This is a genomic window from Streptomyces sp. NPDC059852, from assembly GCF_042731455.1.
Classification (GTDB): domain Bacteria; phylum Actinomycetota; class Actinomycetes; order Streptomycetales; family Streptomycetaceae; genus Streptomyces.
In genome coordinates, this window is the sequence record NZ_JBHWJK010000002.1 from 41,403 (window position 1) to 96,571 (window position 55,169).

At 72.3% G+C, this 55,169-nt stretch carries 56 protein-coding genes and 1 riboswitch (1 of these 57 only partly in view); of the genes, 22 read left to right on the forward strand and 34 right to left on the reverse strand.

Annotated features, from left to right (window positions below):
- Positions 1-85 precede the first annotated feature (85 nt).
- From ACFV46_RS02500 to ACFV46_RS02515, 4 genes are all read right to left on the reverse strand, one after another.
- A complete protein-coding gene (locus ACFV46_RS02500; RefSeq protein WP_361926699.1) occupies positions 86-478 on the reverse strand; it encodes a hypothetical protein in 393 nt (130 codons plus the stop codon).
- Between the two features lie 151 nt (positions 479-629).
- Complete coding sequence (locus ACFV46_RS02505; RefSeq protein ID WP_361926702.1) at positions 630-1,226, reverse strand: hypothetical protein; 597 nt, start codon at positions 1,224-1,226, stop codon at positions 630-632.
- Positions 1,227-1,342: 116 nt separating this feature from the next.
- Positions 1,343-1,846, reverse strand: a complete 504-nt coding sequence (locus ACFV46_RS02510; protein WP_385496783.1) for a hypothetical protein — start codon at positions 1,844-1,846, stop codon at positions 1,343-1,345.
- A gap of 77 nt (positions 1,847-1,923) precedes the next feature.
- The gene (locus ACFV46_RS02515; RefSeq protein ID WP_385496784.1) at positions 1,924-3,588 is read right to left on the reverse strand and encodes a glycoside hydrolase family 20 protein; all 1,665 of its coding nucleotides are present in this window, start codon (positions 3,586-3,588) and stop codon (positions 1,924-1,926) included.
- 155 nt (positions 3,589-3,743) lie between these two features.
- On the opposite strand from ACFV46_RS02515, the gene ACFV46_RS02520 reads away from it, so the two are divergent.
- From ACFV46_RS02520 to ACFV46_RS02540, 5 genes are all read left to right on the forward strand, one after another.
- Entirely contained in the window at positions 3,744-4,268 is a 525-nt protein-coding gene (locus ACFV46_RS02520) for a 2-oxo-4-hydroxy-4-carboxy-5-ureidoimidazoline decarboxylase (RefSeq protein WP_385496785.1), read from the forward strand.
- A 189-nt stretch (positions 4,269-4,457) separates the two neighbouring features.
- A complete protein-coding gene (gene sdhC, locus ACFV46_RS02525) occupies positions 4,458-4,838 on the forward strand; it encodes a succinate dehydrogenase, cytochrome b556 subunit (RefSeq protein ID WP_078504082.1) in 381 nt (126 codons plus the stop codon).
- Positions 4,839-4,843: 5 nt separating this feature from the next.
- Positions 4,844-5,326, forward strand: coding sequence for a succinate dehydrogenase hydrophobic membrane anchor subunit (locus ACFV46_RS02530; RefSeq protein ID WP_361926709.1), 483 nt, complete (start codon positions 4,844-4,846; stop codon positions 5,324-5,326).
- A gap of 23 nt (positions 5,327-5,349) precedes the next feature.
- Positions 5,350-7,104, forward strand: coding sequence for a succinate dehydrogenase flavoprotein subunit (sdhA, locus tag ACFV46_RS02535; protein WP_361926712.1), 1,755 nt, complete (start codon positions 5,350-5,352; stop codon positions 7,102-7,104).
- The gene (locus tag ACFV46_RS02540) at positions 7,104-7,865 is read left to right on the forward strand and encodes a succinate dehydrogenase iron-sulfur subunit (protein WP_283286823.1); all 762 of its coding nucleotides are present in this window, start codon (positions 7,104-7,106) and stop codon (positions 7,863-7,865) included. Before sdhA ends, ACFV46_RS02540 begins: the two co-directional genes overlap by 1 nt.
- Positions 7,866-8,012: 147 nt before the next feature.
- On the opposite strand, the gene ACFV46_RS02545 is transcribed toward ACFV46_RS02540, so the two are convergent.
- From ACFV46_RS02545 to ACFV46_RS02555, 3 genes are all read right to left on the reverse strand, one after another.
- Positions 8,013-8,276: a TM2 domain-containing protein gene (locus ACFV46_RS02545; protein ID WP_385496786.1), complete on the reverse strand. Its 264-nt coding sequence runs from the start codon at positions 8,274-8,276 to the stop codon at positions 8,013-8,015.
- Positions 8,277-8,489: 213 nt separating this feature from the next.
- On the reverse strand, positions 8,490-8,909 hold the full coding sequence (locus ACFV46_RS02550) for a DUF2752 domain-containing protein (RefSeq protein WP_361926716.1): 420 nt from the start codon (positions 8,907-8,909) through the stop codon (positions 8,490-8,492).
- On the reverse strand, positions 8,902-9,360 hold the full coding sequence (locus tag ACFV46_RS02555; RefSeq protein ID WP_385496788.1) for a TM2 domain-containing protein: 459 nt from the start codon (positions 9,358-9,360) through the stop codon (positions 8,902-8,904). Before ACFV46_RS02555 ends, ACFV46_RS02550 begins: the two co-directional genes overlap by 8 nt.
- Before the next feature lie 141 nt (positions 9,361-9,501).
- On the opposite strand from ACFV46_RS02555, the gene ACFV46_RS02560 reads away from it, so the two are divergent.
- The 5 genes from ACFV46_RS02560 (at position 9,502) to ACFV46_RS02580 (ending at position 12,917) form a co-directional block, all read left to right on the forward strand.
- Positions 9,502-9,912 carry a VOC family protein gene (locus ACFV46_RS02560; protein ID WP_361926721.1) on the forward strand — a complete coding sequence of 137 codons (411 nt, stop codon included), beginning with the start codon at positions 9,502-9,504 and terminating at the stop codon, positions 9,910-9,912.
- A 119-nt stretch (positions 9,913-10,031) separates the two neighbouring features.
- Positions 10,032-10,439, forward strand: coding sequence for a hypothetical protein (locus ACFV46_RS02565; protein ID WP_361926724.1), 408 nt, complete (start codon positions 10,032-10,034; stop codon positions 10,437-10,439).
- Positions 10,440-10,451: 12 nt separating this feature from the next.
- A complete protein-coding gene (locus ACFV46_RS02570) occupies positions 10,452-10,940 on the forward strand; it encodes a thiol-disulfide oxidoreductase DCC family protein (protein WP_376729900.1) in 489 nt (162 codons plus the stop codon).
- A 178-nt stretch (positions 10,941-11,118) separates the two neighbouring features.
- A complete protein-coding gene (locus tag ACFV46_RS02575; protein ID WP_376729901.1) occupies positions 11,119-12,129 on the forward strand; it encodes a trypsin-like serine peptidase in 1,011 nt (336 codons plus the stop codon).
- A 23-nt stretch (positions 12,130-12,152) separates the two neighbouring features.
- The gene (locus ACFV46_RS02580) at positions 12,153-12,917 is read left to right on the forward strand and encodes a TetR/AcrR family transcriptional regulator (RefSeq protein ID WP_055621650.1); all 765 of its coding nucleotides are present in this window, start codon (positions 12,153-12,155) and stop codon (positions 12,915-12,917) included.
- 12 nt (positions 12,918-12,929) lie between these two features.
- On the opposite strand, the gene ACFV46_RS02585 is transcribed toward ACFV46_RS02580, so the two are convergent.
- Complete coding sequence (locus ACFV46_RS02585) at positions 12,930-15,341, reverse strand: MMPL family transporter (protein WP_385496972.1); 2,412 nt, start codon at positions 15,339-15,341, stop codon at positions 12,930-12,932.
- A gap of 164 nt (positions 15,342-15,505) precedes the next feature.
- On the opposite strand from ACFV46_RS02585, the gene ACFV46_RS02590 reads away from it, so the two are divergent.
- Positions 15,506-16,195 (forward strand): response regulator transcription factor, encoded by a 690-nt coding sequence (locus ACFV46_RS02590; protein WP_361926732.1) that lies wholly within the window; start codon positions 15,506-15,508, stop codon positions 16,193-16,195.
- Positions 16,192-17,658, forward strand: a complete 1,467-nt coding sequence (locus ACFV46_RS02595; protein WP_376729902.1) for an ATP-binding protein — start codon at positions 16,192-16,194, stop codon at positions 17,656-17,658. Before ACFV46_RS02590 ends, ACFV46_RS02595 begins: the two co-directional genes overlap by 4 nt.
- A gap of 25 nt (positions 17,659-17,683) precedes the next feature.
- Here the strand turns inward: ACFV46_RS02595 and ACFV46_RS02600 are convergent, their stop codons facing one another.
- From ACFV46_RS02600 to ACFV46_RS02610, 3 genes are all read right to left on the reverse strand, one after another.
- Positions 17,684-19,240, reverse strand: coding sequence for an ABC transporter substrate-binding protein (locus ACFV46_RS02600; protein ID WP_385496789.1), 1,557 nt, complete (start codon positions 19,238-19,240; stop codon positions 17,684-17,686).
- 197 nt (positions 19,241-19,437) lie between these two features.
- On the reverse strand, positions 19,438-20,766 hold the full coding sequence (locus tag ACFV46_RS02605) for a metallophosphoesterase (RefSeq protein WP_385496790.1): 1,329 nt from the start codon (positions 20,764-20,766) through the stop codon (positions 19,438-19,440).
- Positions 20,767-20,823: 57 nt separating this feature from the next.
- On the reverse strand, positions 20,824-21,063 hold the full coding sequence (locus ACFV46_RS02610; RefSeq protein WP_062664383.1) for an SCO4848 family membrane protein: 240 nt from the start codon (positions 21,061-21,063) through the stop codon (positions 20,824-20,826).
- A 91-nt stretch (positions 21,064-21,154) separates the two neighbouring features.
- Here ACFV46_RS02610 and ACFV46_RS02615 point away from each other — a divergent pair, with 91 nt between their 5' ends.
- The gene (locus ACFV46_RS02615) at positions 21,155-22,438 is read left to right on the forward strand and encodes a D-alanyl-D-alanine carboxypeptidase family protein (protein ID WP_385496791.1); all 1,284 of its coding nucleotides are present in this window, start codon (positions 21,155-21,157) and stop codon (positions 22,436-22,438) included.
- Here the strand turns inward: ACFV46_RS02615 and ACFV46_RS02620 are convergent.
- From ACFV46_RS02620 to ACFV46_RS02635, 4 genes are read right to left on the reverse strand one after another with little or no spacing between them, the layout of a single operon-like run.
- Positions 22,386-23,357, reverse strand: a complete 972-nt coding sequence (locus ACFV46_RS02620) for a YihY/virulence factor BrkB family protein (RefSeq protein WP_361926746.1) — start codon at positions 23,355-23,357, stop codon at positions 22,386-22,388. The two genes, ACFV46_RS02615 and ACFV46_RS02620, sit on opposite strands and share 53 nt — an antisense overlap.
- Complete coding sequence (locus tag ACFV46_RS02625) at positions 23,345-23,779, reverse strand: GtrA family protein (protein ID WP_385496793.1); 435 nt, start codon at positions 23,777-23,779, stop codon at positions 23,345-23,347. The genes ACFV46_RS02620 and ACFV46_RS02625 overlap by 13 nt, the downstream gene beginning before the upstream one ends.
- Positions 23,773-24,765 carry a decaprenyl-phosphate phosphoribosyltransferase gene (locus ACFV46_RS02630; RefSeq protein WP_361926751.1) on the reverse strand — a complete coding sequence of 331 codons (993 nt, stop codon included), beginning with the start codon at positions 24,763-24,765 and terminating at the stop codon, positions 23,773-23,775. Before ACFV46_RS02630 ends, ACFV46_RS02625 begins: the two co-directional genes overlap by 7 nt.
- Positions 24,758-25,294: a phosphatase PAP2 family protein gene (locus ACFV46_RS02635; RefSeq protein WP_361926754.1), complete on the reverse strand. Its 537-nt coding sequence runs from the start codon at positions 25,292-25,294 to the stop codon at positions 24,758-24,760. Before ACFV46_RS02635 ends, ACFV46_RS02630 begins: the two co-directional genes overlap by 8 nt.
- 133 nt (positions 25,295-25,427) lie before the next feature.
- On the opposite strand from ACFV46_RS02635, the gene ACFV46_RS02640 reads away from it, so the two are divergent.
- On the forward strand, positions 25,428-26,783 hold the full coding sequence (locus ACFV46_RS02640; protein ID WP_361926757.1) for an FAD-binding oxidoreductase: 1,356 nt from the start codon (positions 25,428-25,430) through the stop codon (positions 26,781-26,783).
- A 31-nt stretch (positions 26,784-26,814) separates the two neighbouring features.
- A complete protein-coding gene (locus ACFV46_RS02645; protein WP_361926759.1) occupies positions 26,815-27,570 on the forward strand; it encodes a decaprenylphospho-beta-D-erythro-pentofuranosid-2-ulose 2-reductase in 756 nt (251 codons plus the stop codon).
- Between the two features lie 9 nt (positions 27,571-27,579).
- Here the strand turns inward: ACFV46_RS02645 and ACFV46_RS02650 are convergent, their stop codons facing one another.
- Positions 27,580-28,158: a 2'-5' RNA ligase family protein gene (locus ACFV46_RS02650; RefSeq protein ID WP_361926761.1), complete on the reverse strand. Its 579-nt coding sequence runs from the start codon at positions 28,156-28,158 to the stop codon at positions 27,580-27,582.
- A 205-nt stretch (positions 28,159-28,363) separates the two neighbouring features.
- Complete coding sequence (gene trpS / locus ACFV46_RS02655) at positions 28,364-29,431, reverse strand: tryptophan--tRNA ligase (protein WP_283286877.1); 1,068 nt, start codon at positions 29,429-29,431, stop codon at positions 28,364-28,366.
- A gap of 111 nt (positions 29,432-29,542) precedes the next feature.
- Here trpS and ACFV46_RS02660 point away from each other — a divergent pair, with 111 nt between their 5' ends.
- The 4 genes from ACFV46_RS02660 (at position 29,543) to ACFV46_RS02675 (ending at position 32,712) form a co-directional block, all read left to right on the forward strand.
- Complete coding sequence (locus ACFV46_RS02660; protein ID WP_361926763.1) at positions 29,543-30,145, forward strand: sigma-70 family RNA polymerase sigma factor; 603 nt, start codon at positions 29,543-29,545, stop codon at positions 30,143-30,145.
- Positions 30,138-31,004, forward strand: coding sequence for a hypothetical protein (locus ACFV46_RS02665; RefSeq protein WP_385496794.1), 867 nt, complete (start codon positions 30,138-30,140; stop codon positions 31,002-31,004). The genes ACFV46_RS02660 and ACFV46_RS02665 overlap by 8 nt, the downstream gene beginning before the upstream one ends.
- 220 nt (positions 31,005-31,224) lie before the next feature.
- Positions 31,225-31,896 carry a hypothetical protein gene (locus tag ACFV46_RS02670; protein ID WP_385496795.1) on the forward strand — a complete coding sequence of 224 codons (672 nt, stop codon included), beginning with the start codon at positions 31,225-31,227 and terminating at the stop codon, positions 31,894-31,896.
- Positions 31,897-31,932: 36 nt separating this feature from the next.
- Positions 31,933-32,712, forward strand: a complete 780-nt coding sequence (locus ACFV46_RS02675) for a hypothetical protein (protein WP_385496796.1) — start codon at positions 31,933-31,935, stop codon at positions 32,710-32,712.
- Positions 32,713-32,762: 50 nt separating this feature from the next.
- Here the strand turns inward: ACFV46_RS02675 and ACFV46_RS02680 are convergent, their stop codons facing one another.
- From ACFV46_RS02680 to ACFV46_RS02695, 4 genes are all read right to left on the reverse strand, one after another.
- The gene (locus tag ACFV46_RS02680) at positions 32,763-34,211 is read right to left on the reverse strand and encodes a glycine hydroxymethyltransferase (protein ID WP_361926773.1); all 1,449 of its coding nucleotides are present in this window, start codon (positions 34,209-34,211) and stop codon (positions 32,763-32,765) included.
- Positions 34,212-34,242: 31 nt separating this feature from the next.
- A riboswitch (ZMP/ZTP riboswitch) is annotated at positions 34,243-34,340 on the reverse strand.
- Positions 34,341-34,416: 76 nt separating this feature from the next.
- Positions 34,417-35,601 carry a glutathionylspermidine synthase family protein gene (locus ACFV46_RS02685; protein ID WP_361926775.1) on the reverse strand — a complete coding sequence of 395 codons (1,185 nt, stop codon included), beginning with the start codon at positions 35,599-35,601 and terminating at the stop codon, positions 34,417-34,419.
- A gap of 14 nt (positions 35,602-35,615) precedes the next feature.
- Positions 35,616-35,954 carry a hypothetical protein gene (locus tag ACFV46_RS02690; protein ID WP_361926777.1) on the reverse strand — a complete coding sequence of 113 codons (339 nt, stop codon included), beginning with the start codon at positions 35,952-35,954 and terminating at the stop codon, positions 35,616-35,618.
- 256 nt (positions 35,955-36,210) lie between these two features.
- Entirely contained in the window at positions 36,211-37,602 is a 1,392-nt protein-coding gene (locus tag ACFV46_RS02695) for a PLP-dependent aminotransferase family protein (protein WP_385496797.1), read from the reverse strand.
- A 46-nt stretch (positions 37,603-37,648) separates the two neighbouring features.
- Between ACFV46_RS02695 and ACFV46_RS02700 the strand changes: the two genes are divergently transcribed.
- On the forward strand, positions 37,649-38,173 hold the full coding sequence (locus ACFV46_RS02700) for a carboxymuconolactone decarboxylase family protein (protein WP_385496798.1): 525 nt from the start codon (positions 37,649-37,651) through the stop codon (positions 38,171-38,173).
- Between the two features lie 24 nt (positions 38,174-38,197).
- Here ACFV46_RS02700 and ACFV46_RS02705 read toward each other — a convergent pair whose 3' ends face one another.
- The 11 genes from ACFV46_RS02705 to ACFV46_RS02755 all read right to left on the reverse strand — a co-directional run bounded on the left by ACFV46_RS02705 (position 38,198) and on the right by ACFV46_RS02755 (position 51,384).
- Positions 38,198-38,758 (reverse strand): hypothetical protein, encoded by a 561-nt coding sequence (locus tag ACFV46_RS02705; protein ID WP_385496799.1) that lies wholly within the window; start codon positions 38,756-38,758, stop codon positions 38,198-38,200.
- A gap of 163 nt (positions 38,759-38,921) precedes the next feature.
- A complete protein-coding gene (locus tag ACFV46_RS02710) occupies positions 38,922-39,884 on the reverse strand; it encodes an ABC transporter substrate-binding protein (RefSeq protein WP_385496800.1) in 963 nt (320 codons plus the stop codon).
- Position 39,885: 1 nt separating this feature from the next.
- Complete coding sequence (locus ACFV46_RS02715) at positions 39,886-41,835, reverse strand: ABC transporter permease (RefSeq protein ID WP_385496801.1); 1,950 nt, start codon at positions 41,833-41,835, stop codon at positions 39,886-39,888.
- Complete coding sequence (locus tag ACFV46_RS02720) at positions 41,835-42,938, reverse strand: glycine betaine/L-proline ABC transporter ATP-binding protein (RefSeq protein WP_385496802.1); 1,104 nt, start codon at positions 42,936-42,938, stop codon at positions 41,835-41,837. Before ACFV46_RS02720 ends, ACFV46_RS02715 begins: the two co-directional genes overlap by 1 nt.
- Positions 42,938-44,467 (reverse strand): GMC oxidoreductase, encoded by a 1,530-nt coding sequence (locus tag ACFV46_RS02725; protein WP_361926791.1) that lies wholly within the window; start codon positions 44,465-44,467, stop codon positions 42,938-42,940. The genes ACFV46_RS02720 and ACFV46_RS02725 overlap by 1 nt, the downstream gene beginning before the upstream one ends.
- Positions 44,468-44,522: 55 nt before the next feature.
- On the reverse strand, positions 44,523-46,049 hold the full coding sequence (locus ACFV46_RS02730; protein WP_361926793.1) for an aldehyde dehydrogenase family protein: 1,527 nt from the start codon (positions 46,047-46,049) through the stop codon (positions 44,523-44,525).
- A gap of 274 nt (positions 46,050-46,323) precedes the next feature.
- Positions 46,324-47,313: a malate dehydrogenase gene (locus ACFV46_RS02735; RefSeq protein WP_361926796.1), complete on the reverse strand. Its 990-nt coding sequence runs from the start codon at positions 47,311-47,313 to the stop codon at positions 46,324-46,326.
- A gap of 385 nt (positions 47,314-47,698) precedes the next feature.
- Positions 47,699-48,892 carry a DUF2690 domain-containing protein gene (locus ACFV46_RS02740; RefSeq protein ID WP_385496804.1) on the reverse strand — a complete coding sequence of 398 codons (1,194 nt, stop codon included), beginning with the start codon at positions 48,890-48,892 and terminating at the stop codon, positions 47,699-47,701.
- A 461-nt stretch (positions 48,893-49,353) separates the two neighbouring features.
- Entirely contained in the window at positions 49,354-49,857 is a 504-nt protein-coding gene (locus tag ACFV46_RS02745; RefSeq protein WP_376729489.1) for a helix-turn-helix domain-containing protein, read from the reverse strand.
- Positions 49,858-50,063: 206 nt separating this feature from the next.
- Positions 50,064-50,540 carry a DUF3017 domain-containing protein gene (locus ACFV46_RS02750; RefSeq protein WP_361926802.1) on the reverse strand — a complete coding sequence of 159 codons (477 nt, stop codon included), beginning with the start codon at positions 50,538-50,540 and terminating at the stop codon, positions 50,064-50,066.
- Entirely contained in the window at positions 50,530-51,384 is an 855-nt protein-coding gene (locus tag ACFV46_RS02755) for a bifunctional methylenetetrahydrofolate dehydrogenase/methenyltetrahydrofolate cyclohydrolase (protein ID WP_361926805.1), read from the reverse strand. The genes ACFV46_RS02750 and ACFV46_RS02755 overlap by 11 nt, the downstream gene beginning before the upstream one ends.
- 265 nt (positions 51,385-51,649) lie before the next feature.
- Here ACFV46_RS02755 and ACFV46_RS02760 point away from each other — a divergent pair, with 265 nt between their 5' ends.
- Both ACFV46_RS02760 and ACFV46_RS02765 read left to right on the forward strand, forming a co-directional pair.
- Entirely contained in the window at positions 51,650-52,267 is a 618-nt protein-coding gene (locus tag ACFV46_RS02760; RefSeq protein WP_376729488.1) for a hypothetical protein, read from the forward strand.
- A gap of 310 nt (positions 52,268-52,577) precedes the next feature.
- Positions 52,578-53,183 carry an ALF repeat-containing protein gene (locus ACFV46_RS02765; protein WP_376729487.1) on the forward strand — a complete coding sequence of 202 codons (606 nt, stop codon included), beginning with the start codon at positions 52,578-52,580 and terminating at the stop codon, positions 53,181-53,183.
- Between the two features lie 70 nt (positions 53,184-53,253).
- Here ACFV46_RS02765 and purH read toward each other — a convergent pair whose 3' ends face one another.
- Entirely contained in the window at positions 53,254-54,819 is a 1,566-nt protein-coding gene (purH, locus tag ACFV46_RS02770) for a bifunctional phosphoribosylaminoimidazolecarboxamide formyltransferase/IMP cyclohydrolase (RefSeq protein ID WP_385496805.1), read from the reverse strand.
- Positions 54,816-55,169, reverse strand: partial view of a phosphoribosylglycinamide formyltransferase gene (gene purN / locus ACFV46_RS02775; RefSeq protein ID WP_361926816.1) — the 3' portion only. 276 nt of this gene lie beyond the right edge of the window; 354 of the gene's 630 nt are visible here — the last part of the coding sequence; its start codon lies beyond the right edge, outside the window; the stop codon is at positions 54,816-54,818. The genes purH and purN overlap by 4 nt, the downstream gene beginning before the upstream one ends.

Sequence of the window (55,169 nt, forward strand, 5' to 3'; positions counted from 1 at the left end):
GGGGGGCCGCTGTGGGGGCTCTTTTATAGGTCTCTCCCCCGTGGGGGGGGGCGCGCGGGGGCGCGGCCGCCCCCCCACCGCCGGGTCAGCGGCGGGTCCCGCCCGTCGCGTCCCGGCACAGCAGGCGCAGCGACCCGTCGCCGGTGAAACAGCGGCGGGCCTCGTCGATCGGGTCCCACAGCCGCCCGTCGGGCGTGCGGATCCAGTGGTCGCCGCCGGCCGTCCACCACTCGGCGCCGGTCCGGCGGGCGATCACCTCACCCGCGTAGGCGCCGAGGCCGCGCAGCACATGGGCCGCGGCGGCCGACGGCGTCCCCTCGCGGCGCAGCGCCTCGATCACGCGGTCGACCCGCCACAGACTCTGCTCGGAGTAGTCCAGGCGCAGCCGCGCCCCCTCACGCATCGTCGCCACCGCGTCCGCCGCCCACCGGACCGGTTTGGTCGCCGCCGCGGGCCTGGTCTCCTGCTGAGTCGTCACATCCTGGATAGCGTGGCCGCCCGGCGATACGTCACGCGTTTCCGGCGGCTCCCCCGGACCCGTACAGGACCGTCGCACGGCACCCTCGAACGGGCACAGGACTCCCCCAGGCAAGGGGGTTTGGGCGCGCCGGGCCCCTTTCCGGAGGGGCTCAGCCCCGGCCGCGGGCCCGGCGGGACACCACCGCCCGCAGCACGCGCCGGCCCTCGGTGGACACCTCCAGGGCGCGGCGCACCCCGCCCGCCCCATGGCTGTCGAGGAGTTCGAGGACGCCGATCTGGCGGCGCAGTTCGGCGGCGACGAGCGGGGAGACGCCCTCGGGGCGCGCGTCGCCCGCGGTGTCGGCGGCGCGCACGGACTCCAGCGCCCCGTCCGTCCCGTCGTCCTGGCCGGGGTCGAGGAGCCGGTGGATCTGGAGGGAGGCGACCGAGCAGGCGTCGGCCCAGGTGCGGGCCTCGGCGGCCGAGCGGACGGCGGGGGCGCCGGCCAGCATCCGGCGGGCCAGTAGCGCGGCCTCGTCCTCGATGTCCTCGTCGTCCACGACGTCGGCGACTCCCAGCTTGGCGCGGACCTGTTCGAGGAGTGTGCCCCAGGCGGCCGGGTCGCCCTCGGCCGCGAGGTTCGCCCACAGCGGCCGCAGCACCTCGTCGTCACCGCCGAGCAGCGGCACGCACCGATCCAAACAAGCCAACCCGCTGGCGGCCAGTCCGCGCTCGTCGGCCTGAGCGATCAGTTCCACCAGGCTCATCCACGCCTCCCTAAGCGGGTCATCTCCGAGGATCGGGGCCCCCGCACAGGCCCCAGCCGGGCTCCTTTCTCACGGAGCCCGCACTTCCCCTTACTGCGTGCGACGGCCCGGGAGTGTCACAGCGGGACGACGCCGAGCCGGTCGAGCAGCCGGAAGAAGAGGTTTTCGGCCACGGAGTCCGCTTCGGCGGTGAGTACGTCGAGCAGCGCGCCGGCGTTCACCTCGTGCCCGGCCTCGGCGGCCCAGGCGACGGCCCGCTCGGCGGCGTCGGCCGGTTCGAGGAAGTAGTCCTCCAGGGAGGGACCGTCCGCACCGGCGCCGAGGTGGCGGGCCGTCGCGGCCCGGGCCAGACAGGTGGTCCAGGCACCGCTGTGCGGAGCGGCCGCCTCCACGACGACACAGGCGCTGTCCATCACATAGCCGAACAGCGCGGGCGCCCCCGTCTCGGCGGCCAGGTCGTTCATGCTGGCGATCCCGGCGTCCCCGCTCGGGTACTCCCACACCTGCCAGCCGTCCGGCGCCCGCTCGCGCAGCGTCATCCCCTCGGCGCCGGACAGCGCGTCCAGTTCCGCCAGCGGCCCTTGCCCGCGGCCCACGACGAAGTAACCCCAGTAGCCCATCCGGCATCCCCCCGGCTGATCGGTGTCGGCTCGGGCCGAATACACCACATTCGTACGGGGGTGCGCAGGCGTTCGGGTCAACTCGCGGGGCGGTCCAGCCGGTCGGCGAGCGCCTTGAACTGCGCCCAGGACAGGTCCGGCTCGCCCGGGTCCCACGTCTTCTGCATCATCGCCCGCAGCGGCATCCGGATGCCGTCCGCGACCTGGGCCTGGGTCTGCGCGCTCGCGATGTCGCACCAGACCGCGAAGGAGGCGCCGAGGATCTGGCCGTCGTACTTGGCGGGGACGGCCGTGGTCCCGCGCAGCACGCGCGGCGTCCACTGCTGGTAGATCCGCTCGCCCGTCGGGTAGACGAAGGTCTGCGGCTCCCCGAGCACGTAGTAGAGGAACTCGTCGTTGTAGTTGATGACCTTGCGCCCCTCGGCGAGGTACTGATCCGGGGTGCGGGCCCCGATCTCCTTGCCGGTCCAGTACGCCACCTGGACGTCCTTGTCGACCTTGACCTTGGTGTCCCGGAAGAATCCGTCGTTCCAGGCGCGGGGCGTGCGGTCGTGGGCGCGGACGGTGTCGGCGCGGTCATTGACCCACGCGGTGGCGAGGTCGGCCACGCCGGCGCCGGCCCCGAAGGCGTCGCGGGCGGCACGGGCCAGCTGCGGGTAGGACGCCTCGGGGTTCGAGACGACCAGCGCCTGGTACTCGTCGCCGCCGAGGTGCCACTGGTTCCCGGGGAACAGCCCGGCGTACTCGTTGAGCAGGTCGTCGACGATCTCGGCGGCGGCGGGCTTGGAGATGTCCACGGCGCCGCGGGTCGCCACCCCGTTCACGTTGCGCAGCTGGAGGTCGGGGTGGGCGGCGATGACGGCCCCGAGGTGCCCGGGCGAGTCGATCTCCGGGACCACGGTGATGTGCCGGCTCTCGGCCAGCCTCACGATCTTGCGGACCTGCGCCTTGGTGAGGTGCTCCTTCGACACGATCTCCGGGTGCGAGGTGGACTCGATGCGGAACGCCTGGTCGTCGGAGAAGTGCAGGCCGAGCTGGTTGTACTTCAGGTCGCCCAGCTCCCGCACCCGGTCCTCGATCCAGTCCGCGGTGAAGTGCTTGCGGGCGATGTCGAGCATGAGGCCGCGCACCGGCTTGGCCGGCTCGTCCCGGACGACGCCCTCGGGCGCGGTGCCGCCGCCGTGCACCTCCTGCTTGAGCGTCCGGGTGCCGTAGAAGACACCGGCCTCGCCGGCTCCGCTGATGACGACACGCCCGTCGCGGACGGTCATCGTGTACGACTCCGGGTTCGCGCCCTCGTCGTCGTTCAGCGACAGCCGTACGTCACCGGCGCGGACGTCGTCCTCGCGGCCCGCGTAGTCCATCCCCAGCTCGCCGGCGATCAGCTTCCCCTCGTCGGCGAGCTCGTCGTCGCTGACGACGACGCGGTTCTTGTCGGCGGGCTGCCAGCCGGGGCCGCGCGCGGCGGTGTGGGACCGCACGGCGGGGATCGTCGCGGGCGCCTTGGACAGCGGGTACGTCCGGGTGGGTGACGGGGTGGCGCCGTCGGACCCGGCCGAGACGCCCTCCGAGGCGCCGGAGGCCGACCCCCGCTGCCCCGATCCGGCCCGGTCGTCGCCGCCGCTCACGAGGAGGGCGATGCCCACGCCGGCGCCGACCGTCACGAGGACCATCGCGACGATCAGCACCCAGGTGTTCTTCAGGGCCTTCTTCGCCGGTGCCCGGCGCCTGTGCTGACTCACGGCGCCAACCTAGGGCCTGCGGACACCGTCAGCCGTCCAGCACACGTTCTGAAACTCTCCCGTTCGGCTGAAATTCGGGCATCGGTCGGACACCTCACGTCCACAGTCGGTAGCGTGGCGCCACTCCTCTCCCAGAATCCCCTGCCGAAACCCACGTGACGCCCACACATCTTCCCGGCCGAGTCGCCATACCGGCGCTGCCCGAACAGACCCGTACACCGCCCCCGGGCGGGCTGGAGCCGTTCAACGCCGCTCCCCCGCACGAGGCCCGGGCCACCCTCCTGACCTGCCTGCACAGCACCCGTTGGGCCGATCGGGTGGCGGACCACCGCCCCTATCCCGACATCGACGCCCTGCTGGCCGCCTGCGACGAGGCCGCGTACGACCTGACGCCGGCGGAGCTGTCGCACGCGCTGGCGGCGGAGGCGCTGCCGTTCCTTCCGGAGGACGTCTACTCGGCGGCACACACCGCACTGAGTGCGACATACGCCGCATATGAGGCCAAATTCGGGCATGGGTTCATTATCTGCCTGGACGGCCTGACGCACACCGAGAGCCTGGACCATGTATTGGCAGGCATCCGGTCACGATTGGCAAACGATCCGGAGGAAGAAAGGGTCCTCGCGGCGGAGGAACTACGGCGGCTCGCGAAGGGGCGGCTGGTCAGCCATCTCGCCTGAGACGGGCATCCCGCCGCACAGGCCGCGAATGGACCATCCGCGTGCCAGTTTGATCACACCGCAAGGCCCGGCGTAAGCGCCGCAGGCAACCGTCGCTACGATGCTGGGGGCCGGTGGACCGTACCCGGCCGGGCCCGACCGACAGCACAAGCCGGCAGGCCCCGATACCCCGCTCCCGGAGGGACTTCCGTGCCGGCTGGAACGCTGTACCGCGGCCGGGAAGGAATGTGGTCCTGGGTGGCTCACCGAGTCACCGGCGTCCTCATCTTCTTCTTCCTGTTCGTTCATGTGCTGGACACCGCTCTCGTCCGTGTCTCCCCCGAGGACTACGACAAGGTCGTAGCCACCTACAAGACGCCGATCGTCGCGCTGCTGGAGTACGGCCTCGTCGCCGCCATCCTGTTCCACGCGCTCAACGGCCTGCGCGTCATCGCCGTCGACTTCTGGTCGAAGGGCCCGCGCTACCAGAAGCAGATGCTCTGGTCCGTCGTCGGTCTGTGGCTCGTGCTCATGCTCGGGGCGATCTACCCCGTCCTCGGCCACGCCGCTCGTGAACTGTTCGGGAGCTGACGCACATGTCCACGACTGAAACCACCGCGTCCGGGATCGGCCCGGTCGAGGGCGACTCGCTCTACAACGTCGACAACCCGGCCCCGCTCATCGAGGCGCCGCGCAAGCGGACCAGGAAGACCCCCCGGTCCACCCGGGGCAACTTCGAGCTGGCCGCCTGGCTGTTCATGCGCCTGTCCGGCGTCGTGCTGGTCGTCCTCGTCATCGGCCACCTGCTGATCCAGCTGGTGCTGGACGGCGGCGTCTCGAAGATCGGCTTCGCCTTCGTGGCCGGCCGCTGGGCCTCGCCGTTCTGGCAGGTCTGGGACCTGCTGATGCTCTGGCTCGCGATGCTCCACGGCGCCAACGGTCTGCGCACGGTCATCAACGACTACGCGGAGCGCGCGAACACCCGGCTGTGGCTGAAGGGCCTGCTCTACACCGCCACGGTGTTCACCATCCTGCTGGGCACGCTGGTGATCTTCACCTTCGACCCGAACATCCGCTAGGCACGGGGCTGAGGTAACCGACCATGAAGATCCACAAGTACGACACCGTCATCGTCGGCGCCGGTGGCGCGGGTATGCGCGCGGCCATCGAGTCGACGAAGCGCAGCCGCACCGCCGTGCTGACCAAGCTGTACCCCACCCGCTCCCACACGGGCGCCGCGCAGGGCGGCATGGCCGCCGCGCTGGCCAACGTGGAGGAGGACAACTGGGAGTGGCACACCTTCGACACCGTCAAGGGCGGTGACTACCTGGTCGACCAGGACGCCGCCGAGATCCTGGCGAAGGAGGCCATCGACTCCGTCCTCGACCTGGAGAAGATGGGCCTGCCGTTCAACCGGACCCCGGACGGCACGATCGACCAGCGCCGCTTCGGCGGTCACTCCCGCAACCACGGCGAGGCCCCGGTGCGCCGGTCCTGCTACGCCGCGGACCGCACCGGCCACATGATCCTCCAGACGCTGTACCAGAACTGCGTCAAGGAGGGCGTGGAGTTCTACAACGAGTTCTACGTCCTGGACCAGCTGATCACCGAGGTCGACGGCGTCAAGAAGTCCGCCGGTGTCGTGGCGTACGAGCTGGCGACCGGTGAGATCCACGTCTTCCAGGCCAAGTCGGTCATCTACGCCTCCGGCGGCACCGGCAAGTTCTTCAAGGTGACGTCCAACGCGCACACCCTGACCGGTGACGGCCAGGCCGCCTGCTACCGGCGCGGGATCCCGCTGGAGGACATGGAGTTCTTCCAGTTCCACCCGACCGGCATCTGGCGCATGGGCATCCTGCTGACGGAGGGCGCCCGCGGTGAGGGCGGCATCCTCCGCAACAAGGACGGCGAGCGCTTCATGGAGAAGTACGCGCCGGTCATGAAGGACCTCGCCTCGCGTGACGTCGTCTCGCGCTCCATCTACACGGAGATCCGCGAGGGCCGCGGCTGCGGTCCCGAGGGCGACCACGTCTACCTGGACCTCACGCACCTCCCGCCGGAGCAGCTGGACGCCAAGCTCCCGGACATCACGGAGTTCGCGCGCACCTACCTCGGCATCGAGCCCTACACGGACCCGATCCCGATCCAGCCGACCGCGCACTACGCCATGGGCGGCATCCCGACCAACGTCGAGGGTGAGGTCCTGGCGGACAACACCACCGTCGTCCCCGGCCTGTACGCGGCCGGCGAGGTGGCCTGCGTGTCCGTGCACGGCGCGAACCGCCTCGGCACCAACTCGCTGCTGGACATCAACGTGTTCGGCAAGCGCGCGGGCATCGCCGCCGCCGAGTACTCCCAGAAGGCCGACTTCGTCGAGCTGCCGGAGAACCCCGCCGAGCTGGTCATCGAGCAGGTCGAGCGACTGCGCACGTCCACGGGCACCGAGCGCGTGGCGACCCTGCGCAAGGAGCTCCAGGAGACCATGGACGCCAACGTCATGGTGTTCCGCACGGAGCAGACCATCAAGACGGCGGTCGAGAAGATCGCGGAGCTGCGCGAGCGCTACAAGAACGTCTCGATCCAGGACAAGGGCAAGCGGTTCAACACGGACCTGCTGGAGGCCATCGAGCTGGGCAACCTGCTCGACCTGGCCGAGGTCATGGCGGTCTCCGCGCTGGCCCGCAAGGAGTCCCGCGGCGGTCACTACCGCGAGGACTACCCGAACCGCGACGACGTCAACTTCATGCGCCACACCATGGCGTACCGCGAGGTGGGCGACGACGGCACGGAGTCCATTCGTCTCGACTACAAGCCGGTCGTCCAGACCCGCTACCAGCCGATGGAGCGTAAGTACTGATGGCAACCCCCGTTCTGGACAAGGCCGAGGCGCAGTCCGACGCCTCCCCCTACATCACGGTCACGTTCCGGGTCCGCCGTTTCAACCCGGAGGTCGCGGCCGAGGCGGTGTGGGAAGACTTCCAGCTGGAGATCGACCCCAAGGAGCGCGTCCTCGACGGCCTCCACAAGATCAAGTGGGAGCTGGACGGCACGCTGACGTTCCGCCGCTCGTGCGCCCACGGCATCTGCGGCTCGGACGCGATGCGGATCAACGGCAAGAACCGTCTCGCGTGCAAGACGCTGATCAAGGACATCAACCCCGAGAAGCCGATCACGGTCGAGCCCATCAAGGGCCTCACGGTCCTGAAGGACCTCGTGGTCGACATGGAGCCGTTCTTCCAGGCGTACCGGGACGTCATGCCCTTCCTCATCACGAAGGACACGAACGAGCCCACGCGCGAGCGTCTTCAGTCGGCCGAGGACCGCGAGCGCTTCGACGACACCACGAAGTGCATCCTCTGCGCCGCGTGCACGTCGTCGTGCCCCGTCTTCTGGAACGACGGCCAGTACTTCGGCCCGGCGGCCATCGTCAACGCGCACCGTTTCATCTTCGACTCGCGCGACGAGGCCGGTGAGCAGCGCCTGGAGATCCTGAACGACAAGGACGGCGTCTGGCGCTGCCGCACGACCTTCAACTGCACGGACGCCTGCCCGCGCGGTATCGAGGTCACGAAGGCGATCGCGGAGGTCAAGCGCGCCCTGATCACGCGCCGCTACTGATCACCCGGCACCTGTGCGACCGAGGGCCCCGTTTCCGCTGGAAACGGGGCCCTCGGCGTATGCCCACACCTGGCGCTGGAGGCCGGGAGCTGACGTCGCCCCGCAGGTCGAGTGATCGGCGGGGCGAAGGCGTTGCGGGTGGTGAGGTCAGCCGCGGAGGACGCGGCCTTCCTTGTCGGTGCGGTCGTTGCTGGTGAGGAACAGGATGCCGTCGATCAGGGCCCAGAAGCCGAGGCCTCCGCAGGTGAGGAGCTGCGCGACGCCCACGCCGACGGAGCCGACGTAGAAGCGGCCGATGCCCAGGGTGCCCAGGAAGAGCTGGAGGATACCGGCGACGATCTTGGACTTGTCGGAGTAGGGCCGGCCCAACGGGTCGACGCCGTAGGGGGCCTGCGGGGTGGGGACGGTCATGGCGACTGCTCCTGTGCTGCACATGTGAACGGGGAGTCAGGAGGGACGCCACGCCGTCGCGAGAACGCGCGTTGACGATGTCCGCAGCTGCCGACCGACGCCCTCGCACAGCTCAGCCGTGCCAGGACATCCCCCCTGTGACCGGTGAGCTTAGGTAAAGCGGGGGAAATGAGGGAGAGGTGAAGATCCATTGTTCCTGATCCGTGATCAAAATCAGCCAACGACGTTCCTCAGCACCGTCCATGCCACGGCGATCCCCAGGACGCCGGCCACTCCCCTCGTCCCCAGGCGCGGCCGCCACGCTCGCCCGCGCAGGCCCTCCCACGCCCAGCGGGCCAACAGCGCGAGCGCGGGCGGTGAGGCAAGCAGCAGGACCCGGTTGTCCAGCCACGCCTGGGCCAGGTGACCGTGCATCAGGTCGTACACCATGCGGGTGCCGCCGCAGGCAGGACAGAGCAGACCGGTGACCAGCCGGAACGGGCACCTCGGGAGCCAGTGACCGGACTCGTGCGGGTCGGTGCCGTACAGATACACGGAGCCGGCCGCACCCGCGGCAAGGGTCGCGAGGGGGGCCGCCGCCGGATGCCGCAAGGCGGCCGAGCACCTCGCGGAGAGGCGCCCGGCGTCAGCCACGCAGGACCCGCCCCTCACTGTCGGTCTTGCCGTCGCTGACCAGCATGACGATGCCGTCGATCAGCGCCCAGATGCCCAGGCCACCGCAGGTGAAGAGCTGGGCGAGGCCGAGACCGACATGGCCGATGTAGAAGCGGCCGACGCCGAAGCTGCCCAGGGTGAGCTGGAGGACGCCCGCGACGACCTTCGACTTCTCGGAGTAGGGGCGGCCCAGCAGGTCGTATCCGTAGGGGGCCTGGGGATCGCCGGTGAAGGTGCCGGGGGGTATGTAGCCGTAACCGGGCTGGGCGTAGCCGGGGTACGGCGGCTGGCCGTAGCCGGGGTACGGGGGCTGGCCGGGCTGGGGGTACCCGTAGGGGCCGGGGTTGCCGGGCTGGGGCCCCTGGGGCTGCGGTCCCTGGGACGGCCCCTCGTGGGGCTGGGGCTGGGGCTGCTGTGGCGTTTCGGACAAGGCGAGTTCCCCCGAAGTCTGTCGATCGGATCATCCGCTGGTGAGATGGGTGCAGGACATCTTCCAGCAGGAATCCCGCCACGCGCGGACCGGGGTGCCCTTCACCGGATTTCCGGGATCCGGCGCCTACTATCTGACGGCATGTCAGACGATCTTTCGTACGAGCTGCTCGGGTTCGACAACGTGCTGCTGCCGGTCGGCGATATCGCCGAGGCCGTCGGGTTCTACGAACGGGCCGGGTTCACCGTCGGGTTCCGGCTCGACGAGGCCGGGATCGCGCTGCTGAAGGTGGGGGGCGAGACGCCCGGCATCCTGCTGCGGCACGAGGAGGCATTCGGGCACCGGACACCGCCATGGCCCTCCGCGCGCGTGTGGCTGGAGGTGCCGGACGCGCGGGCGGCGGCGCGGACGCTGCGGGACGCCGGGACGGTGCCGCTGGACGAGCCCTTCTCCACGGCCACCGGCTGGACCGTGGAGATCGCCGACCCCTGGGGGAACGTCCTCGGCTTCACGGACTACACCAAGCGCCCGGAGCTGGGCCGAAGGCCCTGACTCCCGCGCCCTCCTGACGGCGTGACGCACGCCTCACGACGGCGAGTTGAACGTGTTCAAACAGAGGTCTACTGTCATCCGTGTCAGAGATTTGAACACGTTCAAGAAGGGGGAGGGCCATGGACCGCACGGTCATCGCCTATGTCATCTACCTGGCCGTCAGCATCGGGCTCACCATCTGGGTGGCCCGTACGCTCAGCCGCAATGGGCGGATCTTCCTCGCCGACGTCCTGCACGGCAACGAGAAGCTCGCGGACGCGGTGAACCACCTGCTGGTGGTCGGCTTCTACCTCGTCAACCTCGGCTTCGTCGCGCTGTATCTGAGCGACGACGGCACCGTCGTCGACACCCGCGGCATCTTCGAGGCCCTGTCGACCAAGCTCGGCGTGGTCCTGCTCGTGCTCGGCGTGATGCACCTCGCCAACGTCTACGTCCTCAACAAGATCCGGCGGCGCGGTGTGATGGAGCGCGAGCAACTGCCGCCGGTCGCGCCGCAGGGCTGGGCCGCCCCGTCGGCCGAGGCCTGAGCGGGGCCCGGCATGGCTGCCGAGACGCCCGCCGGGGCCGCCGGGACTCCGGTCCGCGCGCTCACCGTCCTGTACGACCCCGAGTGCTCCCTGTGCACCTTCGTCCGCGACTGGCTCGTACGGCAGCCGAAGTGGGTGCCGCTGGAGACGGTGCCGGCCGGGTCCGCCGAGGCCCGCCGGCGCTTCCCCGGCCTCGATCACCGGGCCACGCTGGACGAGATCACCGTCGTCGGGGACGCCGGACAGGTCTACCGGGGCGCCGCCGCATGGATCGTCACTCTGTGGGCGCTGCGCAGGTATCGGCCGCTCGCCCACCGCCTGAGCACCCCGAACGGGGCGCGGCTCGCCCGGGGGGCCGTGCTCGCGGCCGCCGCGTGGCGCGGGGCGCAGGGCCGCGGGCGGACGCGGCGGCAGGGCGAGGGGTGGGTGTACGACCGGACGGCGGGCTGGACCTACCACCCGCCGGGCTGTGCCGACGGGGGGTGCGCGACCCCCTCGTGAACCGGGGACACGAGGGGGCGCGTACGGCCTGGAACCGGGACCGGTTTGGCATGCACCCTTCCAAAATGCCGCCGGGGTTGGCACGCTGCCACCGGTTCCGCACTCCGCAATCGCACCGACTGTCGCAACCGGGCGGCCCGACGGGCCGCCCGGGCCCCCCATCGCAGAAGGAGTACGCGTGAGAGGCACACACCGCACGTTCCGCATACCCCGGCCCGCCCTCGGCGTCCTCGTCGGCGCCACCGCGCTGTTCACCGCCGGCACCCTCGCCGCCCCCGCGGGCGCGGCCCCGCGGCCCGGCTCCCCCGCCCACGTCCACGCCGTGGCGACTCAGGCACAGCAGCAGGCCCGCGCCTTCTGGACCCCGGAACGGATGCGGTCGGCCGCCCCACTCGACCTCCTCGACGCCGGTACGCGGGCCGTCGACACCGCCCCGCGCGCGGGCCGCCCGGCCACCGTCGCGCCCACCACCCCGGCCGCCTCGACGGCGGACGTCGGACCGGCCGCCTTCCCCAACGGCGGCGGCGCGTGGACGGGCGGCGGTGCCGTCGTCTCCACGGCGGGCCGCGTCTTCTTCACCTACCAGGGCCGTACGGCGTCCTGTTCGGGGAACGCCGTCACCAGCGCCAACAGGAGCACCGTCATCACGGCCGGCCACTGCGTGAAGCTGGAGGGCGCCTGGCACACCGACTGGGTCTTCGTACCCGGCTACCACGACGGGCAGGCCCCCCACGGCCGCTGGACGGCGACGAAGACGCTCTCCACACCGCAGTGGACGGCGAGCGAGGACATCAACTACGACGTCGGCGCGGCGGTCGTGGCACCGCTGGACGGACAGCGGCTCACGGACGTCGTCGGCGGGCAGGGGCTCGCCTTCAACACCGGCTACAACCAGCGCATGTACTCCTTCGGCTTCCCGGCCGCCGCCCCCTACGACGGCGAGAAGTTCATCTACTGCTCCGGGACGACCAGCCGGGACTTCCTGCTCTCGAACGACCACGGAATGGGCTGCGACATGACCGGGGGCGCGAGCGGCGGGCCCTGGTTCACCCGGTTCGACGAGGCCACCGGCACCGGACTGCAGTCCTCGGTGAACAGCTTCAAGTACAACTTCCTGCCCACCCGCATGTACGGCCCGTACTTCGGCGCCGACGCGCAGAACCTCTACCAGGCGGCGCAGTCCTCCTGATCGGCACTGGTTAGGCTCGTTCCGTGCCCTCGAAGAACGACCGCCCCGAGCAGGGCGACACGCCCAGCAAGTCCGAGCAGACCCGCGCGCTGATCCTGGAGACCGCCATGCGGCTGTTCCAGGAGCGCGGCTACGACAAGACGACGATGCGGGCGATCGCCCAGGAGGCCGGGGTCTCCGTCGGCAACGCGTACTACTACTTCGAGGGCAAGGAGCACCTGATCCAGGGCTTCTACGACCGGATCGCCGCCGAGCACCAGGCGGCGGTCCGGGACATCCTGGCCCGGGAGACGGACCTGGAGGCGCGCCTCGCCGGCGTGCTGCGTGCCTGGCTGGACATCGCCACGCCCTACCACGAGTTCGCGGTGCAGTTCTTCAAGAACGCCGCCGACCCCGACAGCCCGCTCAGCCCCTTCTCGCAGGAGTCGGAGCACGCGCGCCAGGAGGCCATCAGCATCCACCGGCAGGTGCTGGCGGGCGCCACCCGGACGAAGGTGCCGGAGGAACTGCGCGAGATCCTGCCCGAGCTGATGTGGCTGTCCCAGATGGGACTCGTCCTGTACTGGATCTTCGACCGGACCGAGGGCCGCGAGCGCAGCTACCGGCTCGCCGAGCGCGGGGCCCGGCTCACCGCGCGCGGGGTCTCCCTGGCCCGCTTCCGGGTGCTGCGCCCCCTGGTGCGCGAGGTGCACGACCTGTTCACGGACTTCCTGCCGGGGATGACCCGGATGATCCCGGACCCGGCGAAGGAGTCCCCGGGGGCGCCCGCCCGCGACGAGCGCCCCTGAGGGACCGCCGGGTCAGTTGACGGCGTCGACCTCGCCCCCGGTCAGTTCGACGTCGTGCACGAGCGGGCCGTCCGCCACGACCACGTGCGCGGCGCGTGACCCGTACGCCGGTGCGCTCGCCGCCAGCAGATAGGTGCCCGGCGCCGGCACCGAGAGGATGTACGACCCGTCGGCCAGGGACGTCACCCGGTCCAGCTGCCGTCCGCCCTTGCTGAGCAGCGTCACCGCGGCGCCGTCGACGGGCTCGCCGTCGGCGGTGAGGACGAAGCCGTGCACGACCGAGGTGCCGGCCGGGTCGTCCGGCGCGGACGCGGCCGGCGCGGGCTCCTCCGCGGGTTCGACGGCCAGATGCGGAAGCCGCTTCTCCAGCCAGCCGGGCAGCCACCAGTTGGCCTTGCCGAGCAGGTGCATCGCGGCCGGCACGAGCGCGGTCCGCAGGATGAAGGCGTCCAGGGCGACGGCCGCCGCGAGACCGATGCCGGCCATCGCGCCCTCCATGTCGCCGCTCAGCACGAACGCGCTGAACACGCAGATCATGATGAGGGCCGCCGAGTTGATGACGCGGCTGGTCTCCGCGAGCCCGACCCGCACCGCGCGCGCGTTGTCCTTGGTGTGGACCCACTCCTCGTGCATCCGGCTCACCAGGAACACCTGGTAGTCCATGGACAGGCCGAACAGCAGGGACAGCATGATGACCGGCAGGAACGAGGTGATCGGGCCCTCCTTGCCGACGCCGATCAGCTCGGTGCCCCAGCCCCACTGGAAGATCGCCACCAGGACGCCGAAGGAGGCGGCGGCCGCGATGAGGTTCATGAGGGCGGCCGTCAGCGGCACCACCAGCGAGCGGAACGCGATCAGCAGGAGCAGGAAGCCGAGCGCGATGATCGTGGCCACGAAGTAGGGCAGCCGGTCGCCGGTCACCGACGCGAAGTCCTTGAAGACGGCCGTCACCCCGCCCACATGGGCCTCGGCGCCCGACCGCGGAATCACGTCGTCCCGCAGCCGGTCGATCAGGGCGTCCGTCTCCTCGGACTGCGGCGAGGTGTCCGGCACGACCTGGATCACGGTGACCCCGTTGGCGGGCGGGACGGGCGCGACCTGCGCGACGCCCTCGGTGCCGCGGATGCCGTCGACCAGGCCCGCGGGCGCCTCGCCCTCGACGACGACCTGGAGCGGCCCGTTGAAGCCGGGTCCGAAGCCCTCGGCGAGCAGGTCGTACGCCTGCCGGGTGGTCGTGGACTCCTGGTGGTTGCCCTGGTCCGTGGCGCCGAGCCGCAGCGACAGCACGGGGATCGCGAGGACGGCCATGACGACGACGGCCATCGCGACGACCGGACGCGGACGCCGCTGGACGTACGCCGACCAGCGCGCCGCGAGCCCGGCGGTCTCGGCGGGCTCCGGACCGGCCGCGGCGAGCCGGGCCCGCTGCCGCCGGCTGAGCACCCGCATGCCGAGCACGCCCAGCAGCGCCGGCAACAGCGTGATCGCGGCGAGCACGCTCAGGACGACGGTGAGCGAGGTCGCGATGACCACGCCGTCCAGGAACCGCATGTTCATCACCAGCATCCCGGCGAGGGCGATGCACACCGTGCCGCCCGCGAACAGCACGGCCCGCCCGGAGGTGTTGAGGGCGGTCACGGCCGCCTCCTCCGGCTTCATCCCGCGCTGGACGCCGCGCCGGTGCCGGGTGACGATGAACAGGGCGTAGTCGATGCCGACGCCGAGGCCGATCAGCGAGCCGAGCAGCGGCGCGACCTCGGGCACGTCCGTGACGTGGCTCATCAGCATCGTGGCGATCATGCCGGTGCCGACGCCCGCGACGGCCACGACGATCGGCAGCAGCATCGCGAACAGCGAGCCGAAGGCGAGGAACAGCACCACGGCGGCCGCGAGGATGCCGACGGCCTCCGCCGTGCCCTGCGGGGGTTCCTGGGTGCGGGCGATGGCCTGTCCGCCGAGCTCGACCCGCAGGCCGTCCCGCTCGGCGGCCTGCGCGGTGTCCACGACGTCCTCGATGAGTTCCTTGGGGACGGCGTTGGCCTGCTCGGTGAAGGTGACCTGCGCGTACGCGATCCGCCCGTCCCGGCTGATCTGCGCGGCCCCCTGCTCCGCGTACGGGTCGGTGACCTCGCCGACGCCCTTCATCCGCCCGATCTCCGCGAGGGCGGGCTCGATGCGGGAGCGTACGGAGGCGTCCCGTACGGATCCCTCGTCCACCTTCCACACCACCGTGTCGGTGTCGCCGGCACGCTCCGGGAATGCCTTCTCCATCAGGTCGTACGCGGTCGCCGAGTCGGTGTCCGGGAGGGAGAAGACGTTCGCGTAGTTCGTGCCCGCCCCCGAACTCGCCGCGCCCAGGCCGAACAGCGCCCCCAGCCAGAGCAACAGGACCACCAGCCGGTGCCGATAGCACCACCGTGCCAATGCCGCCACGCTCAACGCTCCTTAGTCGGTCGGATGGTCCCCCAGGTCCTGCGCAACAGCATTGGGTGTGCGTCCGCCCGCACGGCAGGCGACGGCCATGACTCTCAAGGAACTCCAAAGACGGAACCGGCCCGGGCGCGCGCGGGCCCGCCGATACTGGGGGCATGACGACGGCTTCAGGCACCGTGCTGGTCGTGGAGGACGAGGAGAGCATCGCGGACGTCCTCGGGATCGCCCTGCGCTACCACCGGTTCGAGGTGATGACGGCGGGCACCGTCCGCGACGCGGTGGCCCTCGCCGAGCGCACCCGGCCGGACGTGGCGCTGCTCGACGTCATGCTCCCGGACGGCGACGGCCGCGCCCTCGGCCGTGAACTGCGGCGCAGCCGGCCGGAGCTGGCCCTGGTCTTCCTCACCGCGCGCGACGCGCCCGCGGAGATCGTCGGCGCCCTCGGCTTCGGCGACGACTACATCACCAAACCGTTCGACGTGGACGTCGTCGTCGCCCGGATCACGGCGGTGCTGCGCCGCACCCGCCCCGCCGACGTCCTGCCCCAGCGTCCGCCGCTGCGCTACGGCGATCTGGAGCTGGACGAGACGACGTACTCGGTGCGCCGCGCGGGCCGCACGGTCGAACTAACGCCCACCGAGTACGCGTTGCTGCGCTTCCTGGTGCGCAACGGCGGCCGGGTCGTGCCCAAGGAGCAGCTCCTGCGCCATGTCTGGCAGTACGAGCACACCCCGCCGGAGTCGACCGTCGTCGAGACGTACATCAGCTATCTGCGGCGCAAGCTGGACGCCCTGGGGCCCCCGGTGATCACCACCCGGCGCGGCGTCGGATACGGGCTGGCATGAGGCCCCGGCACCTGCTGGAGCGGTGCCGGCGCCACGGCATACGCTCGCTGCGCGGCAAGCTGACCCTGGTGAACGTCGCGCTGCTGGCCGCGGGCATCGTCGTCGCGACCGCCGTCAGCCTGATGACCGCGCGGTTCTATCTGCTCGACAAGGTCGACACCGAGCTCAAGAGCGCGCGCGGCACGCTCAGCCAGGCCGGGTTCACCCTGCGCCAGATCGAGTCGCTGAGCGAACTGGGCATCGCCCTGGACCGGTTCAGCGGGGACGGCGCCACCGACACCGACCCGCTGCCGGGCCCGTCCATGGTGTACGTCGCCGTCGGCCCCACCGGAGAGCCGGTCGCCCTGGGCCCGCTGCGGCCCACACCCCGCCAGCACGCCCTCGCGTCGGCCGTCGACGATCCGACGGCGCTGGCCGCCGACGAGGAGCCGAGGGACGTCACGGTCGAGGGCGAGCGCTACCGGATGGCGGGGGCCCGGCTGGCGGACGGCACCGTCGTGCTGGTCGCCGTCCCCACCGAGGGACTGCACGAGGGCATGGGCAAGGCGCTCAAGATGGACCTGGCCGTCGGCACCGGCCTGCTGGCCCTGCTGGGCTGTCTGACGATGTTCGGTGTGCGCCGGCGGCTGCGGCCGCTGGAGGACATGGTGGAGACGTCGTCGGCCATCGCCGAGGGCGATCTGACCCGGCGTGTCCCCTCCAGCGGCAACGCCACCCTGGAGGTCGAGCAGCTGCGGCTGGCCCTCAACTCCATGCTGCACCAGGTGGAGTCCGCGTACCGTACGCGCGAGCGCAGCGCGGCCCAGCTGCGGCGCTTCGTCGGCGACGCCTCGCACGAGCTGCGCACCCCGCTGTCCGCGATCCGCGGCTATCTCCAGCTGTACGACAAGGGGATGCTGCCGGACCAGGCCGAGCGCAAACGAGTGTGGGACCGGATGAACGGGGAGGTGGACCGGATGGGCCGGCTCGTCGACGAACTGCTCACCCTGGCCCGCCTCGACCAGCGGCCCGCCCTGCGGTTCCGCAACGTGGACCTGAGCCGGCTGGTGCGGGAGGCGGCGGAGGACCTGCGGGTGCAGCAGCCCGAACGGCCGCTGACCGTCGGCGCCGAGGGGTCGCTCCTCGTGCACGCCGACGAGTCGGGGCTGCGTCAGGTGCTGGGCAATCTGCTGAGCAACGTCCGCACGCACACGCCTGCCGACGTGCCGGTGCGGCTGGAGGTGGAGCGGGACGACAGGGCCGTACGGCTGTGTGTGCGCGACCGGGGGCCGGGGCTGTGCGAGGAGGACGCGGCCCGGGTCTTCGACCGGTTCTTCCGGGCCGGCGGGGGCGCGGGCAGCGGTCTGGGCATGGCGATCGTGCAGGGCGTGGTGGAGGCGCACGGCGGCGAGGTCGCCGTGCGGACGGCGCCCGGTGAGGGGCTGGCGGTCACGGTGACCCTGCCGGCGGTGCCCGTCTCCTGACACGGCCGGCCGGGTCCGTCCCGCGTCAGATCCAGTCGAGGCTCCACAGCCGGAACACGCCGGTGCCGTCCGAGAGGTACTGTCCGCCGCCGACGTCCTCGGTGGTGACGACGTACTCCTTGGCCTGCCACAGCGGGATCAGCGGCACGTTCCGGGCGACGGCCTCCTGCATGTCCCGGAAGTCCCGGGTGGCCTGCGCGCGGTCGCCGTACTGCTGGCTGGCGGTGATCAGCCGGTCGACCGTCCTGTCGCTGTAGCCGGTGTTCATGGTGCCCTTGGTCCCGACGAGGGGGCCGCCGTAGGTGTCCGGGTCGGGGAAGTCCGCGACCCAGCCGACCGCGTACGCGTCGAGCTTGCCGCCCGCCCAGCGCTTCTGGAAGTCGGTCCACTCGTAGCCCTTGACGTCGACCTTGAACAGGCCGCTCGCCTCCAGCTGCTGCTTGATCTCCTCGGCCTCCTCGCCGCCGGAGCCGCGGCCCGTCGCGAAGCCGTAGGTGAAGCGCACCGGCAGGGTGATCCCGGCGTTCTCCAGCAGGGCGCGCGCCTTCGCGGTGCTCTGCTTCGGGTAGGCGTCGAAGAACGAGGTGGTGTGGCCGGTGATGCCGGTCGGGATCAGCGAGTACAGGGGGTCGACGGTCCCCTTGTAGACGGTGGCGGCCAGCTTCTCGCGGTCCACCAGCCACGCCATGGCCTTGCGCACCCGCACGTCGTGCAGCGGGGAGGAAGCGCGGGTGTTGAAGTACAGGTTGCGGACCTCGGAGCTGTCGGCCTCCGAGACGCGCTGGTCGGTGTCGGCCGCGTTGAGGCCGGCGAGGACGCGGGGCGGCAGCGTGCGCGTGGCGACGTCGATCCGCCGGTCGGTCCAGGCGTCGCCGAGGGCGCCGGCGTCGGAGTAGTAGCGCAGTTCGACCGGGGTGGCGCCGCCGCCGACGGCGCCCTTGTACCGGGGGTTGGGGTCGAGCAGGGCCTGCTTGCCCTCGCTGTAGCCGGACAGCGTGTACGGGCCGGTGCCGTCCACGGAGTCACCGGTGCGCAGCTCGCCCGCCGGGTACTTCTCCCGGTCGACGATGGCGCCGGCGCCGGTGGCGACCTTGAGCGGGAACGTGGCGTCGGGCGACGACAGCCGGAAGGTGACGGTACGGCCGCTCGCGCGCACCGAGCCGAGCGTGTCCAGCAGGGAGACCGGGCCGACGTCCGAGTTGATCCGCTTGACGCGGTCGAAGGAGTACTTGACGTCCTCCGCGGTCATCGCCCGCCCGCTCGGGAACGTGATGCCCTCGCGCAGCGTGCAGCGGTACGTCCGCAGCCCGTCGCCGACGAAGCCGCAGCTCTCGGCGGCGTCCGGGACGGGTGTGACACCGCCGGCCTCGAAGGTCATCAGCGACTGGAAGACGTTGCTGAACAACGCCCATGAGCCGGCGTCGTAGGCGCCGGCCGGGTCGAGCGAGGTGACGGCGTCCGTCGTGCCGACCGTGATGGTTCGTTCCTGGTTCTGCTGTGACGGCAGCAACTGCCAGCCACCCACTCCCACGGCTGCCAGCACGAGCAGCGTCGCGAGAATCCGCATGCGAACCGTACGCATGGGTGTGCCCTCTCCCCAGGCCCCGCAGGGCCCCCGCGTGAAGCTGTTTGTTTTTCAGCCACTCCCCTAAGTGGCGGGCACACCTAACCACACGGGTTTCATCGGGCGGAAGGGGATTCTGCCGACATGAGAAAGAACTTACCTACGGGCGTTTCCAGCAGGTTTCACGATTCGGCCACCTCGCGGGCACACGCAGGTCAGGCCTGACGGGACGCCAGCTCGATCACGGTGATGTCGGAGGGGGCGCCCACACGCGTGGGCGGGCCCCAGGCGCCCGCGCCCCGGCTGACGTACAGCTGGGTGTCGCCGTAGCGCTCCAGTCCCGCCACCGTCGGGTTCGCCAGCTCGGCGATGAGGCTGCCCGGCCAGAGCTGGCCGCCGTGGGTGTGCCCGGAGAGCTGGAGGTCCACGCCGTGCTCGACGGCGTCGTGGATCTGGACCGGCTGGTGGGCCATGAGCACGCACGCGCGTGCCTTGTCGCGGTCGTCGAGCGCCCGCGCGAAGTCGGGGCCCTGCCCCTCGTCCTCGCCCGCCACGTCGTTGACGCCGGCCAGGTCGAAGTGGGGCAGTTCCGTGCGGGCGTTCTCCAGGGGGCGCAGGCCCAGCCGGCGCACCTCCTGGACCCATTGCGCGGCGCCCGAGAAGTACTCGTGGTTGCCGGTGACGAAGAAGCTGCCGTCGCGCGCTCTCAGCTGCGCGAGCGGGGCGGCCGCCGGGCCGAGGTCCTTGACGCTGCCGTCCACCAGGTCACCGACGACCGCGATGAGGTCGGGCTGGGTGCCGTTGATCGTGTCGACGACCTTCTGCGCGAAGCCGCGGCCCAGGACAGGTCCGAGGTGGATGTCGCTGACGACGGCGATCCGGTAACCGTGGGCCGCGCGCGGGAGCTTGGCCAGCGGGACGGTGACCCGCTTGACCCTCGGGCCGCGCAGCACGGTGCCGGTGCCGTAGCCGACGGTGCCGACGGCGGCCGCCGCGGCGGTGCCGGCGACCACCCGGGAGACGAACAGGCGCCGGCTGGGCTGAGGCCGGGCTTCGTCCGGGCCGTCGGAGCCGGCCGCGGGCGGGTCGGCGGTGAGCGCCGGTGTGCGGCCCCTGGCCGGGGACGCGCCCCGGGGGCCGCGCGGGCCGGCCGCCGCGGTGGCCGGGGCGGCGGGCTCGGCGGCGTCCGGCTCGGGCCGCGCCGCGGACGCGCCGGCGCCCGCCCGCCGGTCGAGCCGGCGGCGCAGCAGCGGCCGTACGAGCTCACCGGCCAGCAGGAACAGCAGCAGGTACAGCGACAGGGCCAGCCACAGGAAGCCCGGCCAGGCCAGGGCCCGCTGGAGCCAGAAGGGCGCGCCCGCGCGCTCGGCGACCAGGGCGCCGACCGTCAGCGCCCAGCCACCGGCGATCACGGCCACGCCCACGCGGCGCACGGTCCCCGGAGCGCGGGTCGTGTCGCGGAAGAGGCGGCGCCACACCCACCAGTTGCCCGTCACCAGCACGGACACCACGAGCAGTGCGACGAGCGCGAAGACGATGACCACGCCGGCGTTCCCTTTCCCTCACGTGCCCGGTGAACGTCCGGACCGGTGGCCGAGTTCCTATGACGTCCGGCGCAGTGCGCGCACTCCGCGCAACCCGATGGCCCCGACGACCGTCCCCAGTACGAAGGAGACGACGGCGAGCAGCAGATGCACCCAGAAGTACGCCGTGGGCTGCCCGTCCTCGAACGCGAGCCCGCTGCTGTCCTTGATCAGGTTTTTGACGAAAGTGACCCAGATGACCCAGCTCCACACTCCGAAGGCGAGCAGGAACCAGGAGACGGGGCGGCTGAGCTTCATGTCCTCAGTATCGCCGTCCCCCGCCGGGTGCACGGAGCGGGGTGGGGGCGGGAACGGGACTTCCACGGGAACGCCCTGTACGTTTCCGCTCGTGCCCGCACCTACGAAGACCGCCAGGCGTGGCCTGCTGGTCGCCTCCGCCGTCCTGTCGTCGTCCCTCGCGCTGACCGTGCCCGTCGCGCACGCGGCCCCCAGGCCGTCGCCGAGTACGAGCCCTTCGGCCACACCCCCGGCGGACATGTCGACGGTGGGCGGGGAGCTGCTGGGCCGGCCCGGCACCCAGGTGAACCTGGCGGGCGGCGCCCCCGTCCTGCCGAAGGACCTGTCGGCCCGCTCCTGGATCGTCGCCGACGCCGAGTCCGGCGATGTGCTCGCCGCGCACAACGCGCACTGGCGGCTGGCCCCGGCGAGCACCATGAAGATGCTGTTCGCCGACACCGTGCTGCCCCGCTTCCCGAAGACCACCGAGCACAAGGTGGCCGTGTCCGACCTGGCCGGCGTCGGTGCCGGCTCCAGCGTGGTCGGCATAAAGGAGAACGAGACGTACTCGGTGCACGACCTGTGGCTCGGTGTCTTCCTGGCCTCGGGCAACGACGCCGTGCACGTGCTGTCCGCGATGAACGGCGGCGTCGACAAGACCGTGCGGGAGATGAACGAGCACGCCGAGGAGCTGCAGGCCCTCGACACGCACGTGGTCTCCCCCGACGGCTACGACGCCCCGGGGCAGGTGTCGTCGGCGTACGACCTGACGCTGTTCGCGCGTTCCGGGCTGCAGAAGAAGGACTTCCGGGAGTACTGCTCGACGGTCACCACGAAGTTCCCGGGTGCGACGAAGAAGAGCAAGGGCAAGTCGGTGCGCGGGTCCTTCGAGATCCAGAACACCAACCGGCTGCTGCGCGGCGACTCGGACATCTCGGTGTATCCGGGCATCGCCGGGGTGAAGAACGGCTACACCACCAACGCCGGTCACACCTTCACCGGGGTCGCCGAGCGCGACGGCAGGGTGCTGCTCGTCACGGTGATGAACCCCGAGAAGCAGGAGCACAACGAGGTCTACAAGGAGTCCGCGCGGCTGCTCGACTGGGGCTTCCAGGCGGCCGGCAAGGTGCAGCCGGTGGGTGAGCTGGTGGCGCCGAAGAGCGCTCAGGGCGGCGCGGAGCCCGGCGCGGGCACGACCGGGGAGGCCGGGGGCGCCAAGGGTGCGGAGAAGTCCGCCAAGCCCGCCGTGGGCGCCTCCGCGGCCGGCGGGTCGGGCGGCGTCGGGGTCGCGCTCGGCATCGCCGCGGGCGTCCTCGCGCTGCTCGGCGCGGGCGTCTTCCTGGTCAACCGCCGGTGGCCGCTGCCCGACCTGGTGCGCCGCCGGGGCCGTTCCTGATCCCTGGTCCGCCGGACGGGTCCGGGCCGCCGGAGGTCTCCGGTGCCGCGGACCCGTCCCCCAGCTCGGCCTCCTTGCTGCCGGTCGCCGTCCAGGCCGCGCAGAACACCACCAGTTTCGACGTGAAGTTGATCCACAGCAGCAGGGCGACGGGCACGCCGAACGCGCCGTACATGCTCTTCGTGGCCACACCCTGGATGTAGCCGCTGAGCAGGAGTTTCAGCAGCTCGAAGCCGATCGCGCCGATCAGGGCGGCCACCACCAGCCGGCGGCGCGGCGGTTCGACGCCCGGCAGCAGGGTCAGCACGTACAGCAGGACCAGGAAGCCGGCGAGGACCGCGACCAGGAAGGCGGCGGCCCGCAGCAGGACCCCGCCCCAGCCGCCCTCGTCCACACCGAGCTGACGGGTCGTCCAGCCGACCGCCGCGGAGGCCACGGTGGACGCGAGGATCGTCACCAGGATCGCGCCGCCGAGGCCGACCAGGACGACGGCGTCCTTGGCCTTGTGCAGCAGCGGGTTCTCCTCCTCGTCGGGCAGCTCCCAGACCGCGCGCAGGCACTCGCGCACCGAGCCCACCCAGCTGATGCCGGTGAGCAGCAGGGCGGCGCCCGCGATGAGGCCGACGGTGCCGGCGTTCTGCACGAGGGTGTTGATGTCGAGCTGGTCGGAGATGCCGGGGACCTGGTCGGCCAGCTTGTCCTGGAGCTTGTCCTGCTGCTCCGTGCTGAGCGTGGCGGCCGCGATCGCCGCCGCCACGGTGAGCAGCGGGAACAGCGCGACGAAGCTGACGAAGGTCATCGCCGCCGCCAGTCGTGTCCACTTCACCCTGTCGAGGCGCTCGTAGGACCGCCACGCGTGCGTGGTCATCAGCCGGGCCACCCAGGGCCCCACGACGGGGAGTCTCTTCAGCCAGTCCACGATCCGACTCTCCCCTCCGCACGGAACACCCATGTCCGTGTGCCCCAGAACCGCAGGACCGTAGCCAGCGCCATGCCGACGACCGCCCCCGAGACGGTGTCCGCGCGCTGGGAGGTGAACCCGAGCCCGTAGTGGCTCAGGGCCAGGCAGAGCAGCTGGACGGCGGCCCCGGCGGCGTTCACCGCGAGGAAGGCGGCGTAGGGGTGCGGCCCGTGCGGCCGGGTGTGCCGGTAGGTGCCGAGGGCGTTGCCGGCGTAGGCGACCGTGCAGCCGGCGAGGAAGGACAGGCCCTTGGCGGTGAGCGGGCCGAGGCCTGCGGGCCCGCGCAGGGCGGTGAACAGCGCGAGGTCGACGGCGTAGGCGGCGAGCCCGGCGGCGGCGAACCCCAGGACCTCGCGGCGGGCGGGTCGCGCCCCTACCAATTGGCCACCGCCAGCGCGTACATCGTCATCCACACCACCCCGATGACCGCCAGGGCCCGGTCGCGCAGGACCACCTCCTCGGGCTCACCCGCGGTGCCCCGGTCGGCGAACACGGCGTACCGCAGGATCGCGAGGACGAAGGCGACCATGGACAGCTGGCGCCAGGGCAGCACGCTGGTGTGCGGCACACCGCCCTCCTCCAGGGCCCACAGGCAGTACCCGAGCACGGCGACGCCGGCCGCGAGCTGCCAGACGAAGCGCAGGTAGCCCGGGGTGTACTCGGTGAGCAACGCGCGCGTGGCGCCCGCCTTCCCGGCCATCTGGACGGCCTCGGAGTACCGCTTGGCCGCCACCATGAACAGCGCCCCGAACCCGGTGGTGATGAGGAACCAGCGCGAGAGCGGGATGCCGAGCGCGAGCCCGCCGGCCACGGCCCGCATCAGGAACCCGGTCGTGACGACCGCGAGGTCGACGACGAGGACGTGCTTGAGACGCACGCAGTACGCCAGTTGCATGCCCACGTAGGCCACCAGCAGGGCCGCGACGGCCGGGGAGGCCAGCCGGACGGCGAGGGCGGGCGCGAGGACGGCGAGGACGCCTCCGGCGGCGTACGCGACGGGGACGGGCACCTGTCCGGCGGCGACCGGGCGGCGGCGCTTGGTGGGGTGGGCGCGGTCCGCCTCGGCGTCGCGGGCGTCGTTGACCAGGTAGACGGCGGCGGCGCAGGCGGTGAACAGCACGAAGACAAGGGCCACCTGGGTCAGGGCGTGCACGGAGAAGAGCCGGCCCGCGGCGGCCGGGGCGGCGACGACCAGGACGTTCTTGACCCACTGCTTCGGACGCGCGGTCCTGAGCAGGCCCGTCGCCACGCCTCGCGGGCCGCGCCCGCCGGAGGAGGGCTCCGTCCGGGACGCCGGTCGGCGCTGCTCGTGGAGCGTCGCCTCCCCGGCGCGGGCGGCGCTCGTCAAGGGGCCGGCCTCAGCCACGGACGCCTCCCGTGCCCATCCAGCGTGCTCCGAGGCCCGCCGTGAGCGCGCCGAGGGCCGCGCCCGCGGCCACGTCGGAGGGGTAGTGCACGCCGGCGACGAGACGCGACAGGCACATCGCGGCGGCGAGCGGCGCGATCGCGGGCACACCGAGCGCTCCGAACGCGACGGCCGCGGCGGTCGCGGAGGCGGCGTGGGAGCTCGGGAAGGAGTGCCGGCCCGCGGTGCGCACCAGCGGTTCGACGTGCGCAGGGCGCGGGCGGCGCACGACCCGTTTGACCGCCATGCTGACGAGGTGGGCCCCGGCCGTGAGCGCCGTGCCGCGCAGCCAGGCGCCGCGCCGCCCGCCGTCCACGGCGGCCCCCGTCAGCCCCGCCGCCAGCCACAGGGCGCCGTGTTCGCCCGTCCAGGACAGGGCTCGGGCGGCGCCGGCGACCCTCGGGTCGCGGGCACGGGCGTGCAGGGCGGTCAGGATGCGGTGGTCCGCGCCCCGAAGGCCTGGCCGGTCGATGGCGTCGAGGTGGTCCATGTGGACCCACTGTTCACGCCCAGGAGGACGCCATTACGGCAATATTGAGCGACATCCCATTAATCACCCATTTCGGGGAGGGCAGGGATGTTTCAGAAGTAATGCCGCACAAGCGGGCGCTACGGTCGCCGACATGCCTGCCGACACCGTCTCCGTCACGGGATGGGGCCGCACCGCCCCCACCACGTCCCTGCTGATCCGTCCGCGGACCTACGAGGAGGCCGCGGCCGCGGTCCGCTCCTGCGGCGCCCGCGGCGGCATCCCCCGGGGCCTGGGACGGGCGTACGGGGACGCGGCGCAGAACGCCGGAGGCGCGATCTTCGACATGACCGGCCTGGACCGGGTGCACGCCGTCGACGTGGCGGGCGGGGTCGTCTCGTGCGACGCGGGCGTCTCCCTGCACCGGCTCATGGAGGTCCTGCTGCCGCTCGGCTGGTTCGTGCCCGTCACCCCGGGGACCCGCTATGTGACGGTCGGCGGCGCGATCGGCGCGGACATCCACGGCAAGAACCACCATGTGTCCGGCTCCTTCTCCCGGCACGTCCTGTCGCTGGAACTCCTCACCGCCGACGGCGAGATCCGCACGGTCCCGCGCGGCACCCCCCTGTTCGACGCCACCACCGGCGGCATGGGCCTGACCGGCGTGATCCTCACCGCCACCCTGCAACTCCAGCCGGTGCGGACCTCACTGATGACCGTCGACACCGAGCGGGCGCGCGACCTGGACGACGTGATGGCCCGGATGACCGCCACCGACGACCAGTACCGGTACTCGGTCGCCTGGATCGACCTGCTGGCGCGCGGCGCCGCGACCGGGCGCGCGGTGCTCACCCGGGGCGACCACGCCCCCCTGGAGGCGCTGCCGAAGGGCACGCGCGCGCGAAGGGACCCGCTCGCCTTCCGGCCCTCCCGGCTGCCGGCCGTCCCCGCCGTACTGCCCGAAGGGCTGCTGAGCCGCCGTACGGTCGGCTGGTTCAACGAGCTCTGGTACCGCAGGGCGCCCCGCGCGCGGACCGGCCAACTGCAGAAGCTGTCCGCCTTCTTCCACCCGCTCGACGGGGTGCCGCACTGGAACCGGATCTACGGCCGGGGCGGCTTCGTGCAGTACCAGTTCACCGTCGGGCACGGCCAGGAGGACACCCTGCGCCGGATCGTGCGGCGGGTGTCCGAGCACCGCTGCCCGTCCTTCCTGGCCGTCCTGAAGCGGTTCGGGGACGCCGACCCGGGCTGGCTCTCGTTCCCCCAGCCAGGCTGGACCCTGGCCCTGGACATCCCCGCCGGACTGCCGGGCCTCGGCGCCCTCCTGGACACGCTGGACGAGGACGTGGCCGCGGCCGGCGGACGCGTGTACCTCGCCAAGGACTCCCGGCTGCGGCCCGAACTGCTCGCCGCGATGTACCCGCGCCTGGACGACTTCCGCGCGCTGCGCGCCCGCATGGACCCGCGCGGGGTCTTCGTCTCGGACCTGGCCCGCCGCCTCGACCTCTGACCCCGGCTTTCCACCCCCTCAAGGAGTTGTCGTGAAGGACGCCTTCGGCATTCCCCAGTCCCTGCTCGTCCTCGGCGGCACATCCGAGATCGCGTTGGCCACCGCCCGCCGGCTGATCACGCGCCGCACCCGCACCGTCTGGCTGGCGGGCCGCCCCTCGCCCGCCCTGGACCGGTCCGCCGCCGATCTGCGGGCCCTCGGGGCCGACGTGCGCACGGTCGCCTTCGACGCGCTGGACCCCGAGTCCCACGAGGCGGTGCTCGGCAAGGTGTTCGCCGAGGGCGACATCGACATGGTGCTGCTCGCCTTCGGCATCCTCGGCGACCAGGCGCGCGACGAACGCGAGCCGCTGAACGCGGTCCGGGTCGCCCAGACGAACTACACGGGGGCCGTGTCCGCCGCCCTGGTCAGCGCCTGCGCCCTGCAGTCCCAGGGGCACGGCTCGCTGGTCGTGCTGTCCTCGGTCGCCGGCGAGCGGGCGCGCCGCGCCAACTTCATCTACGGCTCCAGCAAGGCCGGCCTGGACGCCTTCACCCAGGGACTGGGCGACGCGCTGCACGGCACCGGCGTGCACGTCATGGTCGTCCGCCCCGGGTTCGTCCGCTCGAAGATGACCGCCGACCGCGAGGAGGCGCCGTTCGCGACCACCCCGGAGGCGGTCGCCACGGCGATCGAGGTGGGGCTGCGGCGGCGCTCGGAGACGGTGTGGGTGCCGGGCGCGCTCCGTGTGGTGATGTCGGCGCTGCGGCACGTCCCGCGCGCGGTCTTCCGCCGGCTGCCCGTGTGAGGGCGGCGGCTACGTCGCCGGGATGGAGCCGCGTTCGACGTGTCCGGCCTGCGGGGGCACCACCGGGCCGCCGAAGGTGAAGTCCCGCAGCTTGCGCCAGACGCCGTCGGCGCCCTGCTCGTACAGGGCGAAGCCGGTGCAGGGCCACTCGGCCCGGTAGTCGGCCAGCTCCTCGAACGCGCGGTCCATCGACTCCTCGTCGATGCCGTGGGCGACGGTCACATGCGGGTGGTACGGGAACTGCAGCTCGCGCGCGACCGGACCGGAGGCGTCCCGTACTTGCTTCTGCAGCCAGGTGCAGGCCTCGGCGCCCTCGACGACCTGGACGAAGACCACCGGCGACAGCGGCCGGAAGGTGCCCGTGCCGGACAGCCGCATCGGGAAGGGGCGACCGTTCGCCGCGACCTCCGCCAGATGCGCCTCGATCGCCGGCAGCAGCGAGGAGTCGACCTCGGTCGGCGGCAGCAGGGTGACGTGCGTGGGGATGCCGTGAGCCGCGGCGTCGCCGAAGCCCGCGCGCCGCTCCTGGAGCAGGCTGCCGTGAGGCTCCGGGACCGCGATCGACACACCGATCGTTACGGTCCCCACGTCGTCTCCTGTCGTTCGTCGGTGAGTCCGCCGTCGCGGAGCTCGTGCCCATCGGGTGAGCGCGGGTGACGGCCCATGCCGTCACCCGATATCGACTGTACGGCCACGGCCCCGTCGCGGGCAGGCGCAACCGAAGTGATGTGCAGCGCTGTGCGGTGGTGCGTCCGGCGCACCACCGCGTCCCGCCGCCCCCGGTGGGGCGGGGTCAGTGCTTGGCGGGCAGGAAGCCGACCCTGTCGTACGCCTGGGAGAGCGTCTCCGCGGCGACGGCACGCGCCTTCTCCGCCCCCTTGGCCAGGATCGAGTCGAGTGTCTCCGGGTCGTCCAGATACTGCTGGGTGCGCTCCCGGAAGGGCGTCACGAACTCGACCATGACCTCGGCGAGGTCCGTCTTGAGCGCACCGTAGCCCTTGCCGTCGTACTTCTGCTCCAGTTCCCCGATTCCCGTACCCGTGAGGGTCGAGTAGATCGTGAGCAGGTTGCTGACGCCCGGCTTGTTCTCGGTGTCGTAGCGGATGACGGTGTCCGTGTCGGTGACCGCGCTCCTGACCTTCTTGGCGGTGGCCTTCGGCTCGTCCAGGAGGTTGATCAGGCCCTTCGGCGTGGACGCCGACTTGCTCATCTTGATCGACGGGTCCTGGAGGTCGTAGATCTTCGCCGTCTCCTTGAGGATGTACGGCTTCGGGAGCGTGAAGGTCTCGCCGAAACGGCCGTTGAAGCGCGTGGCGAGGTCACGGGTGAGCTCGATGTGCTGGCGCTGGTCCTCGCCGACGGGGACCTCGTTGGCCTGGTACAGCAGGATGTCCGCGACCTGGAGCACCGGGTACGTGAACAGGCCGACCGAGGCGCGGTCCGCGCCCTGCTTGGCGGACTTGTCCTTGAACTGGGTCATGCGGCTGGCCTCGCCGAAGCCGGTGAGGCAGTTCATCACCCAGGCGAGCTGGGCGTGCTCGGGGACGTGGCTCTGCACGAACAGCGTGCAGCGGTCCGGGTCGAGTCCGGCGGCCAGCAGCTGGGCGGCGGCGAGCCGGGTGTTGGCGCGCAGCTCGGCCGGGTCCTGCGGGACCGTGATCGCGTGCAGGTCGACGACCATGTAGAACGCGTCGTGGGTGTCCTGGAGCGCCACCCACTGGCGGACGGCGCCGAGGTAGTTGCCGAGGTGGAACGACCCGGCGGTGGGCTGGATCCCGGAGAGTACGCGCGGGCTGCCCGGCACGGCGGAGCCGTTCCCCTGCGGGTGGTCGTGGGCGGCGAGTGGGCGATCAGTGGCCATGCCGCCCATTCTCTCAGGTCCCGGGGTCCGGTCCGGAACGGGCCACGACGGCAGAAGGAACGGGTCGTGCCGGGAGGGGAACCGATCCGGTCCGGGCGGTGTACCAAAGATGTGAGGACGCGGGAGGGGGGCCGCATCGTCGATGAGGCCGCGGTGATCGCACGCGTACGCGCCGGGGAGCCGGAGGCGTACGCGCAGCTGGTGCGGGCTCATACGGGTATCGCGCTCAGGGCGGCCGCCGCGCTCGGCGCGGGTGCGGACGCGGAGGACGTGGTGCAGCAGGCGTTCGTCAAGGCGTACTGCTCGCTGGGCCGTTTCAAGGAGGGCTCGGCCTTCCGGCCGTGGCTGCTGTCGATCGTGGCCAATGAGACGAGGAACACAGTGCGGGCGGCGGCCCGCCGGCGCACCCTCGCCGGGCGTGAGGCCGCGCTGGTCGAGGCGGACCCGCTGATACCGGACGCGGCGGACCCGGCGGTCGCCGCGCTGGAGCGGGAGCGCCGGGCCGCGCTCCAGGCCGCCCTCGGCCGGCTGAGCGAGGAGCACCGGCTGGTCGTCACCTACCGCTATCTCCTGGAGATGGACGAGACCGAGACGGCCCAGGCGCTGGGATGGCCCCGTGGCACGGTGAAGTCCCGGCTGAACCGCGCGCTGCGCAAGCTCGGGCGGCTGCTCCCGGAGTTCGAGCCGCGGGAAGGGGGTGAGGAGCATGGGTGACGGACGCAAGCCCGGCGGAGACCGCGATCACGGCGGGGAGGGCTCCGGCCTGCCCGAGGAGCTGCGGGCGCTGGGGCGTTCCCTGGACGCGCGCGGCGGGCCCGACGGCGCCGAGACGATGGTCGAGCGGGTGCTGACCGAGATACTCGCCGAGCATCTGTCCGTCGCCGCGCCCGAACCGCCGGGCCGGCGCGAGCGGCTGCGCGCCCTGCGGCGCTGGGCGCGGCGGCGGTGGCGCGCGCTGACCGCCGCGCTGTGCGGCCTGGTGACCGTGCTCGTTCTCACGCCTCCGGTGCGGGCGGCCGTCCTCGACTGGTTCGGCTTCGCGGGCGCCGAGATCCGGTACGACCCGTCGGCGACACCCGCGCCCGGTGCCCGCGTCCCCGGCTGCGGACGCTCGGTGCCGCTCGCCGAGGCGGAGCGCCGCGCCGGGTTCGCCCCGGTGGTGCCCGCGCGGCTCGGGACCCCGGACGCGGTCGCCGTCACCCGTGAGCCGCGCGACCGGTTCCTGATCAGCCTCTGCTGGTACGACGACGGGCGCACGGTCCGGCTGGACGAGCGGCGGGCCGGGCTGGACGTCCGCTTCGGCAAGACCGTCCGTGTCCAGCCGCAGTGGATCACGCTCGGTCCGGACGGGACGGACGGCGACGTACCCGGGACGGCTCTGTGGTTCGACCGGCCGCATCTGCTCTCCGTCTGGCTCACGGACACGCACGGCCTCTTCCAGCGGGAGGTCCGCCCGGCCGGTCCGACGCTGCTGTGGACGCACCAGGCAGGGGGCGAGACGGTGACGCTCCGGCTGGAGGGCGTCGAGGGGGTCGGGCGGGCGACGGGGATCGCCCGGTCGCTGGAGGACTGAGGCCGAAAATGCCGGGCCGGGGGTGGGAACTGGGAGGGGTCGGGCGGTGTACCAGAAGTGACATGCGGCTCGGGGACGGGCCGCGAGGGGACCGCTCGGGTTGGGGGTTCGGATGTGGGCAGTGGGAGAGGGCCGGCCGCGGGGCGTGGGGCGCCGACTCGTGGGCGTGGGCGGGGCGTTGCTGGCGGGGTTTGCCCTGCTGCTGTGGGGAGCGGCTCCGATGGCGTCCGCGGGCGGGCCGACCAGCGTGCTCCTGGCGGCGCCTGGGAACCAGCGGACGGCTGCGCTGTACCACTCCGACCGTGAGTACGCGGCGCTGGACAGGCTCCTCGGCACCCCGGCCAGAGGGTCCCGGGAGCAGCCGCCGGACGAGGAGTTGATGGCGGCCGACCAGATCAACGTCACCTGGATGGTGCACGACGTGATGCCGTGGCGCATCGACCGGGTCCACCGCATGGCCCGCGGCAAGGACGTGTGGATATTCCGGACGACGGACGTCGAGCGGCAGACGCGGGGCTCCTGGTACCGGGCCGCCCGTCCGGGGGAGCTGCGCGCCCTGTTCGACGATCTGGACCTGACGGGCGGGCCGACCTCGACACCGGGGGCGTACGAGGAGACGCGGGACGTCCCGACGGGACCGGCCGCCGAGCCGTCGGAGGCGGTCGCCGGGCCCTCGGAGGCCGTCGCCGAGGCTTCTGGGACCGCTGCCTCGGCACCGCCCGCCGCCCGGGCGTCGTCCGGACCGGGTGCCGGTACGGGCTGGTGGTGGGCGGGGCCGGGCGCGGTGGCCGGAGCGGTCCTGGCGCTGGGCCTGCGCCCGTGGGTGAGCCGGCGCCCCTGGGACCGGCTGCGCGGTGAGCCGGGGCCGCGCCAGGAGCTGCGGGACGTGTGAGCGGCGGGCCGGACAGGTCGGACGGGGAGGGGAGTCATGTCGGCGAGAGCGGGGCGCGGCCGGCGCGGAGGGTGGCGGCGGTGGGGTGCGGGCGAGTCGGGGCGGGCCGGGAGTGCGGTGGTGCTCGTGCTGGTGTCGGGGGCGCTGGTCTGCGGGCCGGTGGCGGGCGCCTCGGCGGCGCCGGTGCGGGTGCGGGACGTTCCCGATGTGGCGGTGGTCGTCGCGGGCACCGGTGGGCGGACGACGGCGCTGCACTCCGGCGACCGGGACTTCGCCCGGCTGTGGCAGCTGTTCCAGCCCGCGTACACGGGGACCGAGCGGGTGCCCGAGGCATGGGTCGAGGGGCGTCATCCGCCGGTCCGGCTGACCGTCCTCTGGGGGCTGACGGGTGTCGGCGGCTGGCCGCAGACGGACCGGGCGCCTGGCGGGGACGTGGCCCTGCGGCGGCAGGACCAGCTGTTCGTGGCCGTCGACGGTACGCCGTGGGTGCGCTCGGACCTCGCACCGGACGTCGAGGACGACGACATCCGCTGGCATCGCGCGCCGCGGTCCGTCCTCCAGCGGCTGGAGCGGGGGCGGCTGCTGGGCGGGGCGGAGGGCGGCCCGGCGGAGACGGAGGCCGTCGCCGGGGGCGGTGGCCGGGAGGGTTTCGGGCCGGGTGCGGGTGAGGTGCGCTGGGGGGTGGCGGGGCTCGCCGTGGGGCTCGCGGCCGGGGTGGGCGGGACCGTGTTGATACGCCGCGCGGCGGCCCGGCAGGGAGCCGGACCGCCGCGGGAGGAGGAGCCGCGCCAGGAGCTGATCGATCTGGACCGGTGAGGCCCGGAGCGCGTCACCCGGGCGCGTCACCGGGGCGCCTCGCCGGGGCGTCAGCCCAGGTCGACCTGCGGGTACAGCGGGAAGCCGGCCACGAGGTCGGTGGCCCGGCGGGAGATCTCGTCGGAGACCTTCGCGTCGAGGACGTGGGCCGCCTTGGAGGGGGCGCCCGACTTGGTGGTGCCCGGCTCGGTGGTGGTGAGGACGCGGTCGATGAGGGCGGCGACCTCGTCCATCTCGGCGGTGCCCAGGCCACGGGTGGTCAGGGCGGGCGTGCCGACGCGGATGCCGGAGGTGTACCAGGCGCCGTTCGGGTCGGCCGGGATGGCGTTGCGGTTGGTGACGATGCCGGAGTCGAGGAGCGCGGCCTCGGCCTGGCGGCCGGTGAGGCCGTAGGAGGAGGCGACGTCGATCAGGTTCAGGTGGTTGTCGGTGCCGCCGGTGACCAGGGTCGCGCCCCGGCGCGTCAGGCCCTCGGCCAGCGCGCGGGAGTTGTCCACGATGCGCTGGGCGTAGTCCTGGAAGGCGGGCTGGCGGGCCTCGGCGAGGGCGACGGCCTTGGCGGCCATGACGTGCGGGAGCGGGCCGCCGAGGACCATCGGGCAGCCGCGGTCGACCTGGTCCTTGAGGGAGTCGTCGCACAGCACCATGCCGCCGCGCGGGCCGCGCAGCGACTTGTGGGTGGTGGTGGTGACGATCTGGGCGTGCGGTACCGGGTCGAAGTCGCCGGTGAGGACCTTGCCGGCGACGAGACCGGCGAAGTGGGCCATGTCGACCATGAGCGTGGCGCCGACCTCGTCGGCGATCTCGCGCATGATCCGGAAGTTCACGAGACGGGGGTACGCGGAGTAGCCGGCGACGATGATGAGCGGCTTGAACTCGCGGGCGGACACGCGCAGCGCCTCGTAGTCGATCAGGCCGGTGGCCGGGTCGGTGCCGTAGGAGCGCTGGTCGAACATCTTGCCGGAGATGTTCGGGCGGAAGCCGTGGGTGAGGTGGCCGCCGGCGTCCAAGGACATGCCGAGCATGCGCTGGTTGCCGAAGGCGCGGCGCAGTTCGGCCCAGTCGGCCTCGGAGAGGTCGTTGACCTGGCGGACGCCGGCCTTCTCCAGGGCGGGGGCCTCGACGCGGTCGGCGAGGACGGCCCAGAAGGCGACCAGGTTGGCGTCGATGCCGGAGTGCGGCTGGACGTAGGCGTGCCGGGCGCCGAACAGTTCCTTGGCGTGTTCGGCGGCCAGGGACTCGACGGTGTCGACGTTGCGACAGCCGGCGTAGAAGCGGCGGCCGACGGTGCCCTCGGCGTACTTGTCGCTGAACCAGTTGCCCATCGCCAGCAGGGTGGCCGGGGAGGCGTAGTTCTCGGAGGCGATCAGCTTGAGCATCTCGCGCTGGTCGGCGACCTCCTGGCCGATGGCGTCGGCCACGCGCGGCTCGACGGCGCGGATCACGTCGAGGGCGGCACGGAAGGCGGTGGACTCGGGAGAGAGGGACTCGGCTGGCATGGGGACCTCCGGACGTCGTGTGCAGCGTTCACGGGACGGCCCAGGCGCACGGCACTCGGTCTGGACGGGGTCCAGTGGGCCGCTCCCCGATGGTTGGTCCATCCCAGCGCGCCAGTCACGGCCCGTGAGCCAGCCTACCGGGCGGTCCGCGCCGGGGGTCCGCACGTCCACCATGCGGGCCCGGCGTGAGCGGCAGGGAGGGCCGTCAGAGGATCACGTGCGGGAGGAAGCGGGCGTACTCGTCCGTGATGAGACCGGAGGACTCGCGGATGCCGAGGCCGGCCGGCTCGTCCTCGACGACCCAGGCGCCGAGGACGACGTGGTTGCCGTCGAACACGGGCAGCGGGGCCAGCTGCTGGTAGCAGCAGGGCTCGTCGCGCACCTCGGCGGCGGCGCCCTTCTCGTGCACGGTGACCCCGGCGCCCTCACGGCCGAGCAGCGGCTTGGCGACGTAGCCGGTCGTGTCCGCCAGGTCGCGGGGGCCGTCGAGGTGGGCGGGCAGGAGGTTGGGGTGGCCCGGGTAGAGGTCCCACAGGACGGCGAGGAGGGCCTTGTTGCTGAGGAGCATCTTCCAGGCGGGTTCGATCCACAGGGTGGTGCCCGTGCCGCCGCCGTTGTCGAGGGTGTCGAGGACGTGCCCGGCGAACCGGTCGGTGGTCAGCCACTCCCAGGGGTAGAGCTTGAAGCAGCTGCGGATGAACCGGAGCCGGGTGTCGACGAAGCGGCCCGACAGGTGCTCCCAGCCGATCTCCTCCATGGAGATCCAGCCGGTGTCCAGGCCGGCCTGCTCCGCCGTCTCCTTCAGATAGGCGACGGTCATCAGGTCCTCGCCGAGCTCGTCGGCCGAGGAGTACGCGAAGTACAGGGGGCTGCCGGGTGGGAGCCGGTGCGCCTGGCCGCGCCAGGCCTCGACGAGGCGTTCGTGGAGGGAGTTCCACTGGTCGGCGCCGGGGAAGCGCTCCTCCATCCAGAACCACTGGGGTGAGGCGGCCTCCACCAGCGAGGTCGGGGTGTCGGCGTTGTACTCCAGCAGCTTGGCCGGGCCCGTGCCGTCGTAGCGCAGGTCGAAACGACCGTAGACGGAGGGGAGTTCGGCGCGCCGGTGCCAGGACTCGGTGACCGCGTCGACGACCCGCGGGTCGGTGATGCCGAGGTCGGCGAAGCGGCCGGCCGTGACGATGTGGTCGGCGGCTGCGAGGCACATGTGGTGCAGTTCGGCGACGACCTCCTCCAGCGCCTCGACCTCCTGCAGGGAGAAGACGTAGTAGGCGCTCTCGTCCCAGTAGGGGCGCAGGGAGCCGTCGGGGTGTCGGGTGAGCGGGTAGACGAGGCCCTGTTCCTCGACGGTCCGCTGCCAGTCGGGGCGGGGTTCGATGGTGCGACGCTGCATCGGGACTCCTCCGCTCAGCCGCCGCCGCTGCCGGAGCAGCCGAAGCCGCCCCGGTCGACGGCCTCGCTGCGGCTGAAGGTGCCGGAGTCGGCACGGCCGCGGGACACGTCGGCGTCGTAGTACCAGGCGGCGTCCCCGCGGCCGGACGTCTTGCGGCCCTTGCCGCTGGAGGAGCCCGAACCGCCCGCGCAGTTCTTGTCCGCGACGACCTTGTAGCCCTCGTAGGTGTAGCTGTCCCGGTCGACGCAGCGCCGGTCGGGGTCGGAGCCGCACGAGGTCAGGGCCGCGGCGATGACTCCCATCCCACCGAGGACGACCGTGCTGGACCGCAGCCGCCGTCGTGTCTCCGCCATGTGTGTCTCCCCCGTCGAGTTCGCGTCCGCGTTTTGTCCGTGGTTCGTCAGGTGGACAGCCTAGGGATGTGGTGGGCGCGCGGTCGTCGCGGGGCTGGGTTTCCTCTCCTCCTCTCCGCTCGCTTCGCGCCGTTGGGGATGTCTACGCGGTGAGCGCCGTCCTCGCGTCGCGTCTCGCGGTCACGGCGGTGGTCGCGGCCCGGCTGCCGCGGGTGCGGCTGAGCCGTGCCGAGTGGGGCGCGGGGGCCGTGGTGGTTCAGGGCAGGACCCGGCAGAGGGCCTCCAGGGTGCCCGCCCACGCGTGGTCCGGTGGGGTGCCGTAGCCCACCACCAGGGCGTCCAACGGGTCGGCCAGGGCCTGTTCGTGGCGGTAGAAGCCCAGGCCGTGCAGGGCCAGGTTCTGCCAGGCGGCCGCCTGGACGACGGTGCCCTCGGTGCCGGGCGGGAGGCGCAGGACGGCGTGCAGGCCGGCGGCGATGCCGGTGACGGGGATGTGCGGGGCGTGGACGGCGAGGGCCCGCACCAGGGCGTCCCTGCGGCGCCGGTAGCGCAGGCGGGACGCGCGGACCTGTCGGTCGTAGGCACCGGAGGTGAGGAACTCCGCCAGGGTGAGCTGGTCGAGCACCCCGCAGGTGTCGGAGCCGCCCTTGGCCTCGGTCACCTCCTCGACCAGCGCGGGCGGCAGCACCATCCAGGCCAGGCGCAGGCCGGGGGCGAGGGACTTGCTGGCGGTGCCCAGGTAGACGACACGGCCGGGGTCCAGGCCCTGGAGGGCGCCGACGGCCTGGCGGTCGTAGCGGAACTCGCCGTCGTAGTCGTCCTCCAGGACCAGTCCGCCGGTGCGGCGCGCCCACTCCACGACCGGGGTGCGGCGGCTCTGGTGCAGGGGCACGCCCATGGGGAACTGGTGGGCGGGGGTGAGCAGGACGGCTCCGGCGTCGTCGGGCACCCCCGCCGGGTCGGTGCCGCGTGCGTCGAAGGGCAGGGCCGGGACGGCCAGGCCGGCCGCCGTCAGCTGCCGCCGGTGCGGGGCGAGGCCGTAGGACTCCACGGCGACCGTGCGCACGCCGCGTGCCCGCAGCACCCGGCCGAGCAGGCGCAGGCCGTGCAGGAACCCGGAGCACACCACGATGTGCTCGGCGTTGGCGCGCACGCCCCGGGCGCGGGCGAGGTAGCCGGCGAGCGCGCTGCGCAGTTCCGGACGGCCGCGTGGATCGCCGTAGCCGAGGGCCTGGTGGGGTGCGGCGAGGAAGGCCCGGCGGGCGGCCCGCATCCACTCCGTGCGGGGGAACGCGGCGAGGTCGGGGGTGCCCGGGACCAGGTCGTGGGCGGGGCGGGGGCTCTCCGGGCGGGGTGGGACGGGGGTGCCGGGCGGTGGGATCACGGGGCGGTCGGCGACCCGGGTGCCCGACCCCTGCCGTGCGGTGAGCCAGCCCTCGGCGACCAGGTCGGCGTAGGCGTCGGCGACGGTGTTGCGGGCGATGCCGAGGTCCCCGGCGAGGGAGCGGGAGGACGGCAGCCGGGTGCCGGGCGCGAGCCGGCCGGTGCGGACGGCGTCGCGCAGGGCGTCGGTGAGGCCCCGGCGCAGCCCGGGTCCCGCGGGGTCGAGGTGCAGGTCGATGCCGAAAGTGGCCCAGCGTTCCGCCATGGGAATGGACCATACTCCTGGGCTGCCTCGCTCCTAGGGTCGAGGCATGACGACCACGACGAACACCGCGGCCCCCACGGCCACCGCCCCCGAGTCCTACGCCGCCGAGCACCCCGCCCGTCTGGAGTGGGTCCGGCACTCCCCCGAGGTCTACAAGGCGATGGTCCGCCTGGACGCCGCTGCCCGGAAGGGCCTCGACGCCCGGCTGCTCGAACTGGTGAAGGTCCGCGCCTCCCAGCTCAACCACTGCGCCTACTGCCTCGACATGCACTCCAAGGACGCCCTCGCGGCCGGCGAGAGCGTCGAGCGGATCGTGCAGCTCGCCGCCTGGGAGGAGTCCCGGCACTTCTACACGGAGAAGGAGTGCGCGGCGCTGGAGCTGACGGAGGCCGTCACGGTCCTCACGGACGGATTCGTGCCGGACGAGGTGTTCGAGCGGGCCGCCGCGCACTTCGAGGAGGCGCAGCTGTCCCAGCTGATCGCCGCGATCACGGTGATCAACGCCTGGAACCGCTTCGGCGTGACCTGCCGCCTGACGCCGGGCCACTACCAGCCGGGCCAGCACGCGTAGGACTCGACCCGCCGGGCCAGGCGCTCAGCCGGCGTCGCGCTGCTCACGCTCCTTCGCGTACAGGCGGTTCGTGCAGGCGTGGTCGACCGCAATGCCGTAGACGCCTGTCAGGGCCCGGGCGCGCGCCCGCTGCTCGGGCGGCAACTGCTGGGCGAGCTTCTCCTTCGAGATTTTCCCGCCCGTAAGTTGCAGCGTCCATTTCCCCTTGCTCATCGACATCCCGGTCAGCCCGTCCTCGGACATGAAGATCTTCTGGGCCCATCCCTGACGCTTCAGCTCGGCGGCCAGCAACCCGACGTCCTTGCGGCTCGGGACGATGTCGGTGGGCGTCTGGGTGGTGACCACGCAGACGGCGTCGGCACCGTCCCCCGGGGCGGACGGGAACCTCGGTTCCGGGAAGCCCGCGGCCCGCATGCCGGCGGTGATGTCGGCGCGGACCGCGGCGTTGCTGACCGGCGCCCCGGCCGGTTTCGCGCCGGGCGTGGCGCTTGCGTCCGTCCGCTTCGGCGTCGCCTCGGCCCGTCCGCCCTGGCCGGTCTCCCCATTGCCGCATCCGACGAGCAGCACAGCGGCTGTCGCCGGCACCACGACCCCCCATATTCGACGCACAGCTTCCCCATCCCTAATTCACAACATGTTCATGACGTCCGGGGAGTTTCGCACGGCCTGCCGTCAAAGCCGAGTCCGACCCGGTCCACTCGACGGCGGGCCGGGTCGGGCTTCGGCAGATGGGACGTCCGTGGGCGGGTCAGGGCAGCCACTTCCTCCAGTCGGACTCGTGGCGGTCCACCCACTTCTTCGCCGCCTCCTCGGGGGACAGCTTCTGCTCGGCGATCAGCAGGGAGACCTCGTTCTGGTCCTCGGTGGTCCACTTGAAGTTCTTCAGCAGGGCCGCCGCGTCACCGCCGCTCCTGGCGAAGTCCGCGTTGAGGTACTTCTGGAGCGGGGTGTGCGGGTAGGCGCAGGCGACCTTCTCCGGGTCGGCGTCGCAGCCCTCCTTGTAGGCGGGCAGCTTCACCTCGGTCATCGGGACCTTCTCGAACAGCCACTGCGGCTCGTACCAGTACGTCAGGAAGGGCTTCTTCTCCTTGGCGAACTGCTTGATCTGGGTGATCTGCGCCGCCTCGGAGCCGGCGAACACCACCTGGTAGTCCAGGTCGAGGTTCTTCACCAGCGCCTTGTCGTTGGTGACGTAGGACGGCGAGCCGTCCATCAGCTGGCCCTTGCCGCCGCTCTCCGCCGTACGGAGCTGGTCGGCGTACTTGTCGAGGTTCTTCCAGTCGGTGACGTCCGGGTGGGCCTTCGCGAAGTACGTCGGGACGTACCAGCCGATGTGCCCGGTGACGCCGAGGTCGCCGGCGTTCACGATCGTCTTCTTGTCCTCGACGTACCGCTGTTCCTCGTCCGGGTGCCCCCAGTCCTCCAGGAGGGCGTCGACCCGGCCCTGGCTGAGCGCGTCCCAGGCGGGCACCTCGTCGATCTGCACGGTGTCGACGCGGTAGCCGAGCTCGTGCTCCAGCAGGTACTGGGCGACGGCCACGTTGGCCTGGGCGCCCACCCAGGACTGCACGGACAGGGTGACCGTCCGGGCGCCCTCGGCGTTGGCGAACGGCGAGGCCTGCTTGGTCATGTCGGCGGCGCCGCAGCCGGTGAGCAGCGCCAGCGAGGACGCCACCGCCACGGCGGCAGTCGTACGGATGCGCGGTCGCATGTCAGGCTCCCTTCCTCGCGCGGCGTTCGGTCGGCTGGGTCACCCGGTCGAGCATCAGGCCGAGGCAGACGATGGCGGCGCCGGCCACCAGGCCCGTCGCCAGGTCGCCCTGCGCGAGGCCGAAGACGACGTCGTAGCCGAGCGCGCCACCGCCGACCAGGCCGCCGATGATGACGACGGCGAGGACCAGGACGACACCCTGGTTGACGGCGAGCAGCAGCGCGGAGCGGGCGAGCGGGAGCTGGATCTGGCGGAGCTGCTGGCCCGGGGTCGCGCCGAGCGAGCGCGCCGACTCCAGGGCGGCCGGGTCGACCTGGCGCAGGCCCTGCGTGGTGATGCGGACGACGGCGGGGAGCGCGTAGACGACGGCCGCGGCGACGGCGGGGGCGCGGCCCACGCCGAACAGGGCGACGACCGGGATGAGGTACACGAACTGCGGCATCGTCTGGAAGACGTCCAGGACGGGCCGCAGCAGGCGTTCGAGGCGGTCGCTGCGGGCGGCGGCGACACCGGTCGCGAAGCCGATGACCAGGGTGACGGCGACGGCCGCGAGGACCTGGGAGAGGGTGTCGAGCGACGGCTTCCACACGCCGAGCACGCCGATCGCCGCCATGGCGAGGACGGCGGTCAGGGCGGTGCGCCAGGTGCCGATGAGCCAGGCGAGCGCGGCGACGATCAGCAGGACCGCCCACCACGGCAGTCCTTGCAGGCCGTCGCGCACCGGGTCGAGGACCCAGGTGGTGAAGTGGCCGGCCCAGTCGGCGGTGCCGCCGACGACGGGCACACCGGAGTAGAGGTGCGCGGTCATCCAGTCGACGGCGCGGTTGACGGGCTCGGCGATGTTCAGGACCCAGGCGTCGGGCCAGTCGAGCCGGCCCGCGAGGCGTCCGGCGACGGCCACGGCCACGGTGCCGGCCAGCGCGACCAGCCACAGCCGCCGGCCGTGGGGGTGCGGTTCCTCGCCGAGCGTCTCCCCGGCGGCGCCGGTGACGCGGTCGAGGACGACGGCGAGCAGCACGATCGGGATGCCGGCGGCGAGCGCGGCACCGACGTCGACGGAGGCCAACGCCTGGTAGACGCGGTCACCGAGGCCGCCCGCACCGATGACGGAGGCGATGACCGCCATCGACAGCGCCATCATGATCGTCTGGTTGAGGCCGAGCAGGAGCTCCTTGCGGGCCAGCGGGATCCGGGCGGTCAGCAGGCGCTGCCGCGCGGTCGCGCCGAGCGACTCGACGGCCTCCAGGACCTCCTTGTCGGCGCCGCGCAGCCCGAGGGCGGTGAGCCGGGCCATCGGCGGGGCGGCGTAGACGACGGTGGCGAGGACGGCGGCGGGCACGCCGATGCCGAAGACCAGCACGACGGGGAGCAGGTACGCGAAGGCGGGCAGCACCTGCATGGTGTCCAGGACGGGGCGCAGGACCTTCTCCGCCCGGTCGGACAGGCCGGCGGCGAGCCCCAGCAGGGCGCCCACGACGACCGAGGCGAGGACGGCCACGACCATCAGCGCGAGGGTCTGCGTGGTCGGCACCCACATGCCGAGGAACCCGCAGGCGAGGAACGCGGCGCCGGTCCCGGCGGCGAGCCGCCACCCGGCGACGCGCCAGGCGACGAGGGCCGCGGCGGCGGTGACGCCGGCCCAGCCGGCGGCGAGGAGCACGAGGTACACACCGCGTACGGCGAGCACGACCGCGTTGCTGATGTGCCCGAAGAAGTAGAGGAACAGCGGGTGGCTGTCGCGGTTGTCGATGATCCAGGTGCTGGTGTCGGTCAGCGGCCCGGAGACGTCGACGGTGAGCGCGGTCGGCCAGCTGCCGCTGGACCAGCGGGCGTGGGCCAGCGGCACCAGGATCGCGGCGACGACGGCGAGCACCGCGAGCTTGCGGACGGCGGGGCGCCCGAGGAGGCCCGGCGCGGCGGGGCGCGGGGCGGCGGCGGTGACGGTCGCCATCAGACCACCCCCTTGGGCTGCTCCGTTCCGGCCACGACGCCGAGAAGGCGTTCGTGGTCCACCACCCCCAGGCAGCGGCCGTCCTCGACGACCCGGGCCGGGGAGCCGGTGCGGGCCACGGCCTCGATCGCCTCGGACACCGTGGCGTCGGGCGCGAGGGCCGGTCCGCTGCCGGCCTCGTCGGCGGAGGCGGCCCGCATGGCGGTGCGGACCGTCATGACCTGTTCGCGCGGGACGTCGCGGACGAACGCGCGGACGTAGTCGTCGGCCGGGGAGCCGACGATCTCCTCGGGGGTGCCGAGCTGGACGACGCGGCCGTCGCGCATCAGGGCGATCCGGTCGCCGAGCTTGAGGGCCTCGCTGAGGTCGTGCGTGATGAAGACCATCGTGCGACCCTCCTCGTGGTGCAGGCGGACGACCTCCTCCTGCATGTCCCGCCGGATCAGCGGGTCGAGCGCGCTGAACGGCTCGTCGAAGAGCAGCACCTCGGGGTCGACGGCGAGGGCGCGGGCGAGCCCGACGCGCTGGCGCTGGCCGCCGGAGAGCTGACCGGGGCGGCGGTGCTCCATGCCCTCCAGGCCGACCTTGGCCACGATCTCGCCGGCCCGCTCGCGGCGCGCGGCCTTGCCGACGCCCTGGATCTCCAGCCCGTACGCCACGTTGTCGAGGACGGTGCGGTGCGGGAGCAGGCCGAAGTGCTGGAAGACCATGGCGGCGCGGTGCCGGCGCAGTTCGCGCAGCCGGCCGCGGTCCATGGCGCGGACGTCCTCGCCGTCGATGGCGATGGTCCCGGCGGTCGGCTCGATGAGCCGGGTCAGACAGCGCACGAGCGTGGACTTGCCGGAGCCGGACAGGCCCATGACGACGAAGACCTCGCCCTTGCGGACGTCGAAGGAGACGTCCCGCACGGCCGCCGTGCAGCCGGTGCGCGCCCGCAGCTCGGCGGCCGGGAGCGCGGCGAGCTCCGGGTCGGCGGGGACCCGGCGCGCCTTGGGGCCGAAGACCTTCCACAGGCCGTCGACGGAGAAGACCGGCTCGCCGGTCGGGGGCTTGCGGGTCTCGGGTGTCTCGTCACGAGGCGTCAGGGGAGCTGTCGTACTCATCACGCCTCACCTCCCATCAGGTCCGCCGCCTTCTCCCCGACCATGAGCACCCCGATCATCGGGTTCACGGCGGTCATGGTCGGAAAGACGGAGGCATCGGCTATTCGGATGCCTTCGAGGCCGCGGATCCGCAGTTCGGGGTCCACGACGGCCAGTTCGTCGTCGGCGGCGCCCATACGGCAGGTGCCGGCCGGGTGGTACACGGTGTGCGCGACCTTGCGCGCGTACTCGCTCAGCTCCTCGTCGCCGGTGATGTCCGGGCCGGGGCAGACCTCGCGCTTGAGCCAGTGCGCGAGGGGTTCGGACTTCGCGATCTCGCGGGCGACGCGGATGCCGTCGACGAGGGTGCGGGCGTCGTAGTCGTCCTCGTCGGTGAAGTACCGGAAGTCCAGCGCGGGCTTCACGGACGGGTCGGCGCTGGTCAGGTACAGCCGGCCGCGGCTCTTCGGCTTGGGGATGTTCGGGGTCATCGAGACGCCGAACTCGGGCCGCTCGTAGCCCAGTCGCTCCGGGTTGTCCGTGAACGGGATCTGGTAGAAGTGGAACATCAGGTCGGGGCCCTGGTGTTCGGGGTCGCGCCGCACGAACAGGCCCGCGTCGGAGTCCATGGCGGAGTTGTCGGGGATGGGTCCGTTCGTCTCCCAGACGATGACCGACTCGGGGTGGTCGAGCAGGTTCTCGCCGACGCCCGGCAGGTCGTGGGCGACCGGGATGCCGAGCTCGGTCAGGTCCCGCTTCGGGCCGACGCCGGAGTGCAGCAGCAGCCGGGGTGTGTCGACGGCGCCGGCGCACAGGACGACCTCGCGGCGGGCCCGGATCAGCGTCTCCCGGCCGTCCTTGCCGCGCACGTGCACGCCCGCGGCGCGGGTGCCGTCCAGTTCGAGCTTGTACGCCCACGTCTCCAGCAGGATCGTGAGGTTCTCCCGCTCGTCCATCACGGGGTGCAGATACGCCACCGACGCGGACGAGCGCTTGTTGTTCTCGGGGTGGTAGGCGAGGTCGAAGAAGCCGACGCCCTCGGTGAACGGCTCCTTGTTGAAGCCCTCGACGCGCGGCACGCCGAGCGTGTCCTGGGCGGCGTCGACGAAGTCGCGGGCGATGGCGTTCCGGTCCTTCTCGTCGACCGGGACGATGTTGTTCTTCAGCCGGGCGTAGTACGCCTCCATGGGCACCGCGCCCCAGCCCTCGGCGCCGGCCGCCTCCCACTCGTCCCAGTCGGACGGCAGCGGCTTGAAGGCGATGAGCGTGTTGTGCGAGGAGCAGCCGCCGAGGACGCGGGCCCGGCTGTGCCGGATGTGGCTGTTGCCGCGCGGCTGTTCGGTGGTCGGGTAGTCGTAGTCCAGTTCGCCGCCGAGCAGGCCCATCCAGCGGCGCAGCGTCAGGACGTCGTCGCGGCCGACGTCACTGGGGCCGCCCTCGATGACGGCGACCGTGACGTCGGGGTTCTCGGTGAGCCGGGAGGCGATCACCGAACCCGCGGTGCCGCCGCCGACGACGACGTAGTCGTAGACAGGGGTGTTCTCGGACATGAGGGGGGTACTCCAGGGATCTCGCGAGGTCGTGAGCGGTGAGGAGAGGGTGATGTCAGCCGGAGAACCAGCGGACCGGCCGCGGTGCCAGGTTCTGGTAGACGTGCTTGGTCTCCCGGTACTCGGCGAGCCCGGCGGGGCCGAGTTCGCGTCCCACACCGCTCTTGCCGAAGCCGCCCCACTCCGCCTGCGGGAGGTAGGGGTGGAAGTCGTTGATCCAGACGGTGCCGTGGCGCAGCCGTCCGGCGACCCGGCGGGCCCGGCCCGCGTCGGCGGTCCACACGGCGCCGGCGAGACCGTACTCGGTGTCGTTCGCGAGGGCGACGGCCTCGTCCTCGGTGCGGAAGGTCTCGACGGTGAGGACCGGGCCGAAGACCTCCTCGCGGACGACGCGCATCTCGCGGTGGCAGTGGTCGAGGACGGTCGGCTCGTAGAACCAGCCGCTCGCCGGGCGGTCCGCGGACGGCTCGGGACGCCGGCCGCCGGAGCGCAGCACGGCGCCCTCCTTGAGCGCGGACTCGACGTACGCCTCGACCTTGTCGCGCTGCTGCTCGGAGACGAGCGGGCCGCACTCGACGCCGTCGGCGGTGCCCCGGCCGAGGCGGATCTTCTGCGCGCGGCGGGCGAGTTCGCTCACGAAGCGGTCCCGGACGGACTCCTCGACGATGAGCCGGGAACCCGCCGAGCAGACCTGGCCGCTGTGGATGAACGCGGCGTTGAGGGCCTGGTCGACGGCGGTGTCGAAGCCCTCGTCGGTGGCGCACGCGTCGGCGAAGACCACGTTGGGGTTCTTGCCGCCGAGTTCGAGCGCGACCTTTTTGACGGTGGGCGCGGCGGCCTGCGCCACCTTGGTGCCGCTGGCCAGCCCGCCGGTGAAGGAGACGAGGTCGACGTCGGGGTGCTCGGAGAGCCGGGCGCCGACGGAGTGGCCGGGGCCGGTGACGATGTTGGCGACACCGGAGGGCAGGCCCGCCTCGACGAGGAGGTCGATCAGGGCGATCGTCGTCAGCGGGGTGATCTCGCTGGGCTTGACGACGAAGGTGTTGCCGGCGGCGAGCGCCGGGGCGATCTTCCAACTGGCCTGGAGCAGCGGGTAGTTCCACGGGGTGATCAGCGCGCAGACGCCGACCGGCTCGTGCACGACGACGCTGTGGATGTCGGGGGAACCGGCGTCGACGACGCGGCCGGGGGCCTCGGCGGCGACCAGGTCGGCGAAGTAGCGGAAGGCGTCGGCGACGCAGTCGATGTCGACGCGCCCTTCCTCGACGGTCTTGCCGGCGTCGCGGCTCTCCAGCAGGCCGAGCTGCTCGCGGTCGCGCACGAGGAGGTCGGCGACCCGGCGCAGCAGGGCCGCGCGGTCGGCGACCGGGGTGCGCGGCCATGCGCCCTGACCGCCGTCGAAGGCGCGCCGGGCGGCCTCCACCGCGAGGTCGACGTCCTGTTCGTCACCCTCCGCGACCACGGCGAACGGCGTCGCGTCCGCGGGGTCGAGGATCTCGCGCGTCGCGCCGGAGACGGCGCCGCGCCATTCCCCTCCCACGTGGATGGTGCCGCGTGCCGTCAGTTCCGTACTGTCCGCCATGATCGGTGTTGCCTTCCGTTCCTGTCTCGAACCCATGCGTCACACAGGGGTCACTCACGGGACCGAGTGCACCTGCCCGCACCCCTCGCTTACATGCGCGATCGGTGAACGAAAGTGCGCCGGGTCACTGAAGATCCGCCCATAACCGGACATAAACCCCCGGTGGGCGGTGTCTTCCTCAGGAACGGTCAGCGGTACGACATGCGACAGGCCCCGCCCCGGAGGGAACCGGGACGGGGCCTGCGTGGCTTCAGGACGAAACCGGGGTCAGGGCTCAGATGAGGCCGAGGGCGCGGACCGCCTCGCGCTCCTCCTCGAGCTCCTTGACGGAGGCGTCGATACGGGCGCGGGAGAACTCGTTGATCTCCAGGCCCTGGACGATCTCGTACGCGCCGTCCTTCACGGTGACCGGGAAGGACGAGATGAGGCCCTCGGGGACGCCGTAGGAGCCGTCCGACGGGATGCCCATGGAGACCCAGTCGCCCTCGGCCGTGCCGTTGACCCAGGAGTACACGTGGTCGATGGCGGCGTTGGCGGCGGAGGCGGCCGACGAGGCGCCGCGGGCCTCGATGATCGCGGCACCGCGCTTGGCGACGGTCGGGATGAAGTCCTCGGCCAGCCACTTCTCGTCGTTGACGACCTCGGCGGCGTTCTTGCCGGCGATGGTGGCGTGGAAGATGTCCGGGTACTGGGTGGCGGAGTGGTTGCCCCAGATGGTGAGCCGCTTGATGTCGGCGACCGTCGAGCCCGTCTTCTTCGCGAGCTGGGTCAGCGCGCGGTTGTGGTCCAGGCGGGTCATCGCGGTGAAGCGCTCGGCCGGGACGTCCGGGGCGGCGGCCTGCGCGATGAGCGCGTTGGTGTTCGCCGGGTTGCCCACGACGAGGATCTTGACGTCGTCCGCGGCGTGGTCGTTGATGGCCTTGCCCTGCGGCTTGAAGATGCCGCCGTTGGCCTCCAGGAGGTCACCGCGCTCCATGCCCTTGGTGCGGGGGCGGGCGCCCACGAGCAGACCGACGTTGGCGCCGTCGAAGGCGACGTTCGGGTCGTCGGTGATGTCGATGCCCTGGAGCAGCGGGAACGCGCAGTCGTCGAGCTCCATCGCGGTGCCCTCGGCGGCCTTGAGCGCCGGGGTGATCTCCAGCAGGCGCAGCTTGACCGGCACGTCCGCGCCGAGCAGCTGGCCGGAGGCGATGCGGAAGAGCAGGGCGTAACCGATCTGGCCGGCCGCGCCGGTGACGGTGACGTTCACGGGAGTGCGGGTCATGGCGTTCTCCGTAGGACAGCTGTCGGTGGGTCGTCCCCGCCCCGGGGTGCGGGACGTCAGGATGATCGATCTCTTGGCGTCGAGAGATCCACCGGTCAGGCTATCGCGCATCCGGGAGCGCGCACGGCCGGGTCCCTGTGGCCCGGCCCACAGCGTCACCGCGATGGCGTGGAACCGCCGTCGCGACGAGGAGGAGACGAGGGAGAAGGGGGCGGCCACCGGTCCGGGAGAGAGGGACCTGGCGGCCGCCGGGTGGGGGTACCGATGCCGGACTCCCGTGGGGGTATCGGTTCGCGTGCCCAGTAATCGGGGCCGCATTCCTGCCCCGCCGGATTTCTTCACGGATCCTCGTGGAGCCGGGAAGCCGGCGGGGCCGGGTGCCCCGCTACTTGGTGCAGCCGTCCTGTCCGGCGGGCAGGGTCACACAGGCGACGGCCTCGCCCGCGTCCTTCACCGCCACCATCGGCGTGTAGGCGATCGTGTCACCGGTCGCCGTGATCGAGCCGGTCTCCTTGGCCTTGCCGACCTCGACCGAGACCTCGGCGCCCTGCGACGCCTGGGTGACCCGGCCCCACGCGGCCCCGCACGTCTCGCTGTAGCGCACCTCGACCACGGCCGTGCCGACCGTCGCGGTCTTGGCGGTGGTCACCAGGTCGCCGCTGCACCCCATCGCCTCGGCGTCCTTGCCGGTGCAGGAGTCACCGCTGCACTTGACCCCGGCCGGCAGGTCCTGGCCGGTGGTGGCGCTCGGCGAGGGCGTCCGGGCGGCCTCGTCGTCCTTCTTCCCGCTGCCGCTGGAGGTGAGGTAGAAGGCCAGGCCGATGACGACCAGCACACCGACGACGCCCGCGAGGAACATCGTCACCCGCCGCTTGCCCGCACCGGCGGCGGGGGCCCGCCGGTCGGCCCGGGGGCCCTGCGGTGGCTCGCCGAACTCCCCCGGAGCGCCGGGCGGGTACGGGGACGCGCCACCGGGTGCCGCAGGGGCACGCCCGGCGCCGGTCGGCGCGGGGCCCCGATAGCCCGCCACACCCCAGGAGTTGCCGCCGGAGGACTCGGCGTCCCGCGACGGGCCCGGACGGCCCGAGGAGTCCGGTACGTCGGGAGCGGACGGCTGGACCGGCACCGTCGGGGACACACCGGCCGGACCGGCCACACCGGGAGTCGCCGTGGCGCTCCCGCCCCGGCGGGCGGCCCTGCCCGTCTTCGTGGCGCCCTTGGCGCCGGCCGGCGGCGGGCCGAACTCGCTCAGTGCCGCGCGGGCCTGGGAGATCCGGATGGCCTCCATGGTCATGTCGTGGCGCATCTCCGAACGGCTCCAGGCACGCTCGGCAAGCTCCCACATCGTCGTCAGGTGTACCGGGTTGGTCCCGGTGACCTCGGCGAGCGCCACGATCGCGCCCTTGGGCGCGAGCAGCCGCCCGTTCAGATACCGCTCCCAGGACGTCTTGCTGTAGCCGGTGCGGTCGGCGAGCGCGGCGATGCTCAGACCACTGCGGTCCACGAGCCTGCGCAACTGGCTCGCGAACTCTCTGACCTGCGGATCCATCTCATCCGGCAAGTCCTTCCAACGAGGCATGCTCCCCCCTCTTCCCCCGGTTGGTGCTGGTGTTACTCGCGATTCCCCCGCGCGTGGTGCCCTCTGCCGAGTCCCCGGTGTGGCTACCCACAGGGATGCGCCCACTAAGGATCTCAGTTCCCGGGGTGGGGGCGCACGGGAGCATCGGGACCGTGGCATGCACCGTCGCACGCCCGTCTGGTCGCGTCCAGTGTTCCACCGGCTCCCCCGGCCGGCCCACACAACCCTGGTAGTAAGCCCTTGCACTCCCTCGTGGCCCTTCGGAAGCCCCGGGCGTTCCCGGTGGACCACGCTAGCCCGCCCGTCGAACGACTTCCTCGTACATGCGCGATTTTGTCAACACATCGACACACGGATCGCACATGAACGATCACTCAGGTCGCAGACGGTGCTTTCGGACGCACACACGCGCGCTCACCCCGCAGAGCGCGCGGGGACACGGAAGGCCCCTCGCGTCCGGCTCAGCCGAACGCGAGGGCGCCGATCAGCGCGGTCAGGGCCAGGAGGGCGGCGAGCACCACGGCCGCCGTCAGCAGCCGCCTCGACGGGGACGGACGGGCCGGCAGGGGCGCGTCCCACCACGGGAGGGTCGGGTCGTCCTCGTAGTCGTCGCCGGGGTCCTGCTCGGTGGCGGGCCTCTCATGGAGCGCGGGCTCGGCGCCCTCCGGTCTTCCCGGGGCCGTCGGCTGCTTCGGCCACACCTTGACCGCCAGCTCCCAGCGCACTCCGAAGCGCTCGGCCTCCTCCGCCCCGGTCCCGGCGACCCGGCACAGTGCCACGACGGCCTGGCGGGGCGGCGGCTGGGTGGCGTTGAGATAGCGCTGCCAGGAGGACTTGCTGTACGCGGTGCGCGCGCCCAACGCGACCAGACTGAGGCCCGTACGGTCCTTGAGCAGCCGTAACTGCTCCACGAAGTGCCGCACCTCGGGCGGCAGACCCTCGGGCAGCGGCTGCCACGCACCCATCGCTCACCTCCGAACGGACTCGTTCGGGTGACGACACGACGGCGTTCCTTGGTTCCCGGTGCGCGGGGCGTAGCGGAACGGTCACTTCCGTGCCACAGCGCGCGGACAGGCGTTGAACAGCGACTCCGCCGTGCCCGAGGGTTGACGTACGACGGCGGCCCGTCCCTCTTCGGGGGAGGGGACGGGCCGCCGTCGTACGCGAGGTCTCAGTTGTCGACCGTGAAGTGCAAAGCGTCCTTGAAGAACGGGACCGTCAGCAGCGGGTTCGGCTGGGCCATCAGCGCCAGCAGCACGATCGCGAGCCCCAGCACGCCGTACGTCACCATGTCGGTGAAGCGGGAGCGCACGGCGAGCATGCCGACGCTCGGCAGGAGCCAGCGCAGCACCGCGCCGACCAGCAGCGCGCTTCCAATGAGCAGCGTGCCGGCCCGGAACACGTCGAGCGCGGTGATGAGCAGGCCCACGGCGACCAGTCCGCAGACGAGCAGGATCGGCCACTGCCGGGCGGGGGCCGGCGCGTCACCGGGCGCCGCCCGGCCACCGCCCTCCGGGCGGGCCGTGTCCCGGGTGAACAGGGGGAAGCGCCGGGTGGTCCGCCGGGGCGTGCCGTCCGCGTCCGGCGCACTGATCGGATCCCGGACCTCGATGTCGTCCGCGCCGTCGGCGCCGCGCTCAGCCGACACTGCGCTCCGCCGCCTCGACCACGTTGACCAGCAGCTGCGCCCGGGTCATCGGGCCCACGCCGCCGGGGTTCGGGGAGATCCAGCCGGCCACCTCGGCGACACCGGGGTGGACGTCGCCCACGATCTTGCCCTCGGCGCTGCGCGAGACACCGACGTCGAGGACGGCCGCGCCGGGCTTCACGTCCTCGGGGCGGATCAGATGGGCGGAGCCCGCGGCGGCGACGATGATGTCCGCGCGCTTGAGGTGCGACGACAGGTCGCGCGTCCCGGTGTGGCACTGGGTCACGGTCGCGTTCTCGCTGCGGCGGGTCAGCAGCAGCGGCATCGGGCGGCCGATGGTGACACCGCGGCCGACGACCACGACCTCGGCGCCCTTGATCTCCACGCCGTAGCGGCGCAGCAGGGTGAGGACGCCGTTGGGGGTGCAGGGCAGCGGGGCGGGCTCGTTCAGGACGAGGCGGCCCAGGTTCATCGGGTGCAGGCCGTCGGCGTCCTTGTCCGGGTCCATCAGCTCCAGGATGCGGTTCTCGTCGATGCCCCTGGGCAGCGGGAGCTGCACGATGTAGCCGGTGCAGGCCGGGTCCTCGTTGAGTTCGCGGACGACTGCCTCGATCTCCTCCTGCGTGGCGGTGGCGGGCAGTTCGCGCTGGATGGAGGCGATGCCGACCTGCGCGCAGTCGCGGTGCTTGCCGGCGACGTACTTCTGGCTGCCGGGGTCGTCCCCGACCAGGATCGTGCCGAGGCCGGGCGTGACGCCCTTCTCCTTCAGCGCCGCCACGCGGGCGGTCAGGTCGGACTTGATCGCGGCTGCGGTGGCCTTGCCATCGAGAATCTGGGCGGTCATGCCCCCATCCTCCTTGATGACGCCCCCACTCTTCCAATCCGGGTCCCGGGCGGGCCGCCGGCACATCTCCGGGCGTATGCGTCCATGATCAGCGATGTTGCACTTGCACAACACATAGGGAATGCGGCTGGACAAGTAAGAGCAGACTAAAGAACGATGTGACGGCAGTGCCGCGGGCAGTACCGGGGGGACGAACCGCATCAGTCACATCTCCTCCGCACCGTGCCGCGCGTCCCCGCACCCGGACAACGGAGGAAAGACCGCCATGAGTTTCGGCGACCCGAACAACCCTTACGGCCCGCCGCCCCAGGGCCAGCCCGGTTACCCGCCGCAGCCCCCGCAGGGACAGCCCGGTTACGGCTACCCGCAGGGCGCTCCCCAGCAGCCGCCCGCCTACGGCTACCCGCAGGGCCAGCCGGCCTACCCCGGTTACCCGGGCGGGCCGATGATGCCCATGGAGATGCCCGGCCTGATGAAGACGGCCCGTGTGCTGCTCTTCATCCTCTCCGGCTTCCAGCTCCTGTTCGGCCTCATCGCCGGTGTCGCGGTCGGCGCGGCCCAGGACCTGTCCAACGGCGTCGGCTCCGGTGACTCCACCGACTCGCTCGCCGGTCTGGGCTTCCTGCTGGCGGGTCTCCTGCTGGCGCTCGGCGCGCTGTCCATCTTCCTGGGCGTGAAGTTCAAGAACGGCGGCAGCGGCATCCGTGTCACGACGATCGTGTACGCGTCGCTGATGATCCTCGGCGGCATCGTGAACATCGCGAGCGGTGGCAACGGCTCCGCCACCTTCGGTGGTCTGATCTCGCTCACCATCGCCGGCATCATCCTGGCCTCGATGGTCAACAGCCAGGCGTCCGCCTGGTTCAACCGCCCGCGGTACTGACCCGCCAGGCCGCCGCGGAGGACCGCCGGGCGGACCGGACCGATTCGTCACAGCCGAGGCCGTGTTCCCCGCACCGGGGACACGGCCTCGCTGTCGTGTGCGCTCGAAGGCCCCGTGGCGCGGGTCGGCAATGAACACCCGCCGGACGTTGCCCGGTTGTCGACCAGATCTTGTCAGTGGCACCCGGCAGGATGGTCACGCGGCTTGTGGCGCAACGGGGTTGGGGAGAGGCATGTGGTCTCCCGCGTCCGGTGTGCCGCGCTCCGACGACGAGCCGCGGTCCCTGAAGTCCCGTACGGAAGGTTCACCTGTGAGAACGAAGCGCATCGCCCTGGCCCTCGCAGCAAGCGCTCTCGCCCCGGCGCTCCTCGCGTCCGCACCGGCCTTCGCCGCCGACGCGGCACAGCCCGCCGCCACCGTCGCCGTGACGTCCCCCACCGGTACGGGAGTCGACGACCTGTCCGACGACGACGTCCGCGTGGCCATCGCGCGCATCCTGTACACCGCCACCCAGAACGGCGACAGGGCCGTCATCCGCGAGGCCAACGAGGCCCTCGACGGCACCATCGAGGACCAGCGCGCCTTCCTGGAGACCGGGTACCGGCTCGCCCAGGCCGAGGACGACGCGGTCGCCGTCAACCGCATCCTGTACAAGGCCCTCCAGAACGGCGACAAGGCCGTCATACGCGAGGCGAACAAGGTCCTCGACGACGGCACCCCGGAAACGCTGCGCGCCTTCCTGGAGACCGGCTACCGCCTCGCCCAGGCCGAGGACGACCGGGTCGCCGTGGCCCGTATCCTCGCCGATCCGACGATCAGCGCCGCCCTGCGCGCGGCGGCCGAGGACGTCATGGACGGCACGCCGGAGGAGCTGCGGTACTTCCTCGAGGTCGGGCGGTACGAGGTCGGCCGGTAGGGCCGTGAGCGGTCCGGGATGACGCGGGGGCCCGCCGTCCGGCGACGGCGGGCCCCTGCGGTCCTGCGGCTCAGTGGAAGAAGTGCCGCGTCCCGGTGAAGTACATCGTGACGCCCGCCTTCTTCGCGGCCTCCACGACCAGCTCGTCACGGACCGAACCGCCGGGCTGGACCACGGCCTTCACGCCGGCCTCGATCAGGATCTCCAGGCCGTCCGGGAAGGGGAAGAACGCGTCGGACGCGGCGTACGAGCCCTGGGCGCGCTCGGCACCGGCCCGCTCCACCGCCAGCTTCGCGGAGTCGACCCGGTTGACCTGGCCCATGCCGACGCCGACCGAGGCGCCGTCCTTGGCGAGCAGGATGGCGTTGGACTTCACGGCCCGGCACGCCTTCCAGGCGAACGCGAGCTCGGCCAGCTCCTCGGCGGAGAGCGCCTCGCCCGTCGCCAGGGTCCAGTGCGCCGTGTCGTCGCCCTCGGCCTGCAGGCGGTCGGTGACCTGGAGGAGGGCACCGCCGTCGATGGGCTTGACCTCGACCGGGTTGCCGGGGCGCTCGGGGCAGCGCAGCACGCGGATGTTCTTCTTCTTGGCGAGGGCCTCGAGGGCGCCGTCCTCGTAGCCGGGCGCGACGATGACCTCGGTGAAGATCTCGGCGACCTGCTCGGCCATCTCCTTGCTGACCGGCCGGTTCACGGCGATCACACCGCCGAACGCCGACAGCGGGTCGCAGGCGTGCGCCTTGCGGTGCGCCTCGGCGACGTCCGCGCCGATCGCGATGCCGCACGGGTTGGCGTGCTTGATGATCGCGACGCAGGGCTCGGCGTGGTCGTACGCGGCACGGCGCGCGGCGTCCGTGTCGGTGTAGTTGTTGTACGACATCTCCTTGCCGTGCAGCTGCTCGGCCTTGGCCAGGCCGGCGCCCGTGCCGTCGACGTACAGCGCGGCCGGCTGGTGCGGGTTCTCGCCGTAGCGGAGGGTGTTCTCCCGCTCCCAGGTGGCGCCGAGGAAGTCGGGGAACTGCGACTCGTCCACGGGGGCGTAGGAGGACGCGAACCAGCTCGCCACGGCCACGTCGTAGGCCGCCGTGTGCTGGAACGCCTCGGCCGCGAGCCGCTTGCGCGTGGGGAGGTCGAAGCCGCCGCCGCGGACGGCGCCGAGGACGTCGGCGTACCGGTCGGGGCTGGTGACGACGGCGACCGACGGGTGGTTCTTGGCGGCCGCGCGCACCATCGACGGGCCGCCGATGTCGATCTGCTCGACGCACTCGTCGGGCGACGCCCCGGACGCCACGGTCTCGCGGAACGGGTAGAGGTTGACGACGACCAGGTCGAACGGCTCGACGCCCAGCTCGGCCAGCTGCTCGCGGTGGCTGTCCAGACGCAGGTCGGCCAGGATGCCGGCGTGCACGCGCGGGTGCAGTGTCTTCACCCGGCCGTCCAGGCACTCGGGGAAGCCGGTGAGCTCCTCGACCTTGGTCACGGGGACCCCGGCCGCGGCGATCTTCGCGGCCGTGGAGCCGGTGGAGACGAGCTCGACACCCGCCTCGTGCAGGCCGCGCGCGAGGTCTTCCAGACCGGTCTTGTCGTAGACGCTGACGAGCGCCCGTCGGATGGCCCGCTTGTTGCTCTCGGCGGTCACTGGATAACTACCTTTCGTCCCTCAATGCGATAGCCGTTGCGGGCGATCCGCCCCACGACCTCGACGAGCAGCCTTCGCTCGACTTCCTTGATGCGCTCGTGCAGAGCGCTCTCGTCGTCCTCGTCCCGGATCTCGACCACGCCCTGAGCGATGATCGGCCCGGTGTCGACGCCGTCGTCGACGAAGTGGACGGTGCAGCCGGTGACCCTGGCTCCGTACGCGAGGGCGTCACGGACGCCGTGGGCGCCGGGAAAACTGGGCAGCAGGGCGGGGTGGGTGTTGATGAACCGGCCGCCGAAGCGCGCCAGGAACTCCTTGCCCACGATCTTCATGAAACCGGCGGAGACCAC

Excerpts from the sequence above, each read along its gene's own strand:
- ACFV46_RS02760 (WP_376729488.1), top strand. The coding sequence starts at position 51,650 with ATGAGTTTCGGCGACCCGAACAACCCTTACGGCCCGCCGCCCCAGGGC.
- ACFV46_RS02680 (WP_361926773.1), bottom strand. The coding sequence starts at position 34,211 with ATGCCAGCCGAGTCCCTCTCTCCCGAGTCCACCGCCTTCCGTGCCGCC.
- ACFV46_RS02640 (WP_361926757.1), top strand. The coding sequence starts at position 25,428 with ATGCCTGCCGACACCGTCTCCGTCACGGGATGGGGCCGCACCGCCCCC.
- ACFV46_RS02720 (WP_385496802.1), bottom strand. The coding sequence starts at position 42,938 with ATGAGTACGACAGCTCCCCTGACGCCTCGTGACGAGACACCCGAGACC.
- ACFV46_RS02510 (WP_385496783.1), bottom strand. The coding sequence starts at position 1,846 with ATGGGCTACTGGGGTTACTTCGTCGTGGGCCGCGGGCAAGGGCCGCTG.
- ACFV46_RS02545 (WP_385496786.1), bottom strand. The coding sequence starts at position 8,276 with ATGACCGTCCCCACCCCGCAGGCCCCCTACGGCGTCGACCCGTTGGGC.
- ACFV46_RS02735 (WP_361926796.1), bottom strand. The coding sequence starts at position 47,313 with ATGACCCGCACTCCCGTGAACGTCACCGTCACCGGCGCGGCCGGCCAG.
- ACFV46_RS02590 (WP_361926732.1), top strand. The coding sequence starts at position 15,506 with ATGACGACGGCTTCAGGCACCGTGCTGGTCGTGGAGGACGAGGAGAGC.
- ACFV46_RS02530 (WP_361926709.1), top strand. The coding sequence starts at position 4,844 with ATGTCCACGACTGAAACCACCGCGTCCGGGATCGGCCCGGTCGAGGGC.
- ACFV46_RS02505 (WP_361926702.1), bottom strand. The coding sequence starts at position 1,226 with ATGAGCCTGGTGGAACTGATCGCTCAGGCCGACGAGCGCGGACTGGCC.
- ACFV46_RS02600 (WP_385496789.1), bottom strand. The coding sequence starts at position 19,240 with ATGCGTACGGTTCGCATGCGGATTCTCGCGACGCTGCTCGTGCTGGCA.
- ACFV46_RS02540 (WP_283286823.1), top strand. The coding sequence starts at position 7,104 with ATGGCAACCCCCGTTCTGGACAAGGCCGAGGCGCAGTCCGACGCCTCC.
- ACFV46_RS02740 (WP_385496804.1), bottom strand. The coding sequence starts at position 48,892 with ATGCCTCGTTGGAAGGACTTGCCGGATGAGATGGATCCGCAGGTCAGA.
- sdhA (WP_361926712.1), top strand. The coding sequence starts at position 5,350 with ATGAAGATCCACAAGTACGACACCGTCATCGTCGGCGCCGGTGGCGCG.
- ACFV46_RS02635 (WP_361926754.1), bottom strand. The coding sequence starts at position 25,294 with ATGGACCACCTCGACGCCATCGACCGGCCAGGCCTTCGGGGCGCGGAC.
- ACFV46_RS02560 (WP_361926721.1), top strand. The coding sequence starts at position 9,502 with ATGTCAGACGATCTTTCGTACGAGCTGCTCGGGTTCGACAACGTGCTG.
- ACFV46_RS02690 (WP_361926777.1), bottom strand. The coding sequence starts at position 35,954 with ATGGCGGAGACACGACGGCGGCTGCGGTCCAGCACGGTCGTCCTCGGT.
- ACFV46_RS02730 (WP_361926793.1), bottom strand. The coding sequence starts at position 46,049 with ATGGCGGACAGTACGGAACTGACGGCACGCGGCACCATCCACGTGGGA.
- ACFV46_RS02710 (WP_385496800.1), bottom strand. The coding sequence starts at position 39,884 with ATGCGACCGCGCATCCGTACGACTGCCGCCGTGGCGGTGGCGTCCTCG.
- ACFV46_RS02755 (WP_361926805.1), bottom strand. The coding sequence starts at position 51,384 with ATGACCGCCCAGATTCTCGATGGCAAGGCCACCGCAGCCGCGATCAAG.
- ACFV46_RS02725 (WP_361926791.1), bottom strand. The coding sequence starts at position 44,467 with ATGTCCGAGAACACCCCTGTCTACGACTACGTCGTCGTCGGCGGCGGC.
- ACFV46_RS02695 (WP_385496797.1), bottom strand. The coding sequence starts at position 37,602 with ATGGCGGAACGCTGGGCCACTTTCGGCATCGACCTGCACCTCGACCCC.
- trpS (WP_283286877.1), bottom strand. The coding sequence starts at position 29,431 with ATGGCCACTGATCGCCCACTCGCCGCCCACGACCACCCGCAGGGGAAC.
- ACFV46_RS02670 (WP_385496795.1), top strand. The coding sequence starts at position 31,225 with ATGGCGTCCGCGGGCGGGCCGACCAGCGTGCTCCTGGCGGCGCCTGGG.
- ACFV46_RS02745 (WP_376729489.1), bottom strand. The coding sequence starts at position 49,857 with ATGGGTGCGTGGCAGCCGCTGCCCGAGGGTCTGCCGCCCGAGGTGCGG.
- ACFV46_RS02685 (WP_361926775.1), bottom strand. The coding sequence starts at position 35,601 with ATGCAGCGTCGCACCATCGAACCCCGCCCCGACTGGCAGCGGACCGTC.
- ACFV46_RS02565 (WP_361926724.1), top strand. The coding sequence starts at position 10,032 with ATGGACCGCACGGTCATCGCCTATGTCATCTACCTGGCCGTCAGCATC.
- ACFV46_RS02715 (WP_385496801.1), bottom strand. The coding sequence starts at position 41,835 with ATGGCGACCGTCACCGCCGCCGCCCCGCGCCCCGCCGCGCCGGGCCTC.
- ACFV46_RS02610 (WP_062664383.1), bottom strand. The coding sequence starts at position 21,063 with ATGAAGCTCAGCCGCCCCGTCTCCTGGTTCCTGCTCGCCTTCGGAGTG.
- ACFV46_RS02675 (WP_385496796.1), top strand. The coding sequence starts at position 31,933 with ATGTCGGCGAGAGCGGGGCGCGGCCGGCGCGGAGGGTGGCGGCGGTGG.
- ACFV46_RS02700 (WP_385496798.1), top strand. The coding sequence starts at position 37,649 with ATGACGACCACGACGAACACCGCGGCCCCCACGGCCACCGCCCCCGAG.
- ACFV46_RS02665 (WP_385496794.1), top strand. The coding sequence starts at position 30,138 with ATGGGTGACGGACGCAAGCCCGGCGGAGACCGCGATCACGGCGGGGAG.
- ACFV46_RS02595 (WP_376729902.1), top strand. The coding sequence starts at position 16,192 with ATGAGGCCCCGGCACCTGCTGGAGCGGTGCCGGCGCCACGGCATACGC.
- ACFV46_RS02570 (WP_376729900.1), top strand. The coding sequence starts at position 10,452 with ATGGCTGCCGAGACGCCCGCCGGGGCCGCCGGGACTCCGGTCCGCGCG.